The sequence below is a fragment of the Streptomyces sp. NPDC004732 genome (genome assembly GCF_040609235.1).
In the GTDB taxonomy this organism is placed as follows: domain Bacteria; phylum Actinomycetota; class Actinomycetes; order Streptomycetales; family Streptomycetaceae; genus Streptomyces.
The window spans coordinates 779395-835886 of record NZ_JBEXJR010000001.1 but is presented as its reverse complement, the minus strand read 5'-3'; the positions used below and the strand labels follow the sequence as shown (position 1 = coordinate 835886).

Below are 56492 nucleotides of genomic sequence, written 5' to 3'. Positions count from 1 at the left end.
CGAGCAGCCAGTCGGCGCCGGTCTCACCGGCGTGGTGGATGCTGTGCGACCAGCGGGGCTTGGGGCTCGCGGCGACCTTGAGGTCACCGCAGCCCGCAGAGTCCTTGCAGGTGTCCTGCGGGGCGTCTCCCCAGGAGTACGTTTCGAGCGTGCGGGCCTTGGACGTGCCGGACGCGGGGTCGAGCGCCTGCTGGACGAACCGGGCGCCGAAGCGGTGGTCCTGGTGGTCGGAGCACTTGAGGTTGCGGTCCAGACGGCCCGGCGTCGGGTTCTGCATCCGGACCTGCGTCGGCCGGAACCGCTCCAGATAGCCGGTCACCGTCCGGATCGGCTGTTCCTCGGTGTACGAGAAGTCGCGGGTGACCGGACCCTCGTGCGCCAGCTGCGAGCCGAGCACGCCGACCCGGCCGTCCCAGAGCCCGTGCAGGCTGTGCGGCCGGTCACCGGCGATGCTGCCCGCCTCGTGCAGCAGCGTCCACACCAGGTTGATGTGGGGATACCCCTGCAACGTGTCGAGCTCCGCCTGCCCGCCGCCCGCCGTCGGGATGACGGAGCGCCGCCAGGGGTGCTCCGGCCGTCCCGTGACCATCTCGGCGTAGGCGGCGCGAATGCCGTTCTGCCGCGCTTTGGCGTACTTGCGCTCGTCGCGCGCGGGTCGGGGCATGCCCCGGAACGTGCCCTTCCTGGGGGCGTTCACGCCGTTGGACTCGCCGGACGTCAGATAGATCGTCGTCGGGGTGGGCGATGATCTGCAGGACCGATTCCTCGGTCCTGGGCTGCGGCCCTGAGGTCGCCCACGTACCCGTGGGGCCCGCCGTGCTCATGTCCGGTGACTGATGCGGGGTGACGGGCACGTCGCCGCCGTCACCCTTCGAGCGGACGACCATGCCTATGCCGATGCCTGCGGGCGCCACGACACCCAGCACGGTGGCCGTGAGGACATTGCGACGGGTTGCGCGCGCGAGAATGCGCTTTTCGGGGGGCATGGGTGGGCTTGCCTATCTGCATCCGACGTACCGGCCACTCGGCCAGCAGCTGCGGCTGGTGGCTCCTTGATCACGGGGGAAGATGACCTGCGAAAGCGGCGGGTTGTCCTCAGTGATCTTCCTCACGGCGCCGGGCGGGTAGCTTCTCCGCGGTGACGTGGACAGAGAAGCGGGGCCTCGCGCCGATGACCGACGGGGCGCAGTTGCGGTGGACGGCGCTGGAAGGCGGCGGGCGGGACGCAGGTCGGGGCGGCGGGCGGGGTGGTGGGCGGCCGACGCCTGTGGTCCTGCTGCACGGTGGCCCCGGGTTGCCCGATTACCTGGGTGAAGTCGCCGCCATGGTCGCGGACTTGGCGCCCGTGTACCGGTACGACCAGCGCGGGACGGGCCGTTCGCCGTGGCGCGGGCGCCACACCCTCGCCCGGCACGTCGGCGATCTCGCCGAGCTCCTCGACGCGTGGGACGCGCCCCGGGCCGTGCTGATCGGGCACTCCTACGGCGCCGACCTGGCCGCCCGGTTCTGCCTCGCCCACTCGGACCGGGTGGCCGCGGCGCTGCTGATGTGCGGGCCGTTCGTCGGTGACTGGCGTGCCGGGGACCGGGCGGAACGGGGGCGCCGCACGACCCCGGCGCAGCAGGAACGGCTCCGCGTACTGGAGGAGATGCCGCGCCGCACGGAGGAGCAGGAGGTCGAGCTGCTCACCCTGGCCTGGTTCACCGACCACGCCGACGTCGAACGCGGCCGGCAGTGGGCGGCCGAGGGTGCCCGTCGGCGGCGTCCGGTCAATTGGACCATGAACGCCGAACTCGGCGAGGAGGGGCGTGCGGACCCCCTCGACGGACATCTGGACGAGCTGCGCGAGCGGCTGCCCGCGCGGACGGAGCTTCTCGGTGGTGCCGACGACCCCCGCCCGGTCTCGGCGCTCGACACGCTGGCGCGCTCGCTCGACGTTCCGCTGACCCGGGTCGAAGGCGCCGGTCATGAACCGTGGCTGGAGCGGCCCGACGCTGTGCGCGCGCACCTGCGGGGTTTCGTGCGGGGTGCGGTCGGCGCGTAGGGGTGCGGTCGGCGCGTAGGGGATGAGGAAGGGCCGGGTGGATCTGACCCGGCGCTCCTATTGCACATATATTGCAAGTGCATGAGTTGTGCAGAAGGAGCGTGCAGTGAGCAAACCTGTGGTGCTGGGGATCGAGTCGTCCTGCGACGAGACCGGCGCGGGAATCGTGCGGGACGGGAAGCTGCTCGCGCACGTGGTGGCGTCGAGCATGGACGAGCACGCGCGGTTCGGCGGCGTGGTGCCGGAGATCGCCGCCCGCGCGCACCTGCACGCCTTCAACCCGGTCGTCCGGCAGGCCCTCGACGAGGCCGGTCTGCGACTCGGTCAGATCGACGCCGTCGCCGTCACGACCGGCCCCGGCCTGTCCGGAGCCCTGCAAGTGGGGCTGGCCGGTGCCAAGACCCTGGCCTACGCGGCCGGGGTCCCGCTGTACGGGGTGCACCACCTGGCCGGGCACGTCGCCGCCGACACGCTGGAGCACGGCCCGCTGCCCGACCCCTGCGTGGTGCTGATCGTCTCCGGCGGGCACACCTCGCTGCTCCTGGTGCGGGACCTGGTGCGCGAGCCGATCCTGCACCTGGGGGACACGCTCGACGACGCGGCGGGCGAGTGCTTCGACAAGGTCGCCCGGATCCTGGGGCTGCCCTATCCGGGCGGGCCCGCGATCGACCGTGCGGCGCGGGACGGGGATCCGCGGGCGGTGGCGTTCCCGCGACCGCTGACGCGCCCGGGAGACGATCCGTACGCCTTCTCCTTCTCCGGGCTCAAGACGGCCGCCGCACGGTGGGCCGAGCAGCATCGTCTCCGGGGCGAGGAGCCATCGGTGGCCGACGGGGCCGCCGCGCTGCAGGAGGCCGTCGCGGACGTGCTGACCCGCAAGGCGCTCGCGGCCTGTCGCGCGTACGACGTGAAGACGCTGGTCGTGGTCGGCGGCGTGGCGGCGAACTCGCGGGTGCGCGGCCTGGCCGAGCAGCGGTGCGCGGCCGCGGGGATCGAACTGCGGGTGCCGCCCATGACGTTGTGCACCGACAACGGCGCGATGATCGCGGCCGTCGGCGACCTGCTGGTGCGCTCCGGGGCCGAGCCCGCGCCGCTCAACGTGTCGATCGACCCGTCCGCGCCGCTCGACTACGCCTCGCTCACTCCGGTGCCCTCTGTCGGCAGGGCCGCCTGATGGCCACCGTCATCGAAGCCGTCTCCGGAAGCCGTCTGCTGTCGTACGCGGAAGGCATCCGCACGGCGTACGTGGACGCGTTCGGAGGCGCCCCCTGGGGGGAGGGGCCCGAGCACGCCGACGGCTACCTGCGGCGGCTTGCGGAGGACGTGCACCGGCCGGGGTTCACCGCCGCGCTCGCGCTGGACGGGGACAGAGAAGGGGGCGCGGGCGACGGGGAGGCCGTCCTCGGCTGGGCCACCGCCTGGACGACTCCGCGGCCCTTCCCCACCAGCCGCTGCTACCCGCAGATCTCGGCCGCCCTCGGCGAGGACCGCACGGCCGCGTGGCTGTGCGGCGCCCGCGAGGTGGACGAGCTGGCGGTCGCCTCCCGGGCCAGGGGCACCGGCGCGGGCTCCGGGCTGCTGGACGCGGTGACCAGGGACCGAGCCGACGGCCGCTGCTGGCTGCTGACCTCGGTGGCGGCCGGAGCGGCCCGCACCTTCTACGAGCGGGCGGGCTGGACACCGGTCACCCATCCCGCCGCCGGAGGCGCGGGTCTCGCGGCCTACCTCGGCCCACGGCACCCGGCCGGTGCCGCCGCGCCCCGTCCCCTCTGACCTTCTCCGACCTCCTCCGGCCTCCCGCCTCAGCGCTCGACGGTGAGCGGCGCGTACGCGTCGGGGCGGCGGGTCGCGAGGAACGGGAAGAGCTCCAGCCAGTCGCGGCGGGCGTCGAGATCGAGATCGGCGACCAGTACGGCGGGCTCGTCGCGCGGGGCCTGCGCCAGGACCCGCCCGTAGGGGTCGACGATGAATGAACTCCCGTAGAAGGTCAGCCCGTTCTCCGACCCGATCCGGTTGGGCACCACCATGAACGTCGCGTTGGCGATCGCGTTGCCGGTGATGACCTTCTGCCAGATCGGCTGGGTGTCGAAGCCGGGGTGGCCGGGCTCGGAGCCGATGGCGGTCGGGTAGACGAGGACGTCGGCCCCGGCCAGCGAGTAGGCGCGGGCCACCTCCGGGAACCACTGGTCCCAGCAGGTGGGAAGGCCGAACCGCGCCTCGTCGACCTGCACCAGCGGGAAGGCGTCCGCACCGGCCGGGCCCTGCCGGAACCAGTGGTCCTCGTAGTAGCCCTCCGAGACCGGGATGTGCGTCTTGCGGGTCCGCTGGGCGAGGCTGCCGTCCGGGGCGACGAGGATCGCGGTGTTGTAGCCGAGCCCGTCGTCCTCGCCGCCGGGTGCCGGAGCCCGCTCGTACAGCGAGGCGTGCACGTACACGCCGCACTCGCGTGCCGCCTCGGCGGCGAAGGTGAACGTCGGACCGGTGAGCAGGTCCTCCGGCTCGGCCGGAGCGGGGTGGTCGGCCTTGCGGACCACCGCGAAGTACGGCGACAGCGTCAGCTCCTGGAGGCACACCACCCGCGCGCCCTCGGCCGCCGCGAGACGGATGCCTTCGAGCAGGGCCGCGCGGTGCTCGGCGGGGTCGCGGTGCCAGCGCTGCTGCACGGCGGCCACCCGGAGCGGGGCGCGCTCGGCGGGACGGGTCCTGGTCGGGGACGCGGGCGGGTTGTACGCGGTGATCAGGCGCATGACGACATCCAGTCGAGTAGCAGGGGAGTGGAGCGGGGGAAGGGGAGGGAAAGGGGGGAGGGCGTGGCACGGAACCGCGCAACGCATTGCCGGAACGTTCCGGCACAGCCGAATGTAGACCGTGCCGGAACGTTCCGGCAAGGCTGGCCCCGTACGTCTACACTTCGGGCACGTGAATGCCCGTACCGTCACCCTCCTCGACGTCGCCCGCGCCGCCGGAGTCTCCAAGAGCACCGCATCCGACGCCCTCCAGGGCTCGGGCCGCGTCGCGGAGGCCACCCGCGAGCACGTCCGCGAGGTCGCCGCCCGCCTCGGCTACCGGCCCAACAGCGCCGCGCGCCGCCTCCGCCGCGCCAGCACCGGAGCGATCGGACTGCACCTGCCGCAGACCGCGACGCGCCTCGACTACTACATGAACCTCGCCTTCGGGGCCGTCTCCCGCGCCCAGGAGGAGGGGCTCGACGTCGTCCTGCTCGCGCCCGCCACCGGTGCGCACGGGCCGCTCGCGTCACGTGTCGACGGGCTCCTCGTCATCGACCCCGAGATCGGCGACCCCGCCGTGCCCGGACTGCTCGGCGCGGGCATCCCCGTCGTCACCGGCGAGCGCTATCTGGGGTCGGCCCCCGCCCCCAGCGGCGCGGTCATCTGCGACAACTCCGCCTCGCTGACTGCCCTCCTTGACCACGTGCACGGCCGCGGCGCCCGCCGCCCCGCCCTGTTGGCGCCCGCCGACACCTCCGCGTGGGCCGCCGCCCTGCACGCCACGGCCGCCGACTGGGGGCGTGCGCACGGGGTGCCGGTGGAGGTCCGTACGGTCTCCTTCGCCGCCACGGCCCGCGAGGCGGAGCAGGCCACGCTCGCCCTGCTCGCCGCGGCGCCGGAGATCGACGCCGTGATCTGCGCGCCGGACGGTGCGGCGCCGGGAGTCCTCCACGCGGCGGCCACCCGGGACCGCGTCGTGGGCCGGGACTTCTACGTGGCCGCCTGCGTCGACGGAACCGCCACCCGCAGCGCGGGCCCGCCCGTCACCGCCGTCGACCTGCGCCCCTCGGCGTACGGCCGTGCCTGCGCGGAGCTCCTCTGCGACATCCTCGCGGAGCGCGCCGATCCGGCGGCGGTCCGCACCCATCAATGGGCCCTTGAGGCCCGCGCCTCGACCCTCGGCGGGGCTTGATCCGGATACGCGACGGCCGGGGTCGGAACGGCGTCGGCGTCGGCGTGACGTGATGGGATGTACCGGTACGCAACGGGACTTTCGGAGGCAGCCCATGACGACTCCCGGCCCTGGTCCCGAACCCGGCCCCGGCCCCGTAAAGCCCGAGCAGCAAGCTCTCTTCGGGTGGTCGCACACCGCTCCGGAGGAAAGCGCTCCGGAGGAAACCGGCCCGGCAGGCCCCGCCCGCGCCCCCGGAGCCGGTGCGTTCCGGGACGGTCCGGAGGTGCGCCGGATGCTCGATGTGCGCGAGGTGTACGCCGAGCCCGCCGCCCTCGACTCCCCGCGCGGTCAGCAGATCATGTCCCGGTTGTCGCCGGACGTGCGCGTGACCGAGGTCGACGGGCACTGGCTCATTCCCTCGCTGCACGGCAACGACGGCAACATCGGCCGATGGGTCCGGATCAAGACCGAGACGCTCGTCCTCGGGGTCAAGCACACGCTCGCCACGCGCCCCAACGGCCGCTCCGCGGACTGGATCGCCCCGGGCCCCTCCAACGGGTGCGCGATGGCCTGCGCCTACTGCTACGTCCCGCGCCGCAAGGGCTACGCCAACCCCATCACGCTCTTCACCAACATCGAGGCGATCGTCGCCCACGTCCGGCGCCACGTGCGGGCCCAGGGCCCGAAGGCCGAGCCCAACCAGTGCGATCCCGAGGCGTGGGTCTACGACATCGGCGAGAACGGTGACTGTTCCGTCGACGCCCTGGTCTGCGACAACACCGCTGACCTCATTGCCGCTTTCCGTGGCATGCCGACCGCCAAGGCCTCCTTCGCGACCAAGTTCGTCAACCCCGATCTGCTCGCGCTCGACCCACAGGGGCGCACCCGCGTGCGCTTCTCCCTCATGCCTGCCGACGACGCCCGGCTCCTCGACATCCGCACCAGCCCGGTCGGCGAACGGATCGCCGCCGCCGCGGACTTCCTCGACGCCGGGTACGAGGTGCACTTCAACCTCTCGCCCGTCGTGCTGCGCCAGGGCTGGCAGCGGGACTGGGCCGAGCTGCTCGACCACCTCGACGACGTCCTGCCCGCCCGGGTGAAGGCGCAGGCCGCCGCCGAAGTCATCATGCTGACGCACAATCAGGGGCTCCACGAGGTCAACCTGGGCTGGCATCCCCGCGCCGAGGACGTGCTGTGGCAGCCGGACGCGCAGGAGACCAAGCGGTCACAGAACGGCGCACTCAACGTGCGCTACGCCCAGGAGATCAAGAGGCAGGCCTTGGCGCGGATCCAGCAGCTGCTTGCGGCGCACGCTCCCTGGCTGCGCATCAGGTACGCCTTCTGACGTTCCGGATAACAGCGGAAAACTGTAGAGGATCGTTACCTCTTGCACGTACGGGTGATATGGGGCGTATCGGTTCGTAGGGCTGGGGAGTCACTGGGCGGCTCGCATTGATCGTCGAGTCGCAGGCAACTCAGCCCGGATGAAAGAGAGTTCACATGCGTCGCTCCGCCGCCGTCATCCTCGGTGCCGTCACGCTGCTCGGGGTCCTCGCGGTGCCCGCCAGCGCGGTGCCGGACCCCGTCGCGACCGTCGACTGCCTGACGCAGTCGGCCGGTGACGTCACGGCCCTCGTCGACCCGGCGAGCCTCGGCGTTCCGGCGGAGGTGCCGGGCGCGGCATGTCTGGCTCCGTGACGGTCGAGGACGGCCTGCAGGCGGTCTGAACGGGAGGCGGTCCTGAACGGACCGCCTCGCCCGCTCACCGTGCGGTGGGGCAGGCCCTCAACCGCCCCACCGGTAACCGTCGCCGAAGAGAAGCGTGTGCTCCAGCACGTCCTCCATCGGGTCGTCGATCTGGCCGGTGTTGACCAGCGCGACCACGGGTGCGTTGTGCGAGTTCTCGTGCGTCTCGTCGGCGTGTGCCGTGCCGGAGCACAGGACGGCCGGTGCGGCCGCCACTGCTGCGACCAGGGTCCAACGGGACATCTTCTGCACCCAATTGCCGTTCACTGCGGCCTCCTTGGAGCGTGCGCGTACGGGCCCGCGGTCGCGGCCCGCTCACGGGGTGTAACCCGGACACGGTCAGGAAGTCACCGATCGTCACCGACGATCATACGAACGGGTTGTCGCTCTCCCGTCGCCCGAATGAACCAATCTCCCTAGCTCGTAAGGCTGTTGTATGTTCCGTCGCGCTCTGGTTCTCGCTCTCGTCGCCCTCGCCGCTGCCGCGGGTCCGGCGGTCGCCGTCGCCCCGGCCAATCCCGGCCCGCTGCCGATCCCGCTGCCCGTCGCCGACACCGTGGTCAATGAGGGGGTGACCGTCGAAGGGCCGCTCATCAACAACTTCGGCCTGCCGACCGTGTGGTGAGGCGCGGTGCCGCCGGGGTCAGGCGCGCAGCTCCGGTGGGAAACCCGTCCAGCGCAGTTCTTCGGGGAGGTGCCGCATGTCGTTGTAGAGCGCCAGTGAAGCCGGGCGGCCCGGGGTGTAACGGATGACCGTCAGGGCCGCGTTGCAGTGGTTCAGGCCCAGCCAGCGTGCGGGTGGGGCGTCGAGAGCGGCGCGGACCAGCCAGCCGGTCAGGAAGTTGTGCGTGACGAGGAGTTCGTGGCGCGCTGCGTCGCCGGGGACGGGGCCGGTGAACCGGGTCAGTGCCTCGGCGGCCAGGGCGGGGCCGTCCTCGCGTTCCGCCGCGGGGAACTGGGCCAGGCGCTCCAGTGTCGCGTCGGCCGTTTCCGGGGGCAGCTCTTCCTTGTACGGGATGTAGGGGAGGTAGTCGCCCGCCGGGGCCGAGCGGACCAGGGGGGCGTTGCTCTTCAGCTGGTCGGATATCAGGGCGGCGGTCTGTTCGGCCCGGGGGAGCGGGCCGTGGTGGATCGCCGCGAAGGGGATGTCGCGGAGTCGCTCGCCGAGCAGGACCGCCTGCCTGAGGCCTGCCTGCGTCAGCCCGCTCTCGTCGGGCGTGGCCTCGCCGTGCCGGGTGATGTAGAGGTGACGCGTGGCGGTCGGACCGGTCGTGGGAGTGATCATGCGGGGAGGGACGCCCCGCGTTCCGTACCGGTTCCGGCCGCCCCGAACGGAAGAGCCCTGCACAGGCCCCCGCAAAGCCATCCGTAAGGTGGCCGGACACCACCGAAGAGGAGCGTGACATGTCCGCCGCCGAACGGAATTCTTCCGCCCTGCTGGGTCTCGACGCCATCAAGGGTGACCTCGCCGCCCTCTACCGCGATCTGCACGCCCATCCGGAACTCTCCTTCGAGGAGCACCGCACCGCGGCCGAAGCCGCCCGCCGCGTCGCCTCGTACGGGTACGAGGTCACGACCGGCGTCGGCCGCACCGGTGTGGTCGCCGTCCTGGAGAACGGCGCCGGGCCGACCGTCCTCCTCCGTGCCGACATGGACGGGCTGCCCGTCACCGAGCGGACCGGGCTGCCGTACGCCTCCGGCAACGACGGCGTGATGCACGCGTGCGGGCACGACATGCACGTCACCTGTCTGCTGGGCGCCCTGAAGCTGCTCGCGGACGCCCGCGCCGACTGGTCGGGCCGGATCGTCGGGGTCTTCCAGCCCGCCGAGGAGGTCGCGAAGGGCGCGCAGGCCATGGTCCAGGACGGCTTCTACGAGCGGTTCGGCGTGCCGGACGTCGTGCTCGGGCAGCACGTCGCGCCGCTGCCCGCCGGGATGATCGGGGCGCACCCCGGGCCCGCCTTCGCGGCGACCGACTCCCTGCGCGTGCGGATGTTCGGCAAGGGCGCGCACGGCTCGCGCCCCGAGACGTCGATCGACCCCGTGGTGATGGCCGCCGCGACCGTGATGCGGCTGCAGACGATCGTGTCCCGGGAGATCGCGGGCGGCGAGACGGCCGTGGTGACCGTCGGCTCGCTCCAGGCCGGGACGAAGGAGAACATCATTCCCGACGAGGCCGAGCTCAAGATCAACATCCGGACGTACACGCCCGAGGTGCGGACGAAGGTCCTCGCCGCCGTCGAGCGCATCGTCAAGGGCGAGGCGGCCACGGCGGGGGCGGAGCGGGAGCCCGAGATCACGGAGATCGACTCCTTCCCCGTGCTCTACAACGACGCCGACGCGGTGGAGCGGACGACGGCCGCCATCGGCGCGGCGATCGGGGCGGAGCGCGTCTTCGACCCCGGTCCTGTGACCGGCAGCGAGGACGTCGGGTACTTCGCGACCTCGGCGGAGCGCCAAGTCCCGCTCTGTTACTGGCTGTTCGGCGGCGCCGACCCGGCGGAGGTCGCGGCCGCCCAGAAGGCGGGGACCTTCGAGCGGGACATTCCGTCCAACCACTCGCCGTTCTTCGCCCCGCTCGTCGAGCCGACCCTCACCACCGGGGTCACCGCGCTGACGACGGGCGCGCTGGCGTGGCTGGGCGGTCGGCCGTCGCAGTGACGGCCGACCGCGACCAGCGGACGGAGGGGGCGACGAGGGCTCAGGCCTCGTCGCCGCCGTCCTCCAGGTTGCCCTCGGTCTCCAGGTAGGCCTGCCGCAGCGCTTCGAGCACCGCCGGGTCCGGCTTCGCCCACATGCCGCGCGACTCCGCCTCCAGGAGGCGCTCCGCGATGCCGTGCAGGGCCCAGGGGTTGGCCTCCTGGAGGAACTCGCGGTTGGTCGGGTCCAGGACGTACGTCTCGGTGAGCTTGTCGTACATCCAGTCGGCGACGACGCCCGTCGTGGCGTCGTACCCGAACAAGTAGTCCACGGTGGCGGCGAGTTCGAAGGCGCCCTTGTAACCGTGGCGGCGCATCGCCTCGATCCACTTCGGGTTGACCACGCGCGCGCGGAACACCCGCGAGGTCTCCTCCACCAGGGTGCGCGTGCGGACCGTCTCGGGGCGGGTCGAGTCCCCGATGTACGCCTCCGGGGCCGTGCCCCGCAGCGCGCGCACGGTCGCCACCATGCCGCCGTGGTACTGGAAGTAGTCGTCGGAGTCCGCGATGTCGTGCTCACGGGTGTCCGTGTTCTTCGCGGCCACGGCGATGCGCTTGTACGCCGTCTCCATCTCGGCGCGGGCCGGGCGGCCTTCGAGCCCGCGGCCGTACGCGTAACCGCCCCACACCGTGTAGACCTCGGCGAGGTCCGCGTCGGTGCGCCAGTCGCGGGAGTCTATGAGCTGGAGCAGGCCCGCGCCGTACGTGCCGGGGCGCGAACCGAAGATGCGGGTGGTGGCCCGGCGCTCGTCGCCGTGCTCGGCCAGGTCGGCCTGGGCGTGGGCGCGCACGTAGTTGCGGTCGGCGGGCTCCTCCAGGGAGGCCGCGAGCCGCACCGCGTCGTCGAGCAGGCCGATCGTGTGCGGGAACGCGTCGCGGAAGAAGCCCGAGATGCGCAGCGTCACATCGATGCGCGGGCGGCCCAGCTCCTCGTACGGGACGGCTTCCAGACCGGTGACGCGGCGTGACGCGTCGTCCCAGACGGGGCGGATGCCGAGCAGCGCCATCGCCTCCGCGACGTCGTCGCCCGCGGTGCGCATGGCGCTCGTGCCCCACAGGGACAGACCCACGGAGGTGGGGTACTCGCCGTTGTCCTGCTGGTAGCGCTCGACGAGGGAGTCGGCCAGGGCCTGGCCCGTCTCCCACGCGAGGCGGGAGGGGACGGCCTTCGGGTCGACCGAGTAGAAGTTCCGGCCGGTCGGCAGGACGTTGACCAGGCCGCGCAGCGGGGAGCCCGACGGGCCCGCCGGGACGAAGCCGCCGTTCAGGGCGTGCACGGAGTGGTCGAGCTCGGCGGTGGTGGCCGCCAGGCGCGGGACGACCTCGCGGGCCGCGAACTCCAGGATGGCGGCGACCTGGTCGCCGTGGTCCGCGGCCACGGAGGCCACGGCCGCCGGGTCCCAGTCCGCGTCGTCCATCGCCTGGACCAGGGCGCGGGCCTTGTCCTCGGCCTCGTCGGCGGTGACGCGCGTCGCCGCCGACTCGTCGAGGCCGAGCGCCTCGCGCAGGCCCGGCAGCGCGGTCGTGCCGCCCCAGATCTGGCGGGCGCGCAACACGGCGAGCACGAGGTTCACGCGGTCGGCGCCCGCGGGCGGGTTGCCCAGGACGTGCAGACCGTCGCGGATCTGCATGTCCTTGATCTCGCAGAGCCAGCCGTCGACGTGCAGCAGGAAGTCGTCGAAGCCGTCGTCGTCCGGGCGGTGCTCGAGACCCAGGTCGTGGTCGAGCTTGGCGGCCTGGATGAGCGTCCAGATCTGCGCGCGGATCGCCGGGAGCTTCGCCGGGTCCATGGAGCTGATCTGGGCGTACTCGTCGAGGAGCTGCTCCAGGCGCGCGATGTCGCCGTAGGAGTCGGCGCGCGCCATCGGCGGCACCAGGTGGTCGATGAGCGTGGCGTGCACACGGCGCTTGGCCTGCGTGCCCTCGCCCGGGTCGTTGACCAGGAAGGGGTAGATCAGGGGCAGGTCGCCGAGCGCGGCGTCGGGGCCGCACGCCGCGGAGAGGCCCGCGTTCTTGCCGGGCAGCCACTCCAGGTTGCCGTGCTTGCCGAGGTGGATCATCGCGTCGGCGCCGAAGCCGTTGTCGGACGCGGGCGCCGCGATCCAGCGGTAGGCGGCCAAGTAGTGGTGCGACGGCGGCAGATCGGGGTCGTGGTAGATCGCGATCGGGTTCTCGCCGAAGCCGCGCGGCGGCTGGATCAGGATGAGGAGGTTCTCGCGGCGCAGGGCCGCGAGCACGATGTCGCCCTCCGGGTCGCCGCCCTGGCCGACGCGGGACCGGTCGAGGAACATCTCGCCGGGCGGCGGGCCCCAGTGCTGCTCGACGGAGTCGCGCAGTTCCTCGGGCAGGGTCGCGTACCACCGCTTGTAGTCGGCGGCGGGGATGCGCACCGGGTTGGCGGCGAGCTGCTCCTCGGTGAGCCAGTCCTGGTCGTGGCCGCCTGCGTCGATGAGCGCGCGGATCAGCTCGTCGCCGTCGCCGGAGACCAGGCCGGGGATGTCGGCCTCGGGGCCGAAGTCGTACCCCTCGGCGCGGAGTCGGCGAAGGAGCTCGACGGCGGATGCCGGGGTGTCCAGGCCGACCGCGTTGCCGATGCGGGAGTGCTTCGTCGGGTACGCGGAAAGCACCAGGGCGATGCGCTTGTCGGCGGCCGGGATGTGCTTGAGGCGCGCGTGGCGCACGGCGATACCGGCGACGCGGGCCGCGCGCTCGGCGTCGGCGACGTACGCGGGCAGACCGTCCTCGTCGATCTCCTTGAAGGAGAAGGGGACCGTGATGAGGCGGCCGTCGAACTCCGGCACCGCGATCTGGCTCGCGGCGTCGAGCGGCGAGACGCCCTCGTCGTTCTCCTGCCAGGCCGAACGCGACCCGGTCAGACAGAGCGCCTGGAGGATCGGCACGTCGAGCCCGGTCAGCGCACCCGCGTCCCACGACTCGTCGTCGCCGCCCGCGGAGGCCTCGGCGGGCTTGGTGCCACCGGCCGCGAGGACCGTCGTCACGATGGTGTCGGCGGCCCGCAGCGCGTCGATCAGCTCGGGCTCGGGGGCGCGCAGCGAGGCCACGTACAGCGGCAGTGCCCGGGCGCCCGCGTCCTCGATCGCGCCGCACAGCGCGTCCACGAACGCGGTGTTGCCGCTCATGTGGTGGGCGCGGTAGTAGAGCACCGCCACGGTCGGGCTGTCAGTGCCTTCGGCGCCGTCGGCGCGGGCCGTGCGCTCCAGCGGGCCCCACGACGGGGCGGGGGCGGGCGGCTCGAAGCCGTGGCCGGTGAGCAGCACGGTGTCGGAGAGGAAGCGGGCCAGCTGCTCCAGGTTCGCGGGGCCGCCGTGCGCCAGGTAGGCGTGCGCCTCGGCGGCGATGCCGACCGGCACGGTCGAGGAGGCCATGAGCTGGGCGTCGGGTGCCTGTTCACCGGTGAGCACGACCACAGGGAGACCGGTGGCGATGAGCTGGTCCAGGCCGTCCTGCCAGGCACGGACGCCGCCGAGGAGACGGACGACGACGAGGTCGACGCCGTCCAGCAGCGCGGGCAGTCCTTCGAGGTCAAGACGGGAGGGGTTGGCGAACCGGTAGTCGACCGGACCCCCCGCCGCGCGGGCGCTGAGCAGGTCGGTGTCGGAGGTCGACAACAGCAGAAGCATGCGGGCGCAGGCCTTCCTCGGGGTGTCCGCGCCCCGGGTGGTCGTATGGACGGCAGGAGTTCCTGGCTCGCCCCACTCGGGTGGGGCTCACAGTGGCGGGACCGCGCCGGATTCACACCGGGCTTCCTCCTTCGGGTCCTGGTGGACCCACGCCGTCGCTGGCGTCGACGGACTTGGTAGCCCGCCGCCTGCATAGTAAGTCCTGCCCACGGTCGGCGGGGCGGCCACCTGCCAGAACGGTCCGTCTCGGGAGGCGACCCGCCGGATCCGCGTGGGTATGCTCGCCGCCATGCCGCCCACCCGAGCATCATCCACAAAACAGGGCGAACCCCCCATACGCGACAGGGGTGACGCCTGCCCCGGAGCCCTCCGCCTGCACCGCGCCGACGACGGCCACCTCGCCCGACTCCGGCTGCCCGCAGGACTTTTGACGACACGTCAGGCCGAGGCGCTGGTCACCGCGGCGGAGCGTCTGGCGGACGGCTGCCTCAGCATCACCTCGCGCGGCAACATCGAGCTGCGGGGCCTCGGCGAGACCTGCGGCGGCGAACTCTCCGCGCTGCTCTCACAAGCGGGCCTGCTCCCCTCCGAGCGGCACGAGCGCATCCGCAACGTCGTGGCGTCACCGCTCGCGGGCATCGACCGACTCGGCCATGGTGACGTGCAGTTGTGGGCCCGTGAGCTGGACGGACTCCTGTGTTCCGAGGAGTGGACCACGGAGCTCTCGGGCCGCTTCCTGTTCGCCCTGGACGACGGGCGAGGGGACGTCGTCGGACTCGGCGGCGATGTGACCTTGATCGCAGAATCGGGCGGGACGGCGGTCGTCCGCGTCGGCGGCCTGGCGTTCCGGATCGCCGGAGCCGACGCCCCCCGCGCCGCGCTCACCGCCGCGGGGGCCTTCCACGCCGCCGCGACCGCCGCGGGCAACGGCGCCTGGCGGGTGGGGGAGCTGCCCCGCGAGCACCGCGTGGACCTCGCAGGAGCACTGGAGCGCGCGGGCATCGACGCCGTGCGCACCGAGCCCTGGACCGTCTCCCGAAGCGCCCCGCAGGCACCCGGGGCGATCGGCGACGCAGTCGTCGTGAGCGCCCCCCTCGGCCGCGTCACCGCCGCCCAGTGGCGGGCCCTCCTGCCGCTGCCCGCCGACGAACTGCGCGTCACACCCTGGCGCGGCTTCGTCGTGCCCGGCTTCGCCGACGGGGCCGCGGCCCGCGAGCGTCTCGCCGTACTCGCCGACGCCGGGCACATCACCGACGCCGCATCGCCCTGGCTGGGCGTCGGCGCCTGCACCGGACGCCCCGGCTGCGCCAAGTCCCTCTCTGACGTACGCGCCGACGCCGTCCCCGGCCTCGGCGGCCTGCCCGTCCACTGGTCCGGCTGCGAACGCCGCTGCGGGCACCCGTGGGGCGACTGGGTCGACGTCCTCGCCACCGGCGACGGGCAGTACGAGGTGACGGTGCGCGTCCCCGGCGAGGACCGGACGCCTCTGACGGACGGCACTCTGACCGAGCAGGTCACCACGGCACGTACCACCACGAAACCAACGGCCACGAGATGAGCGAGAGCACAGTGTTCGACTACGAGAAGGACGGCGCGGCGATCTACCGCGAGTCCTTTGCCACCATCCGCGCGGAGGCGGACCTCCAAGGCCTGCCCGCCGACGTCAGCCAGGTCGCGGTCCGGATGATCCACGCCTGCGGGATGGTCGACCTCGTGCGCGACCTCTCCTACAGCCCGCGCGTGATCGCCGACGCCCGCAAGGCGCTGCGCGACGGCGCGCCGATCCTCTGCGACGCGAACATGGTCGCGAGCGGCGTCACGCGCAAGCGGCTGCCCGCCGACAACGAAGTGATCTGCACCCTCGCCGACCCGTCCGTGCCCGACCTCGCGGCCCGGCTCGGCACCACCCGCAGCGCCGCCGCCCTCGAACTCTGGCGCGACCGCCTCGAAGGCTCGGTCGTCGCCATCGGCAACGCACCCACCGCGCTCTTCCGCCTCCTGGAGATGATCGAGGAGGGCGCGCCGCGCCCGGCCGCCGTCCTCGGCATCCCGGTCGGCTTCGTCGGCGCCGCCGAGTCCAAGGACGCGCTCGCCGAGCACACCTCCGGTCTGGAGTACCTGGTCGTACGGGGACGTCGCGGCGGCAGTGCGATGGCCGCGGCGGCGATCAACGCGATTGCGAGCGAAGCGGAATGAGCGGCGTACCCACCGAACAGCGCCCGCAGGGGCGGCTCTACGGCGTCGGCCTCGGCCCCGGCGACCCGTCGCTGATGACCCTGCGCGCCGTGGAGATCATCGCCGCCGCCGACGTGGTCGCGTACCACTCCGCCCGGCACGGCCGCTCCATCGCCCGCTCGATCGCGGCCGCGCACATCCGCGCCGACCACATCGAGGAAGCGCTGGTCTACCCCGTCACCACGGAGAGCACCGACCACCCCGGCGGCTACCGCGGCGCCCTCGACGACTTCTACGAAGTGGCCGCGGCCCGGCTCGCCGCCCACCTCGACGCGGGCCGCACGGTCGCCGTCCTCGCCGAGGGCGACCCGCTCTTCTACGGCTCGTACCAGCACATGCACAAGCGCCTCGCTCACCGCTATGCGACCGAGGTGATCCCCGGCGTCACCTCGGTGAGCGCCGCGGCCGCCCGGCTCGGCGAGCCCCTGGTGGAGGCCGAGGAGGTCCTCACGGTCCTGCCCGGCACCCTCCCCGAGGAGGAGCTGGCCGCGCGCCTCGCGGCGACGGACTCGGCAGTCGTCATGAAGCTCGGCCGCACGTTCGGGAAGGTGCGGGGCGCCCTGGAGCGCGCAGGCCGCCTCGACGAGGCGCGCTATGTGGAGCGGGCCACCATGGAGGGCGAGCGCACCGGCCGCCTCGCCGAGGTCGACCCGGAGTCGGTGCCCTACTTCTCGGTGGCGGTGCTGCCGAGCCGGGTCGCGCCGCTGACCGGAGGGCCCGCGCCCGCCCCCGCGGAGGAGACCCCGGAGCGCGGCGAGGTCGTCGTGGTCGGCACGGGTCCCGCGGGTCCGCTGTGGCTGACGCCCGAGACGCGCGGCGCGCTCGCCGCCGCCGACGACCTGGTCGGATACACCACGTACGTCGACCGGGTGCCGCACCGCCCCGGCCAGCGACGGCACGGTTCCGACAACCGCGTGGAGTCCGAGCGCGCCGAGTTCGCCCTGGAGCTCGCGCGGCGCGGGCGGCGCGTCGCGGTCGTCTCCGGCGGCGACCCCGGCGTCTTCGCGATGGCCACGGCCGTCCTGGAGGTCGCCTCGCAGGACCTCTTCGCCGACGTCCCGGTCCGGGTGCTCCCCGGAGTGACCGCCGCGAACGCCGCGGCGGCCCGCGCGGGCGCGCCGCTCGGCCATGACTACGCGACCCTCTCCCTGTCGGACCGTCTCAAGCCGTGGGAGGTCATCGCGGAGCGGCTGGCCGCGGCGGCCTCCGCGGACCTCGTCCTCGCGCTCTACAACCCGGGCTCGCGCAGCCGCAACTGGCAGGTGGGCAAGGCGCGGGAGCTGCTCCTGGAGCAACGGACCCCTGATACCCCGGTCGTACTCGGCCGTGACGTCGGCGGCCCCGAGGAGAGCGTCCGGATCGTGCGCCTCGGTGACCTCGATCCGACGGAGGTCGACATGCGTACGTTGCTGATCGTCGGGTCGTCGCAGACGAGGGTTTCGCGGCGGCGCGGGGGCAGGGACCAGATCGTCTGGACGCCGCGGCGGTATCCCGAGGGGTGACCCTCGTGTGCGGACTCGTGGTGGCTGAGCGCGCAGTTCCCCGCGCCCCTTACGGGGCGCGAGCCCCGCTTTTAGGGGCGCGGGGAACTGCGCGACCAGCCACAAACGACCCGCACCTAGCCGCGCAGCGTACGCACCCAGGCAACCGCTTCCTCCGGCGTGGCGACGCCGGTGACCCCCTCCGGCCCGGCAGGCCGCCGGACCACCACGACAGGAATCCCCGCCTCGCGCGCAGCGACAAGCTTCGGCGACGTCGCCGCACCCCCACTGTCCTTCGTCACCACGACGTCGACACGGTGGGCGCGCAGGATCTCCCGCTCCCCGGCGAGCGTGAACGGGCCCCGGTCGAGGAGCACCTCCATGCGGGAGGGGAACGGCCGCTCGGGCGCGTCGACGGAACGTACGAGAAACCAGAGACCAGCCAGTTCAGGCCCGGAGAACGCGGCGAGCCCCATCCGCCCCGTGGTGAGGAACACGCGCTTCCCCAGCCCAGGAAGCACCCGTGCGGCCTCATCCAGGGAACCGACCTCGTGCCAGTCGTCACCCTCTTCCGCGACCCAGCCGGGCCGCCGCAGGGCGAGCAGGGGAACATGGGCGAGCGCGGCGGCCTTCACCGCGTTGAACGAGATCGTCCCGGCGAAAGGATGGGTGGCGTCGATGAGCGCGTCCACGTGGTGCTCGGCCAGCCACGCCGCCAGCCCCTCGGCCCCGCCGAAGCCGCCCACGCGCACCTCGCCGGGCGGCAGCCGGGGCGCCGCGACCCGGCCCGCCAGGGAACTGGTCACCCGCACCCCCGCCGCGTCGGCGAGGAGCTCCGCCAGACGGCGGCCCTCGGTCGTTCCCCCCAGAATCAGTACGTGCACGGAGTTCGAGTTCCTTCATGAGTGAGGCAGCCAAGGCCACGGGCGGGCGCAGCGCCCAACTCAAGCACACCGGTCTGCGGTCCGGCTGGACGACCGGTGCCTGTGCGACCGCCGCCACGACGGCCGCGTACACGGCGCTGCTCACCGGCGACTTCCCCGACCCGGTGACCATCACGCTGCCCAAGGGCCAGACGCCCGCCTTCGCGCTCGCCGCCGAGGAACTGGGCGCTTCGCACGCCATGGCGGGCATCGTGAAGGACGCGGGCGACGACCCGGACGTCACCCACGGCGCGCTGGTGCGGTCCACGGTGCGGCGGCTGCACGCCGGTGCGGGCGTCGTCTTCAAGGCGGGCCCCGGCGTGGGCACCGTCACCCGCCCCGGGCTGCCCCTGGACGTCGGCGAGCCCGCGGTCAACCCCGTGCCGCGGCAGCTGATGCGGGACCACGTGGCGCAGGTCGCCGCCCGCGCGGGGACCACGCCGGACGTCGAGATCACCCTCTCCGTCGACCACGGCGAGGAGATCGCCCGCTCCACCTGGAACCCGCGCCTGGGCATCCTCGGCGGCCTGTCCATCCTCGGGACGACCGGCATCGTCGTGCCCTACTCCTGCTCGGCGTGGATCGACTCGATCCGGCGCGGCGTGGACGTGGCGCGGGCGGCCGGGCGTACGCATGTGGCCGGGTGCACCGGGTCGACGTCGGAGAAGACGGTCGTCGCCGAGTACGGGCTGCCGGAGGACGCGCTGCTCGACATGGGGGACTTCGCGGGCGCGGTCCTCAAGTACGTGCGCCGCCATCCCGTCGACCGCCTCACCATCTGCGGCGGCTTCGCCAAACTGTCGAAGCTGGCGGCGGGCCACCTGGACCTGCACTCGGCCCGCTCCCAGGTCGACAAGGGCTTCCTGGCCCGCCTGGCCCGGCGCGGCGGCGCCTCCGAGGAGCTGGCGGCGCGGATCGCCGACGCCAACACGGGCCTCGCCGCACTGCAGTTGTGCGCGGCGGCCGGGGTGCCGCTCGGCGACCTGGTGGCGGAGACGGCCCGCGACGAGGCGCTCGGGGTGCTGCGGGGAGCCCCGGTCATGGTGGACGTCATCTGCATCGACAGGGCGGGGACGGTCGTGGGGCGCAGCGCCCTCAAGTGACGGGGGCGGTGTCGCTGCCCGTCGCCGAGGCCCGGCGCCGCATTCCCGAGGCCGTGAACGCCGCCGCCGTCACCGTGGCGGCGACCACGAGCGTGGCGACCGCCGGCGCGCCCCCGACCGGCGCGTTGGTCTGCGGCGCGGCGAACCCGCCGGGCGCCGCGTACACCACGAGCCGGTCGCCGGGCTCCGTACCCGCCGGGCACGCGTCGCCCACCGGGAAGAAGTCCGACTCCCGCAGGGTCCTTTCGAGCTCCGCGCCGTCGGGCCCGCGCAGCGAACACTCCCACCACGTGCCGGTGACGTTGCCGGCCGGCCCGTTCCTCTCGTGCCGTACGGCTTTGGTGACCACGGTCTCCACCGGCTCACCCCATACGTCGAGCACGGCCTGGTCGAGGAAGGCCAGCAGCCCCAAGGCGAGCAGGCACTGTGCGAGCGCGGCCGCGCCGAACTGCCAGGCGCCGAGGAAGATGAAGCACACGGGGACCAGCGCGAACCCCGCGGCCAGGAGCGGCAGCCCCGCGACGACGGCCACCATGGGGTGCGGCCACCACGTGGGCACGAGCACCACGGTGACCACCGCGAGGCCGCACATCAGAACCGAGGCGGCGATCCCTGTCAGCGCGCCGACCGTCCGTAACCGCGCTCTGCCGCCCGCCGAAGCTTCCACCGACATCCGCACCGGCACCTCCACCGCTCTGGGCGGCGGGCACCGTCAGCACACGTGACGGTCCCGCTCCGCCGAGTACAAGTGACTGTCACGGAACTGCGAGGCCCCCAGCGTCCGCCCCACCATGATGACGGCGGTCCGCACGATGCCCGCCTCCTTAACCTGCCCCGCGATGGAATCCAGCGTGCCCCGCAGGATCACCTCGTCGGGACGGCTGGCGAGGGCGACCACGGCGGCGGGGCAGTCGGCGCCGTAGTTCGGCAGGAGCTCCGCCACCACGCGGTCGACGTATCCGGCGGCCAGGTGCAGGACGAGGAGCGCGCCGCTGCGGCCGAGCGTGGCCAGGTCCTCGCCCTCGGGCATGGCCGTCGCACGCTGGGCGATGCGCGTGAGGATGACGGTCTGGCCGACGGTCGGCACGGTCAGCTCCCGCTTCAGCGCGGCCGCCGCCGCGGCGAACGCGGGGACGCCGGGCACCACTTCGTAGGGCACCCCGGCCGCGTCGAGCCGCCGCATCTGCTCGGCGACCGCGCTGAACACGGACGGGTCGCCCGAGTGCAGCCGCGCCACGTCGAGCCCCTGCTCGTGCGCGCGCACCAACTCGGCGGTGATCTCGTCCAGGTTGAGCTGCGCGGTGTCCACGAGCTGCGCCCCGTCCGGGCATTCGGCGAGCAGTTCGCGCGGCACCAGGCTGCCCGCGTACAGGCAGACCTGGCAGGCGGCGATCCGGCGCGCGCCGCGGACCGTGATCAGGTCGGCGGCGCCGGGTCCCGCGCCGATGAAGTACACGGTCATGTGTGGTCAACTCCTGCTGTTCTGTGCCTTGGTTGCCTTGGTTGCCTTGGTTGCCTTGGTGACGGACCATTGGGTGACCGGCATCGCCTGCCGCCAGCCGGTGAAGCCGCCCACGGGGACGGCCTGCGCGACCGCGAGCCGCACCAGCTCGCCGCCGTGGCGCCGGTACCACTCGGTGAGCAGCGCCTCGGACTCCAGCGTGACGGTGTTGGCGACGAGGCGGCCGCCGGGCGGCAGCGCCTCCCACCCGGCGTCGAGGAGGCCGGGCGCGGTCAGGCCGCCGCCGATGAACACGGCGTCCGGCGTGGGGAGTCCGGCGAGCGCGTCCGGTGCGGCGCCGGTGACGACGCGCAGGCCCGGCACGCCGAGCCGTTCGGCGTTGCGGGTGATCCGCTCCGCGCGCACGGGGTTCTTCTCGATGGTGACGGCACGGCACGACGGGTGCGCGCGCAGCCACTCCACGGCGATCGAGCCGGAGCCGCCGCCCACGTCCCAGAGCAGTTCGCCGGGGGCGGGCGCGAGCGCGGCGAGCGTGGCGGCGCGGACGTACCGCTTGGTGAGCTGTCCGTCGCTCTCGTACGCGGCGTCGGGCAGGCCAGGCACGACGCCGAGCCGCAGCGCGTCGGGGGAGCGGCGGCACTCGACCGCGACGACGTTCAGCGCGTCGCCTGGCGCGTGCGACCAGGTGTCGGCGACGCCGTCGTACGACCGCTCGTCCGCGCCGCCGAGCTGTTCGAGGACGCGCAGCCTGCTGGGTCCGAAGCCCTGCTCGCGCAGCAGGGCGGCGAGCTCGGCGGGCGTGGCCGCGTTCGCGCTGAGCACGAGGACGCGGCGGCCGTCGTGCAGCGCGGCGGCGAGCCGCGCGGCCGGGCGGCCGACGACCGTGACGACCTCGGTGTCCTCGACGGGCCAGCCGAGGCGCGCGCAGGCGAGGGAGACGGCGGAGGGGTGCGGGAGCACGTGCAGCGCGGCGGCGCCGAGCTCCTCGGTGAGGGCGCGTCCGATGCCGTAGAACATGGGGTCGCCGCTGGCGAGGACGGCGAGGCGGCGCCCCGCGTGGGCGGCGAGCAGGCCGGGTACCGCGGGCCGGAGCGGGGAGGGCCAGGGCACGCGCTCGCCGGGGCACTGCCCGGCGGGCAGCAGCTCCAGCTGGCGGGGTCCGCCGATGACGACGTCGGCTTCGGCGAGTGCGGCGCGCGAGGCGGCCGGGAGTCCCTCCCAGCCGTCGGCCCCGATCCCGACGACGGCGACGGCCGGTATGCCTGTGGGCGGTGCGGGGGTCACTGCTGGTACCTGACCTCGGGGTTTGGGAAGGGACTGCGCAGCCGCACTCTACTGGGGACCCGGCGCCGTCCTCCTACCGCGAGCTGCTCGGGGCGGTCCGCCATGACCATTTCGCTAGTTAGCTTAGGCTAAGCTAACTAACCCATGGATCTTGCTGTCGGGCTCAGCCCCACCCTCCAGGCCCTGGCCTCCCGCGTCTCCGATGCCACCGAGGACGAGCTCTCTGTTCTCCTCGAAGCGTTCTGGAAGGATGTCGAGTCGCGCGGCGGCACCCCCTTGGCCGAGCCGGTCGACGGCGACCCCCTGCACCGCGCCGTCACCTTCCTGTGGCGTGGGCACCGGGCCACCCGCCAGGTCCTGGTGCTCGCCAACCGCCTCGTCGACCGCGAACGCCTCACCGACGCCCTGCTGACCCCGCTCACCGGCACGGACGTCTGGCACCGCACGCTCAGGCTCCGCGCCGACCACCGCGGCACGTACCGCATCGCCGCCGACCTCACGCCCGGCGACCTCCCCGCCACCCCTGAGGCCCGGCAGCTCCGGCTCCGCGCCCTGTCGGCCCATGCGGCCCACGACCCCCTCAACCCCCACCGGATCGGTGACCGCTGGGGGCAGCCCGACGGCTCCGTCTTCGCCCTGCCCGACGCGCCCGCCCAGCCGTGGACCGAGCGGCGCGACGGCATCCCGCGCGGCCGCGTCGAACGGCACCGCCTGCCCGCGGGCGTGCTCGGCGCCGGGCGCGACGTCTGGGTCCACCTGCCGCCGGGCGGCCCGCGGCCCGACAGCCCCGTGGTCGTCCTGAGCGACGGCGACATGTGGTTCGGGCGGCTCGCGCTCCAGGACACCCTGGACGCACTCGTCGCCGACCGGGCCGTACCGCCGCCCGTCGTCCTCGCACCCGACGCCGTCGACCGGCTCACCCGCTGGCAGGACCTCACCGCCCGCGACGACTATGTCCGGTTCCTCGCCGACGAGGTACTGCCCTGGGCGGCCGCGCGCTGGCCCCTGACGGCCGACCCGGCCCGCACCGTCGTCGCGGGCCAGAGCCTCGGCGGACTCACCGCCCTGTACGCGGGGCTGCGCAGGCCCGAGCGGTTCGGCGCCGTTCTCGCCCAGTCCCCGTCGCTGTGGTGGCGGCCCGGACTGCCGCACGGCGTGCCGAAAACGGTGCCCGCCGAGGAAGTGCCCTGGCTCGCCGGACTCTTCGCCGCCGGGGCGCCGGGCCCGCCCCTCCGCGTCCACCTCGACGTCGGCCTGCACGAGGGTTCGATGGTCGACCACAGCCGTCTCATGGCCGAGACGCTGACCGCCCACGGTCACGCCGCCTCCCTCACGGAGTACAACGGCGGCCATGACTACGCCTGTTGGCGCGGTGGCCTCGCCGAAGGGCTGGTGCGCCTCCTCGGCCGGTGAGGAGGGTGGCGAACTTCACGATGACCGGTATAGGGGGTGCCGTCCGTGTCGCTGTTGGGCTGAACGGGTGACTTGGCGTAAGAATTGGCCGGTGCAGAGAACAAGTACGAGCCAGGACGGGGTGGGCAAGTGAGCAGCAGTCAGCGCCACGACGTCACCGATGAACAGTGGGAAGGGCTCGCCCAGGTCGTACCGCTGCGCAGCCGCAACGAATGGCCTTCCTGGCCGGGGCACCGCGCGCTGCCCGACGCGGAGACCGAGACGCGCCGCCGCTTCGTGGTGATGCGGGTCAACGTCTTCTCGGACGCCCGTGAGGTCGCCGAGACCGTGATGGCCCAGATCCCGGTCCTGCTGGACCTGACCGGCGCCGAGACCGAAGTCGCCAAGCGCGTCCTGGACTTCAGCAGCGGCGTGGTCCTCGGGCTCAACTGCGGCATGCACCGGGTCGACAAGAACGTCTTCCTCCTCGCGCCGCCCGGCACGGAGGTCCAGGGCCTGGTGGAGGCGGTCGCGCAGTCCTGAGGGGCGCGCGGGGCCCGCACGGCCGTGGCGTGGCGCTTTCGAGCCCTAGCCTCTCGGTGATCCACATGGAGGCTCTTAGACCGGAATCCCCCGATCGTAGGAAGGTCGGTTGGGCGTAACGGTTCGCCGGGAGTGCTGCCGCCTACCTTCCGGTCATGACGGTGCATTCCCGGATGTCGGCCGCGGAGCCATCGGCGGTCCAGGACCGGCCGCAGGTCACCGAACTGCGCCTGTCCGCCTTCGCCGGACACCGCGCCACGGTGCTCCCGCTCGGCCCGATGACCTTGCTCACAGGGCCGAGCGGCAGCGGAAAGTCCAGTGCACTGGGGGCGTACGAGGCGCTGGCGCGGCTCTGCGCCGGGGCGGAACTGCCCGACGTCTTCGCGGACCCTGTGGCGTGCGTGCCCGAGCGCGCCCGCGCCGACGGCCAGCGGCGGCGCGGATTCCGCATCGGCTGCACGGTCGACGGGCCCGCGGGAGCCGTCCGGCTCGACCTCGCCGTGCAGGCCGAGCCCGAACTGCGGGTCGTCGGTGAGCGGCTGACCCGGGGTGGGCTCGTGCTCCTGGAGACGGCGCTGCGGGACCCGGGCCGACGCGTGGTGCAGGCCGCCTGGCACACCGCGGGCGCGGCCCCCGTCACCCGTGCCCCGATGCCGGACGACCGGCTCGGCACGGCGCTCGTGCCGCTGCGCGTCGCGGGCAAGACCGACGGGCAGCGCCTGGTGCTCGCGGCGGCGGAACAGGTCGTGGTCGCCCTGCGCTCGGCGTACGCGTGCGACCCGCGGCCCAGCCGCATGCGCGCCCCCGTCCCCGCGGGCCTCATCGGCTCGGGCCGTCTCCTGGGCGGCTGCGACAACCTCGCCGAAGTCCTGTGGCGCACCCGCGCCGAGTGCGGGGCACGCCACGCGATGCTGGTCTCGGCGGTGCGTTCCGGGTGCGCGGGGCCTGTCGCGGACGTCTTTGCCGAGGAGGTGGAGGACGGCGCGGTGCACGCCTTCATCGACCGGGGCGGCGGTGTGCGCACACCGCTCGCGCGGCTCGGCGACGGCGAGTTGCGGTACCTGGCGCTTGCGCTGGTCCTGCTGACCGGTCCCGGCGTGCTCGCCGTCGACCCGGTGGCGGAGGTGCCGCTGGCGTACCAGACCCTCACGGTGCTCGCCGACGGGCTCGACCGGCGGCTGGACGCACGGCAGGCGCGCACCCTCGGCGAACTGGCGGCGCGCACCTGCGGGCGCGGGCACATCCGGCTGGTCGGGGCGGTGGGGGACGCGTCCTGGGCGGCGGACGCGGGGGCCTCGGTGGTAGACCTTGAACCGTGACGGAACGACTTGATGTGGCGGTACTGCAGCGCAGGCTGGCCGAGTTCGCGGCGGCGCGCGACTGGGGGCAGTACCACACCCCTAAGAATCTGGCCGCGGCGCTCAGCGTGGAGGCCTCCGAACTGGTCGAGATCTTCCAGTGGTTGACCCCCGAGCAGTCGGCCCGGGTGATGGACGACCCGGACACGGCGCCGCGGGTGGCGGACGAGGTCGCCGACGTCCTCGCATATCTGCTGCAGTTCTGCGAAGTCCTGGGGATCGACGCGCTGGCCGCGCTCGCGGCGAAGATCGAGCGGAACGAGCGGCGCTTCCCGGTGCCGGGGGTCGCTGAATCTCCCTGAATCCCCCTGAGCTTCCCAGGGCCTCCCCGAACCTCCCCGCGCCTCCCCGCGCCTCCCGAAGGCACCTTGGAATCTCTCATTCCGGTACTTTCGTCACTCTCCGGAGTGGATGGCTTGTCCAAACTCCACTGTGTGTCCACAGATTTCCGACCTCCCCTGGCTTTTCGCCCGGATGGGCCTCACTCTGGGTAGTGGACAGGGGAGTTCGGGCAATCGTGCGGCGAGTGCGCGCGGGATGGAGGGGCCGGGTCATGAACGCTATGCGGCTCATCGAGGCGAACCGCCGCGCTCTGGCGAGCAGTCAGGACCCCGCGGACATCGTCGTGGAGGTCTGGCAGTCGCAGGCTCTCGCGCAGGCGATCGGCAGTCACCTCGCGGTCGCGGGGCCTCCTGAGTTACGGGGTGAGGCACTGGGCCTGAGCGAAGTCGGCGGCAGAGCCTGCGGGGTGCTCGACGCCCCACGCCTCGGGACGGAGGACATACGCGCGGCGAGGCTCACGGGGACGGGCGACGCGCACGAGGTCCTGCTCGGGCTCGGCAGGCTCCTCGGCGAGGTCGGCATCGCGCTCGTCGGCGTCGCCATGGGCGCCGAGGACGAGGGGGTGTACTGGCAGTGCATGGAGGCGATCGACGCGGCCGACGAGTCCAGGGACCGTGTGGTGGAGATGCTGCGCAGACTCGCGGTGCGGGAGCAGGGACAGCCCGAGCCCGACTCGGCGGCGGGACCGGCATGAGAAGGCTCCGGGCCGACCCCGCCGCGGGGCAGGGTCGTGGAGGCGGCCGGGGCTGCGGGGGAGCGCCGGTGCGCTCAGCGGCGGCCGGGCTCTTCGTCGCTCTGCTGACGGGTGCCTGTGGGAGAGGCGGCGGAGCCGGGGGGTCCGGCAGGCCCGTCGGATCCCGTGGGCGCGGCGGGCGCGGACTGCTGCAGATCGGCGTCGAGCTGGGTCAGATCCGCGTTGAGCGCTGCCATCAACTCCTCCATCTGCTGCAGCAGGCCCTTGGGTGCGCCCTGCTGGGCGGGCACGGGCGCATCGTGCGCGGCCTCCTGCTCGGGCACGGCTTCCTTGGACATGACGGCCTCCTCGGCCCTCGCCCTCCCGAGGGGGAGAGGCAGTTGGTGCAGGCGACGCCCCGGCAGCGGCCGCCGGTGCGGGTGCCGGGGCGGTCCGGCACCGCCCGAGCCAACGATCATGCGTCGGGCGTGGTCACTGGTGCGGGCCCGGGCCGCCGCCGTGTTGACGGATTTTCACCCGACCGGGGCGGTGGGGGTTCGGCGGGACCGGCACGGTTGACGGGCGTTCGAGCGTGCAGGATGGAGCCATGGATCTTCGAATCTTCACCGAGCCCCAGCAAGGGGCCACCTACGACACCCTGCTCGCCGTCGCCAAGGCCACCGAGGACCTCGGGTTTGACGCCTTCTTCCGCTCGGACCATTACCTCCGCATGGGTTCCGCCGACGGCCTGCCGGGGCCCACGGACGCATGGATCACGCTCGCCGGGCTCGCCAGGGAGACCAAGCGGATCAGGCTGGGCACGCTCATGACGGCCGGTACGTTCCGGCTGCCCGGTGTGCTCGCCATCCAGGTGGCGCAGGTCGACCAGATGTCGGGCGGCCGGGTCGAACTGGGTCTTGGCGCGGGCTGGTTCGAGGACGAGCACAAGGCGTACGGCATTCCCTTCCCCAAGGAGAAGTTCGCCCGCCTCGAGGAGCAGCTGGCGATCGTCACCGGGCTGTGGGGCACGGAGGTCGGCCAGACGTTCAGCCACGACGGCAAGCACTACCAGCTCACCGACTCCCCGGCCCTCCCCAAGCCCGCCCAGGCCAAGGTGCCGGTCCTGATCGGCGGCCACGGCGCGAAGCGCACCCCGCGCCTCGCCGCGCAGTATGCCGACGAGTTCAACATCCCCTTCGCCTCGGTCGAGGACAGCGAGCGGCAGTTCGGCCGGGTCCGCGCCGCCGCCGAGCAGGCCGGACGCAAGGGCGGCGACCTGGTGTACTCCAGCGCGCTTGTGGTGTGCGTCGGCAAGGACGACGCGGAGGTCGCCCGGCGTGCGGCGGCGATCGGCCGCGACGTGGACGACCTCAAGGCGAACGGCCTTGCGGGCTCTCCCGCCGAGGTCGTCGACAAGATCGGGCGGTACGAGGCGATCGGCGCGAGCCGCATCTACCTCCAGTGCCTGGACCTGGCCGACCTGGACCACCTGGAGATCATCTCCTCGCAGGTGCAGTCGCAGCTGTCCTAGACCATCGGTCGGCCCCTGTACGTGGCCGCCGGGCTCACCCCTCCGGTGCCCGGCGGCCACTTTGCGTAGTGGGGGTCATGCGGAGTTTGTGAACTTGTGAGGGGTCTATGTGCAGTCGGGCAGTCGGATAAACCTGTTGCGGAGCAAGATCGCTGCATCGAGGTAACTGGGCAACAGTTCCAGGCGAGTTGGGCGAACCGGCCGTTAGCGTTCCCAACGGATCCGGGCGGATTCCCGGATTCGCCCACGTATCTCCTCATCTCGTAAAGGAGAGCTCGCCCGATGACCGTTGAGACCAGCCCGGAAGAGCGGCTGGAGCCTGCTCGGCGGACCAGCCTGAGCACTGAGGCGGCCCGCAACCTCACCACCACGACCAAGTCCGCCCCGCAGATGCAGGAGATCACCTCCCGGTGGCTGCTGCGGATGCTCCCCTGGGTGGAGACCAAGGGCGGCACGTACCGGGTGAACCGGCGGCTGACCTACACCGTCGGAGACGGGTGCATCGAGTTCGTGCAGGACGGCGCCGACGTCCGGGTGGTCCCGCGCGAGCTGGGCGAGCTGGCCCTGCTGCGCGACTTCGACGACGTCGAGGTGCTGACGGCGATCGCCGACCGGTTCGTGCAGCGCGACTTCCGTGCGGGTGAGGTGCTCGTGGAGCGGGGCGCCCCCGCCGAGCAGATCCATCTGATCGCCCATGGCCGGATCAACCAGACCTCCGTCGGCAAGTACGGTGACGAGGTGTCCGTGGCCGTACTTGCCGACGGAGGCCGGTTCGGCGAGGAAGCCCTGCTGGACGACGACGCGCGGTGGGGGTACACCGCCACGGCGGCGACCTCCGGCACCCTGCTGACCCTGTCCCGCGCCGAGTTCGCCGCGCTCACGTCCGCCGCGCCGAGCCTGCGGACCCATCTGCAGGAGTTCGCCGCGCGCTCCGTGCCGCGCCAGACCCGGCACGGCGAGGCCGAGATCGCGATGTCGTCGGGCCACGTCGGCGAGGCGCGGCTGCCGGGCTCCTTCGTGGACTACGAAGCCCGCCCGCGGGAGTACGAACTCTCGGTCGCCCAGACGGTGCTGCGCGTCCACACCAGGGTCGCGGACCTCTACAACGGGCCGATGAACCAGACCGAGGAACAGCTCAGGCTCACCATCGAGGCGCTGCGCGAGCGCCAGGAGCACGAGCTGGTCAACAACCGTGAGTTCGGCCTGCTCCACAACGCCGCCTTCAAGCAGCGGATCCAGCCCCACTCCGGCCCGCCCACCCCGGACGACCTCGACGACCTGCTCTGCCGCAGGCGCGGCACCAAGTTCTTCCTCGCCCACCCCAGGACCATCGCGGCCATCGGCTGGGGATTCAACGCCTGCGGGCTCTACCCGGACAACGTCGACCTCGGCGGCCAGCAGGTCCCCGCCTGGCGAGGCGTACCGATTCTGCCCTGCAACAAGATCCCCATCTCCGAGGACAACACCAGCTCGATCCTCGCGATGCGTACCGGCGAGGACAACCAGGGAGTCATCGGTCTGCACCAGACCGGGCTGCCGGAGGAGTACGAGCCGGGCCTCTCGGTGCGCTTCATGGGCATGAGCGAGCAGGCGATCATCTCGTACCTGGTCACGGCGTACTACTCCGCCGCCGTTCTGCTGCCCGACGCGCTCGGTGTGCTGGAGAACGTGCAGATCGCCCGCAGGCGCGACTAGCCCGCCCGCCCCTCCCGTCACCTCACCAAGGAGCTACGGATGCCCGATCCCGGGCTGCCAACCCTGCACCCGAACCCTGCCATGGAAAGGATTCTGCGCGGCCCGAGCGGTCTGGGCACGGCGGGCCTGTACCTGGGCCTGGAGAGGCGGGTGGAGACCGGCTCGCCGGTGGAGACCGAGGTGCCGGTGGAGACCGGCGTGCCGGTGCAGCCTGCGGCGCCGGTGGAGTCTGCGGTGCCGGTGGAGACCGAGGTGCCGGTGGAGACCGAGGTGCCGGTGGAGGCCGATGCTCCCGGGGAGAGCGCCGGTCCGGCGAAAGGGGCGCCGATCCCGGGGCTCTATTACCACCCCGTGCAGGAGCCCGATCCGGTGCGGGTGGCGGAGGTCGGCCGACGGATCAAGGCGTGGGCGGTGGACGAGGTCCAGGCGTTCCCGCCCGAGTGGGAGGACCAGTTCGACGGCTTCTCCGTCGGCCGCTACATGGTCGCCTGCCACCCGGACGCCCCCACCGTCGACCACCTGATGATCGCCACCCGTCTGATGGTCGCGGAGAACGCGGTCGACGACTGCTACTGCGAGGACCACGGCGGCTCGCCCGTCGGCCTCGGCAGCCGTCTCCTGCTGGCCCACACGGCCCTCGACGACCTCCACACCACACCGGAGTACGAACCGGCGTGGCGCGAGTCGCTCGAATCGGACGCCCCGCGCCGCGCCTACCGCTCCGCCATGGCGTACTTCAGCCGCCAGGCCACCGCCTCGCAGGCCGACCGCTTCCGGCACGACATGGCCCGACTGCACCTCGGATACCTCGCCGAGGCCGCGTGGTCCGAGACGGACCACGTACCCGAGGTGTGGGAGTACCTGGCGATGCGCCAGTTCAACAACTTCCGCCCCTGCCCCACCATCACCGACACCGTCGGTGGCTATGAACTGCCGGCCGATCTGCACGCGCAGGCGGCCATGCAGCGGGTCATCGCCCTCGCGGGCAACGCCACGACCGTGGTGAACGACCTGTACTCGTACACCAAGGAACTCGAAAGCCCGGGCCGCCATCTGAACCTGCCCGTGGTGATCGCCGAACGGGAGGACGTCTCCGAACGGGACGCCTACCTGAAGGCGGTCGAGGTCCACAACGACCTGATGCACGCCTTCGAGGCCGAAGCCGCCGCCCTGGCGGCCGCCTGCCCCGTGCCGAGCGTGCTGCGCTTCCTCAGGGGAGTGGCCGTCTGGGTCGACGGCAACCACTACTGGCACCAGACCAACACATACCGCTACAGCCTGCCCGACTTCTGGTAGAGGAGCCGACACCACTGTGACCAGCACTGAACTCGCCAACGGCACGTCCCTTTCCATCCCCGGCCCGGCGTCCCCCTACCAAGGGGACATCGCCCGGTACTGGGACGGAGAGGCCAGGCCAGTGAACCTGCGCCTCGGCGACGTCGACGGGCTCTACCACCACCACTACGGCATCGGGGACGTGGACCACGCCGCTCTGGGGAACGCGGGCGACAGCGAGTACGAGAAGAGGCTGATCGCCGAGCTCCACCGCCTGGAGTCGGCGCAGACCGACGTGCTCCTCGACCAGCTCGGACCCGTCGGGCGTGACGACACCGTCGTGGACGCGGGGTGCGGCCGGGGCGGCTCGTTGGTCATGGCCCACCAACGGTTCGGGTGCCGGGCGGAGGGCGTCACGCTCTCGGCCAAGCAGGCCGACTTCGCCAACCGGCGCGCCCGCGAACTCGGCATGGAGGACCATGTCCACGCCCGCGTGTGCAACATGCTCGACACGCCCTTCGAGACCGGCCAGGCCAAGGCCTCGTGGAACAACGAGTCCAGCATGTACGTCGATCTGAACGACCTGTTCGCCGAGCACTCCCGGGTGCTCGCGCCCGGCGGCCGCTATGTGACCATCACCGGCTGCTGGAACCCGCGTTACGGCCAGCCCTCGAAGTGGGTCTCCCAGATCAACGCGCACTTCGAGTGCAACATCCACTCCCGCAGGGAGTATCTGAAGGCCATGGCCGACAACCGCCTCGTGCCGCAGGCCATCGTCGACCTGACGGACGCGACGCTGCCCTACTGGGAGCTGCGGGCGACGTCGTCGCTGGTCACCGGCATCGAAGAGGCGTTCATCAACTCGTACAGGGACGGCTCGTTCCAGTACGTGCTGATCGCGGCCGACCGCATCTGACCGAGCGCGCCGCAAGGGGTTGAAGAACCTCAAGAACGACGTCCGGGGCCGTCCGACGACGGCCCCGGACCTCGCACGTCCGCCGCTGTTTCGCTACTGACCGCCGGTGGAGCGGCCGAAGAACTCCAGCTCGGCGATGGCCACCTGGCGCTTCTTGCCGGTGCCGTAGGCCGAGCGCAGGACCAGGCGTGCCTTCACCGCGTCCCGTACGCGCACGTCGATCTTCTGCACGCCGCCGTCGTTGATCCGGCGGTGCATCACGTGCTCCTTGCCCGCCGAGTCGTTGACCACCAGGTCGAACTCCATCGGCCTCGCCTGCTCGGCAGCCTGTGCGCTGCGCGACGAAGTGCCGGGCGTGATCAGGAGGTTGAGCAGGTCGGTGGGCTGACCGAAGTCGGCCTGCAGCCACTGGCCCGCCGAGTCGCCCGCGTAGCCCGTGCCCCACCAGGTGTTGCTGTAGCCGTCGAAGGCGAGCTTGGCCGCCTGCTTGGGGGCGGCGTGCGAGGCGCTGTAGTCGGTGGGGTGGACGGGGACCCGCTTGGCGAAGTGGTCCTGCACGGCCCGCGCGGCCGGCGGCCCGCCGAAGATCCCGCCCACCACCAGGCCGACGACCACCGCGATGCCCACGGCACGGGCGATCCAGCGGGTGCGGTCGCGGTGGAGCCGGGGGCGCTGTCCTGCGTACGGGCCCTCGGCGAGCGGGGTGGTGTTGTCCCTGAGCGGGTTCGCGCAGCTGCGGCAGAAGTGCCGACGCGGGGCGTTGGGCGTCCCGCAGCTCGGGCACGGCGCTCCCGACTCGGGCTCGACGGGCACGGCGGCCTGCCGTACGCGGGGCCGGGCCGCGTCGGGCCTGCCCGGCAGCACGCTGCCCGGAGTCTCCGGCGCCACGGGCTCGGAGCCCTCGGGCACCGGCACGAGCAGGGACCGGATGGCGGTGTCGCTGGGCCGGGGCGGGCCCGCGGTCGGCTCGGGGGCGGTCGGGGGCAGCGGCACTGTGGTGTCGGTGGAACCGGCGGGGGGAGGACCGAAGACACCGGCGGGCGGGGACTGGGCAGCGGGGCCCGCGTCGGCCTCGGGCTGCGACGCGGCGGAGCCGTCCGCGGCCGGAGCGTTGCCCGGGCGGGCGGGGCCCGGCGCGCCTGCCGGGGTGTCCCAGCGGAGGAAGGCCCCGCACGAGTCGCAGAAGGACTGGCCGTGCTGGCGGGCCGGGGTGCCGCACTCGGGGCACGGGATCGTGTTGGCTGGGGAGTTCTGCATGTCGTCCGTCTCGTGCTGGTCGGGCATCTCTAGGTCCCTTCAGGGAAAGGTGTGGCGGTCACCTCGGCCGTGAAGGGGAGGTGGGCGGGGCGGGCCGCCGCGACGACGGCCCGCAGGCGGTGCGGGTCGACCGACGCGGGGTCGCGGACGCGCAGGCTGACGTGCAGGGCGGGGCGCGGGGTGCCGGGGAAGGCGCCCAACGGGCGTGCGGACCAGCTCGCGCCGCCGCTCTCGGCGATCTCCGGGCGTACGCCGAAGGCGAGTTCGACGGCGGCGGCGAGTCCGCGGTGGGTGCCGCGGACGCGGTGCAGTTCGACGGCGGAGGCCACGGCACGGCGGCGCGTCGCCAGCGGTTCGGTGCCGTCGAGTTCCGTGCCGACCCAGTCCGTCAGCCAGCCGAGGAAGTCCTCGGGCGTCAGGGAGGGCGTGAAGTACGCCTCCAGGCAGTCCAGGACGGTGAAGACGGGCGCGAGCACCACGTCCAGACCGGAGACGAAGCGCAGGGCGAAGTCGTCGTCGGCGAAGACGGCGGGCAGCTGGTCGCCGAGGGGGTGCGCGGACCCCAGCTCCGACAGGGACCCGCGCCTCGACCCGGAGCCGTCACCGTTCCCGGCCCACGGGGCGGGCACGAAGCCGTCACCGCCGCCGGAACCGCCGCCGCCCGTTCCCGAGGTGTGCCCGGCCCGGGAGGAGGGGGCGTCCCCGGCACCGGCAGCCTTCACCCACGACGCACGCGCGCCGCCCGAAGTGACCGAGGAGCCCGGAGCGTCCTTGGACACCGAAGCGGGGGCGGGCTCGGTCTTGGGCTCGATCTTGGGCTGGGTCTCAGTCTTGGGCTTGGTCTCGGTCTTGGGCTTGGCCTTGGTTCTGGGCTTGGGCGCGGGCGCGGGCTCGGGTGCGGGTGCCGGGTCCGGGGCGGGGGCCGCGGCGGTCGGCTGCCTGGGCCCGGGGTTCTCCGGAGCGGCATCCGCCTGCTGGGCACTGCTCGGCTCGGAGCCGGGGCCCGGGTCGGCGTAAGGGTTCGGGCCGGTGTAGGGGTTCGGGTCGGTGTAAGGGTTCGGGCCCGAGTAGGCATTGGGGTCGGAGTAGGGGTTCGGGCCCGAGTAGGCATTCGGGTCGGAGTAGGGGTTCGACACGGGCGCGTACGGCGTTCCGGGAGCGTGTCGCGCTTGCGCGGGGTCGGAACCGGGGCCGGGGCCCTGAGTGGGCTCCGCCTCCGCAGGCCCCACCTCCGCGGGCAGCTCCTGCGCGTGTCCCGTCCGTCCGTCGGGCTCCGCCGCCGAAGGCGTGCCCGTCGGCCTCGGGTCGTTCTCCGTGCCGCCCGTCATCGTGCCTCGATGACGCGGACGCGGTGGTCGAAGGGGAACAGGAGGGCGGAGGGGGCCAGTTCGATGCGGTCCGTGGCGTCGCCCCTGCGGCCGGTGAGGGGGTCGGCGGGGTGCAGGAGGACCTCGTCGACCAGCTCCACGCCCGGCACCCGCTGGAGCGCGGCGAAGATCTCGCCCGCGCGCAGGGGGCGGCCGAACGACCAGCCCTCGCCGTGCGCCCCGCCGGTCAGCGGGTCGAGGTAGGCGTACAGCGCGTCGAGCGCCTCGGAGCGGACGCGCTCGGCCTGTGCGGCACGGAAGGAGTGGAGCGTGGCGACCACGGTGACGCCCTGGTAGTAGGGCGGGCCGACCGAGAGGCGGGTGCCCAGCGGACGGCGGTCGTCGAGGAACTGGGTGACGCGGGAGAGGAGTTCCTCACCGGGCACCAGCTGCTCGAAGCGGAGCCTGCCGCCCCGGTCGGGCACGGCCTGGGGGACGACGAGGACGCGGACCGCGTTCTCCCCGGCCTCCGCCGAGTCCGCGGCCAGACAGTGGATCCGCGCCGTCTCGGGCGCGGCCCGCCGCGCCAGCTCCTCGTAGTCGCGCGCCGTCACCGCCCGCTCCTGCGCGCGCAGCGCGATCGGCGCGCGGACCTTGGCCTCCTGGACCGTCTCGCCGTCCACGCCGCCGCGCGCCGCCTCCCGGTTCTCCACCCGGGAGACGTACGGAATGGAGCTGCGCAGGACCTGGATGGCGCCGCGGGCCACATTGCCCGTGCGGCCGCCGCCCGTGCGGTAGCGGGTCGCGCGGATCGCCGCACCCTTCTGGGGCACCGCGCCGAACTGCCGCAGGGAGCCGTCCGGTTCGCGCACCGCGGGGCCGAACGCGATCTCGCCGGTCGCCGCGTCCAGCGTGACGTGCGGGTCGAACGGGCCCGAGCGGGCGAAGTCGTCGACGACCTGCCACTCGGCCCAGCCCGATCCCTCGCCGTCGGAGATCTCCAGGACCAGCGGCGGCCGGTCGGCGACCACCGGCGCCTGGGCCAGCCGGACGCGCTGTCCTGGCACGCCCGTGGAGTCGCCGAGGAGCTCGTCGCGCACGACGTCGGCGTGCGCGACGGCGGTCGTGCCGCCGATGGTGAACGCGGCCGCGGACCGCACGGTCGGCGACGCGCTGTAGAACGGCTGGCCCTTGGCGGCCTCGATGACGCGGCAGCGCAGCCAGCCCGCGTCCTGCCGCCCGATGCGGGACACGATGTGACCGGCGGGGATGTGGAGCACAACGTCGCCGGGGCGGTTGAGACCACCGGTGGAGTCCTCGTCCACCTCGCACTCGGTCCAGCCGTCCGCGGTCCACGCCTCCCACACCAGCGGCGGCTGGCGCGGGTCGACGCCCACGCCGTCCACCCGGCTGTCGAGCTGCAGCACCGCCGCACACCGCGGCACCGCCGCACTGAGCCCGAAGAGCAGCGTGTCACCGGGGCGCGGCGACTCCGCGAAGGCTGCCACGTCACGGCCGCCGAAGATGTCCTGCCCGCAGTCCTGCGGCGTGCTGCCGTCCTCCTGGCGCAGCACGGCCGACAGCTCGCAGGGCACCACGGTCAGATCGTCCTCGGTGGCGAAGGCCACCGCTTCCTCGGTCTCGGTGCGGCTGGTCGCCACCTCCGTCCCCGAGGGCAGGACCACCGACTCGGGCTGCGGCGCGGACAGCCAGAAGGTGACCTCCGCGCGGGCCGCGGAGGGCGGGAAGAGGGTGACGCCGAGCAGGTCGAGGAAGGCCAGGTGGTTCTTCTCCGGCACGCGGTTGAGCCGGTAGACGATCTGGTCGGCCATGTGCGCGACGGCCTCGACGAGGGTGACTCCCGGGTCGGAGACGTTGTGGTCGGTCCACTCCGGGCAGCGCTGCTGGATGTAGCGCTTGGCGTCGTCGACGAACTGCTGGAAGCGCCGGTCGTCGAGGTGGGGTGCGGGCAGGGCCATCGGACTTCAGACTCCGCTCTCTGATTCCGTGGACGGGATCACATAGAAGGGAAAGACGAGACTGCGCGGATTGTTGGTGCCGCGCACGCTGTAGCTCACGTCGATGAAAAGGACGGACGGGTCGTCGGGCGCCGGGCTGACCTCGACGTCCAGGACGTCGATGCGCGGCTCCCAGCGATCGAGCGAGGACCGCACCTCGTACCGGATCCGCCCCGCCGTCGCCTCGTTGACCGGCGCGAACACCATGTCGTGGACGGCACAGCCGAATTCGGGCCGCATCGGCCGCTCGCCCGGCGCGGTGGCGAGCACGAGACGGATCGACTCCTCGATCTCGCGTTCGCGCCGGGCCAGCGCGATGCCGCCGCCGGCACTCGTACGCAGCGGAAACGTCCAGCCCGCACCGACGAACTGCTCACTCATGTCCTGTGACCCCCTCGAGGCACATGGCCCTCAGCTCCCTCAAGTCCCTCAAGTCCCTCAAGTCCCTCAAGTCCTTCAAGTCCTTTAGAACGGCAGGCCGTTGCGCAGGACCGCCGGTGCGGTCAGCGCGACGGTGGCCGGTGAGGTGATGGCGGCCGCCGCGCCCGCGTTGACGGCCACCGCGCCCGCCGCGGTGACGGAGACCGCGCCGACCGCGTTCACGGCCACCGCGCCCGCCGACTTGAGGCTGACGACACCGGTCGCGTTGATGTCCGCCATGCCGCCCGCGTTGACGCCGAACTTGGCGCCCGCCTTGATGTCGACCGCGCCGCCCGCGCTCATCGTCAGCGAGCCGCCCGCCGTCAGCGACAGGTTGCCGCCCGCCCTGATGCTGACGTTGCGGGTCCCGGAGATGGACACGGAGCCGTCGCTGCGGATGGTCACGCTGGTCCGCGTCTCGTCCATGTGGACGGTGAGGCGGCCGTTGCCGGTCTGCAGCCTGATGCCGCTCTTCATACGGGACTTGGCGTCGATGAGCTCCATGGTGTGGCCGCTGCGCGAGGAGACGGAGCGCCAGTTGACCCGGCCGCTGGTCGGGTCGATCGGCTGCAGCCCGTCCGTGCTGGGCGTCGGCTTGTCCCTGCCGTTGTACAACCCGGCGAGCACGTACGGATGTTCAAGGGAACCCCGGTCGAAGGCGACGAGCACCTCGTCGCCCACCTCGGGCATCATCAGGCCGCCGCCCTTGACCCCGCCCATCTGCGCGATGCGGCACCAGTCGCTCTCGTACTTGTCGGAGAGCCACGGGAAGCGCAGCTTGACGCGGTTCAGCCGGAGCGGGTCCTTGGCGTTGCTGACCAGCGCCATCGCGACGCCCGGCACCGCCGGCGCGGCCTCCGTGCCACCGGAGGCGAGACCGTACAGGGAGCGGAACTGCCGCCCGGAGACGGTCAGCCACGTCGTGAACTGCCGCCCGGACTCGAAGACGTGCCGCACGCCGGTCGCCGTGTACTTCCCCTCGAAGGGGAACCCGGCGCCCTTCAGCGCCACGGGCCGCCCCGGCCGCAGGTCGGGGTTGCCGGTGACGGCCACCTCGATCTCGGCGAAGGAGCCCGCCACGTCGTCCGCCAACGACTTCGAGGCGTGCGTGACCTGGGCCTGGGTGGTGTAGGGCGTCCCGGTCTCGGTCAGCTCGGCCTTCCCGAACGGCTGCGAGAGCTGCGCGGGGGTGATGTCGGCGACGATGTCCTTGCTGCGGATCGCCGGGGCCTGCATGGACAGGGCGCGCTTGGCCCGCATGTCCCAGCCCCGCACCCCGGCCGTGGCGACCTGACCCGATGCGGTCACCGCGACCCGGCTGTGCAGCGCGTTGTGCCCGAATTCGAGGACGTACGGGCTCTGCGCGGCCGGTGTCGAGTCGGACGGCGCGCCCGAGGCGGGTGCCAGCTTGGCGAAGCACAGCTTCCCGTCCGGGTCGAAGGACAGGTGGGTGTCGTTCTCCTGGGCGAGCCGGGAGAGGAAGTCCCAGTCGGTGATGTTCGGCTGGGTGGCCAGCTCGTACACCGTCGGCGTGGATTCGATCTTCCCGATCCGCACCTTGTTGGCGGTGGCGACGCGGCGCACGATGTCGGACGCCGTCATGTTCTTGAAGCCCTGCACGCGGCGGTTGCGCAGCAGCCGGTGCCCCTGGTCGTAGCCGCGCACGACGAGCGACTTGCCGCCGCCGTCCGAGTCCACCTCCAGGGCCGTGACCTCACCGGTCAGCATCGGCTTGCCGCGCACACCGTCGGTGAACGGGCACAGGACGGCCTCGGCGCCCACCTTGATCTTCGGGAACTTCTCCAGGATGTCCCCGCCCGTGTCGGCGAAGGTCAGCTGGAAGGCGGACGGCACGTTCACGCTGGCGTCCACCCAGCCCTCCACGAGCAGCAGGGCGAGCTTGTCGGGCAGGACGGACCCGCCGATCTCGGCGTGCAGGACGCTCGTGTACGTCTTCTCACTCATCAGGACTCCACGTGCGCGGGGGTGGTGGCGGGGCCGGGCCGGGCCTCGTCGGCGGCGGGCAGCAGCAGCTCCGTGCCGGGCCGCAGCCGCATCGGGTCGTCGATGTCGTTGGCCTCCGCGATCAGCCGCCAGCGGGTGGCGTCGCCGTACTCCCGCCAGGCCAGCGACGCCAGCGAGTCGCCCGCGACGGTGCGGTGCACACGGCGGGCGGAGAGCGCGCCGGAGGTCGGGTTCTGCCCCTTGGTGGGCATCGAGACCTCGGTGAGCGCGAGCGAGCAGGTGGCGCGGATCGGCTCACCGGTCGGGTTGAAGAGGGTGTACGTGGCGCTGACGTTGGTCACGTACGCCACGAACTGCACGGTGTTGAACGACCCCCACGAGAACCGTACCCACGGCGGCGAAGGACGCTTGGAGGTGACGCTCTGCGGGGTCACCTCGCAGCACGAGAGGAGCATCTCGACCTGCTTCTGCACCTTCCCGGAGTTGGGGGTGCCGGAGGAGTCGAGGAAGACCTCCAGCTGGAGGGTGGCCGGGGCGGCGCCGGTGAACTTCGGCGGGGCGCCGCGGGTGTACGCGACGGCACGCTGCGTACGCCACTCCGCGGACCGCGCCATCTGGAGCTGCGTCGGGTTGAACTGGAACTCCACCTCACCGATCCGCCCGCCCATCGACCCGCCGAGGTCGGTGGGCGGCTGGTGGATGGCGAGCGCGGCACGGACCAGGCTCGCGCCTGCCTTGCCGCCGGTGGGCGCGGCCATCTCAGGCACCTCCCGCGTCGGTGAATCCGTGGTGCGCGATCTCCAGCGTCTCCGTCGCCACGGCCGGACTGTCCGGGCTCAGGCTCGGCCCCTGCCAGCGCACGGGCAGCACCTCGACGAGCCCCCACTGCGCGACGATGGAACCGTCCGCGCGCAGGGCCGCGATCTGCGCGGTGGGCCGCGAGATCCCGGTCGCGATGGACGAGATCCAGGCGGCCACGCGGGCCGTGTCGGCGGTCAGGGGCCGGGTGAGCCGGATGGTGGAGAAGGTCACGCGGGTGGGCAACTGCCAGACGAACCCGTTGTTGCCGCCCTCCTGCCGCTGCTCCACCTCCACCTCGGAGGAGAGCCCGTCGCACCCGTTGAACAGGCCGAGGTCCTGGCCGTCGATGGTGAGCTTGAAGAAGACGGTGGAGCCGGGGTCCTTGGGCGAGGGCATGGTTTCTCTTTGCTGTGGAGGTGGCGGAGGACGGTGGGACGCGACCGCTGCTAGCGGCCGTGGTCCCGGAGTCGGCCCAGCCGCTCGCGGTCACTGCGGAGCTCCGCACGGAGCAGACGCGAGAGCGGAGCGAGGAGCCGCCGCGCGAGGTCGTCGAGATCGGCGGGGGCGGCGGATTCGGAGACGGGGTCGGAGCCGGACTCGGAGTCGGAGCCGGTGTGTTGGTGCTGGGTCTGGGAGGGTGCGGCCGACCTGGTCTCCGCGGCGGTGGTGCCGCTGGCTCCGGCGGTGGACCGGGAGACCGTGGTCTGCTGCCGAGGCGAGGGGGCCGGTTGCGGCTGGGGCTGGGGCTGCGGCTGCGCGGGCTCGGCGGGGGTGGGTGCGGGTGCGGGTACCGCGCGCCGCTGGACGGGGAGCGCGGCCGGGGCCATGACCGTCTGACGGACGGGGGTCTGGGCGGGGGAGGCCGCGCGACGGCTCGCCTGGGGGCCGGGCTTGGCCAGCGGTACGACGACGGGGGCGGCGGGTCCGGAGGCGGCGGCGCTGCGGGGTCCGCCGGGTCCGTCGGTTCCACTGGTCCCGCCGGTCCGGGGTCCGGCACTTGCTGACTTCTGCAGGGGTACGGGGGCGGGCGCGGGAGCCGTTGCGGGGGTGGCCGCTGCCGGGGTCGGGGCGCCCGGTGCCGGGGTGTGCGGCGCGTGAGGCGCGTGAGGCGTGTGCGAGGTCTGCGTAGTGAGGCCCCGGGAGGGGGACAGGGGACGAGGGGGAGCGGTGAGGAGGTCCGCGGGCCGGTAACTGCCGGGGGCGATGCGGCGGTTGATCGGGACGACGGGGAGCGGTTGGGGCTGGGGGTACGAGTGTGAGTGCGGGTGGGGCGTCGCGGTCGCCGGTGCCGGTGCCTGTGTCTGTGCCGGTGCCTGTGCCTGCGGCTGCTGCGGCGCCGGGACTGTGGCCGGGGCCGGGGCCGGGGCCGGGGCCGGGGTGGGCTTGGGGGCAGACGCAGCGGTCGGTGCGGGGACGCTGCTTGCCGACCTCTGGACGGGGGCGACGGGCGCGCTCGGCTGGGTCTGGTGCGGGCGGTTCTGCGGTGCCGGGCCAGGGGTGGTGGCGGGCGGCTGCTGGTCGAGCGGCGCGGGGGACGGCACGGGAGGAGGCGTGGGTGCTCGTCCGGGTCCGGCGTGGGCCGACTTCTGCACCGGGGTGACGGGTGCGCCGATCGGGGAGCGGCGTGGGCGGTCCTGGCCACTTGCCGCGGGGGTGGGCGGCGTGGCGGCGGGCCCGCCGGCGGGCGACCTGGGCGCAGGTGTCGCCGGGGTGTTGGCCGGGGGCTGGTGCGTGGGGTGCTGGGGGGTCGGGCCGGGGGTGGTGCGGGGTGCGGGTTCGCCGCTGGCCGACTTCTGCACGGGGGTGATGGGTGCGCCGATGGGGGAGCGGCGCGGGCGGTTCTGGCCGCTTGCCGCGGGGGTGGGGGCGGCAGCGGGGGAGGGGGAGGACGTTGGGGAGGGCGAGGATGCGGGCGTGGGGGTGGGCCCGTTGTTCGCCGACCTCTGGACCGGTGCAACTGGTGCAACCGGCGCGTCGGTCGACGGCCGGTGCGTGGGGTGCTGCGGGGTCGGGCCGGGGGCGGTGCGGGGTGCGGGTTCGCCGCTGGCCGACTTCTGCACGGGGGTGATGGGCGCGCCGATCGCGGTGCGGCGCGGGCGGTTCTGGCCGCTTGCCGCAGGGGTGGGTCCGGGCGCGGGCGCGGGTGCAGGTACGGACGTGGGTGAAGGCCTGCCGCCGGTCGTCGGCCTCGTCGCAGGTGTCACCGGCGCGTCGCTCGGAGCCGGAGTGTGGCTCGGGCGGCTTTGCGGTGCCGGGGCGGGGCTGGGGGCAGGGGCAGACGCAGGGGCTGGTGCTGCTCCGTCGCTTGCGGCGCTTGCGGACTTCTGCACGGGGGTGACGGGCGCGGGTGTGACAGGCGCGGGCGTCACGGGCGTAGGCGTGACGGGTGCGCCGATCGCGGTGCGGCGCGGGCGGGTCTGGCCGCTTGCCGTGAGAGTGGGCGCCGGTGAAGGTGACGGCGTGGGCGTGGGTCCCTTGGCTGCCGACCGCTGGACCGGCGCGGACGGCGCGGACGGTGCGACCGGCGCGTCGGGCGAGGTCTGCCGCGGGGTGCTCTGCGGTGCCGGGGCAGGCGGCTGGTGAGGGGGCCGACCGCTTGCCGCGGGGGCGGGTGACGGCGCGGGCGCAGGCGTGGGCCCGGCCTTCGCCGACTTCTGGACGGGCGGGGCAGCCGGGGCGGGAGTCGCGGTCGGCCGTGTGCTTGTCGCGGGCCTGTCGTTCGTCGGCTTCTGGGCCGGTGCGCTCTGGCGCGGGCCGGGCTGCGGCGCCGGGGCGGGGGCAGGGGCGGGCGGCTGGTCGAGGGGGAGGCTCGGGCCTGGGCCCGGGTCACTCGTCGGCGTGCCGCCGCCGTTGCCGCCGGGCTGCGTGCGCGAGACCCGGCGCATGCGAGGCCGCCGCTGTACGGGCTGGACGGGGGAGTCCGCCCGTACAGCGACGGGGTCCTTGGCCGCGGTCGCGGCAGGCGCACCTGGGCCGGTGGGGGGCACTGCCCCGGGGACATCGGTGGCCCGGACGCCGGGACCGCCGTCCGTCCTCGTAGGCGTCGCCCCGACGGGGAACAACTGCCGCTGCGGAACTACACCAGGCGCCGCCGAAATGAGCGGGGAGCGCCGCGTTGCCCGCGACGTCTGCACCACGGGCGCGGCGGGTACGGCAGGCACGGCGGGGGAACCCGCGGGGGCGCTCACCCCCGGCGCCTGGCGCCGAGTCCCTGCCTCACCACTGCCGGGCATGGAGCCTGACGCGGGACCGGAACCGGAGTCGGCAGGGACGGGAAGGGCCCGCGCACCGGCGAGCGGTGCGGTCTTGGACGTAGAAGCAGCAGCAGAAGAAGAAGCAGATGCAGACCCTGCCGAGGACGTGGCAGTACGTCGCACCGCTGCGGACCGCTGTACCGGCGCCTCCCCGGCGGGAGCCGCGGATCCGGCAGCGTCAGTTCCCCGCGCGGACGTCGCCGCTCCACGCGAAGGCTTGCCCGACGGTGTCCCCGACGGTGTCTTCGTACGGGCGACGGGAACCGGCGATGCGGCGCTCGGCGTGAAGCCTCCCGCCGCGCCCTCGCCGGAGCCCGACGCCTGCTCCTCCGCACCGGCCTCCCCAAGACCCCGTACCGGCAGCCGCAGCGACGGCAGGTCGAGGTTCCCCGGGCGGCCCGCCACCGGCGTCAGGACGTTGTGGAGCAGACCCCCGGGTGCCGAGGAACGCACCGCGTGCCCCAACTCGCCGCCGAAGGAGGGGTTCTGGTGGGTGGCGAGCATCGCGCCGAAGCCCTGCTCGGCGACGGTCCGCGGCGCCGAGAGCACACGCTGGACCGGCGGCACGGCCGCCCACGCGTCACCACGGCCGCCGGCGCTGGCACCAGCACCGGCACCCGCGCCGACGTCAGCACCCGCACCCGCACCGTCCGGCACCGCCGAATCGGCCGGGTCCGCCACGCCCGCCACGCCCGACGGGCCCGCGTCCGGCGCACCCGCACCCGACCCGACCGCCTCGTCCCGCGACCCCCGCCGCCACCTGAACAAGCCCATCACTTACCTCGACTCACCGACCGGTCGCCTTCGCCTCCGCCTGCTCCACCAACGTGGCGGTCCGTCCCACGTACGCGCGCCGGTCCGCGTGCTCGAGGTCGAGGATGTCGTCCATGCCCCAGTGGAAGTGGTAGGCGAGGTACGCGACTTCCTCCTCGATGCGGTCGGCCGCGTACGTCACGATTCCCCCAGGCGGCTCCCGGCCAGCTCCACCTCGAAGGACTCCGAGCAGTGCGGGCAGGCCACCGCCGCACGGGTGTGGCCCTCCGCGTTGATCTGCCGGTAGAAGTCCTGCAAGAAGGCCAGGTCGGAGGCGAACATGTTCTCCACCGTGCCGTCGTGGACGGAGCCGAGGGTGCCGAGCCGGGTGATGACCCGGCCCAGCAGTACCACGGACAGGTAGGCGGGGTTCTCGCGCACCCGCACGTCCCGCAGCGGCACCAGTTCGTCACGTGCCGTCGCGAGCCGCATCGCGCCGTTGCGGTGCACGGTGCCGGACTCGTCCACGAACCCGCGCGGCAACTCGAACTCGAATTCCGTACGCAGTGGTTCGCGGACGCCCGGCACAGCGCCGGGCGCCGTGCCCGCTCCCGCGATCGTCCCTGCCGGGCCCTCGCGCCGCATTATTCGATGACCAGCTCTTCGAAGACGATGGTGACCTGCTCGGTCAGTGCGGCGGCGTCGCCCGCCTTGACCCCGCTGGTCTCCACCTTGCTGCACCAGGCGGCGCGCAGGTTGTAACGCTTCACCGGGTTGTTCTGGTAGTCCATCATCATGATCGTCGCGTTCTTGCGCGCCGAGCCCATGTCGCCCTGAATGGACTTGTTGATCCACTCACTGAACACGGGGCTCTGCGTCATGCCGCGGGTGACCGTGCACTCACCGGCCTTCTTCACGCCGGGCATCTTCTTCACGACGGGCTTTCCGTCCGCCGACACCTGCTGGTACTCGATGACGTCCTGCTCCATCGAGAGGCCGCTGACCTCCTGCAGGTACTCGACCATGACACCGTCGATCTGCAGGCCGAAATTGTGGGTGGTGAGGGCGTCACCGGGCTGAAGGGACAAGGGGGTTCACTCCTGTGATGGTGGCTCTGGTGGTGGCGTGCGGTACTGCTCGGACTACTCCTCCAGCTCGCCGCCCCCGCCGGAGAACTGCGCGAGCCGGAACACCACGAACTCGGCGGGCTTGACCGGCGCGATGCCGATCTCGCAGACGACGCGGCCGAGGTCGACCGACTCCGGCGGGTTCGTCTCCTCGTCACACTTGACGTAGAAGGCGTCCTCGGGGCGCTGGCCGAACAGGGCGCCCGAGCGCCACTCGTTGACCAGGAACGCCGAGACGTTGCGCCGGATGCGCGCCCACAGGGCGTGGTCGTTCGGCTCGAAGACGACCCACTGGGTGCCGATGAGGATCGACTCTTCGAGGTAGTTGAAGTAGCGGCGCACGTTCAGGTAGCGCCAGGCCGGGTCGGACGCCATCGTGCGGGCGCCCCACACGCGGATGCCGCGGCCGGGGAACGCGCGGATGCAGTTCACGCCGACCGGGTTGAGCAGGTCCTGCTCGCCGCGGGTGATCTGCAGCTCCAGGTCCACGGCGCCGCGCACGATCTCGTTGGCCGGGGCCTTGTGCACACCGCGCTCGGCATCGTTGCGCGCCCAGATGCCCGCCATGTGGCCGGACGGCGGCACGACCACCGACTGGCCCGAGGCCGGGTCGAAGGACTTGATCCAGGGGTAGTAGAGGGCGGCGTAGCGCGAGTCGTAGCCCGCCAGCTCCTGACGCCACTGCCGGATCTGGCGGGCGTTCAGCGACGGCGGCGGGTCGATGATGGCCATCCGGTCGCCCATCAGCTCGCAGTGCGAGATGAGGCCGAGCTGGACCGCCTTGACCTGCTCCTCGTCGATGAGGCCCTGCTGGTAGGCGGCCATCAGGTCGGGCACCGCGACCATGTTGACCTCGTCGAGGGCCTCCAGGCCGCCGAAGCCGGTGCGGTCCGCGGAGTCGCCGATGAACTGGGCGGTCTCGACGCGAGCGACCTGGCCGTTCGAGCCGGGCACGGCGGGGGTGGCGGGCGTGGGCGGCGCGAGGGTCACGGTCTGCGCGTCGGGCTTGGCCAGCTGGCCGCCCGCCGCGGACTCCTCGAGGGCGATCGTCTTGGACCGCTGCTTGACCTGCGTGACGACGTAGTTCCGCGCGGTCTTCTTCGAGCTGACGTCGAAGTTCTCGACGACCTTGTCGCCGTCCTTGACGATCAGCTTGAAGCGGTCGGCCGCGCCCTCGCCCTCGCCGTCCTGCACCTCGACGGTCAGCGAGCCGCCGTCCGTGGTGCCCGCGGTGATGGCCGACACCGTGAAGGCGCCGAGCGCCACGGGCGTGCCCGCGGTGAGCTCCTTGGGCGCCTGGGCGGGCGCGGGCGCCTGCTGCTGCGGCTCGGCCGCGTCGGTGCCGCCGACGCGCACGACGTACGCGGCGCTGCCGCCGTTGTTGAAGAACCCGTACACGGAGTGCGCCAGGTAGTACCCGTCCGTGAACTCGCCGAACGCGGCCACGTACTGCGACCAGTTGGTCACCAGCGTCGGCTCGTTGAGCGGTCCCCGCGGCGCCAGTCCCACAAAGGCGGCGACGGAGGTGCCGACACCTTCGATGGGGCGCGAGCCGCTGGCGACTTCCTCGATGTAGACGCCGGGGGACAGGTAGTTGGGCATGCTGCTGTGCTCCAAGGCTCGAGGGGTGGCGAGGGTGTGGCGGGCGACCGGCGATGCGCCGGTGCGGCTGCCGCTCGTTCCCCCTGTGGCCGGCCGTGTGCCGGTCCCCGCTGGTTCGTACCGTGTCGACGATGCCTCACGCGCGGGCCGGTGCGTAGAGACGGAAGGACGTCAGCGAGGGCAGATGCCGCTGCCCGTTCAGCCGTCGGGCGGCCGTCTTCGGCCAGTGGGTTCGTGGTGGTGCGCGGTCGGGCCTGATCCGCGGGGTATGCGTTGCCCGTCCGGTCATCGGTCCGGGGCAGCGGGCAAACGGATCGGCGGGAGGCGGTGCGGTGCGGCGCCCGACACGGCCGAATGCGGTCGGTCGGTGGCGCATATGCCCTGTCCGGTGTGACCGTGACGTCAATACCTGGTCAACAAGGTGACACAAGTACCCCTGGGGAGTCGGGGGACTCATGGGGCTGACGTAACGTTTGGTGCGTGCGGCCATGCGCGGCGCGTACGAACGGGCACTTCGCGGTGCATCACAGGGCAAGGGGCGCGGGCTGACAATGCGGGGTGACGCGGGCGGCCGCACGGGCCGGGACGGCGAGAGGGGAGCCGACCGGGAGGATCTGGGCGGGCCGTTGTGGTTCCAGGTCCTCGGGCCGGTGCGGGCCTGGCGCGACGGGCAGGCGCTGACGCTCGGGCCGCCGCAGCAGCGCGCGACGCTGGCCGCGCTCCTGCTGCGCGGCGGGCGGCCGGTGTCGGCGGCGGAGCTGGTGGACGCGCTGTGGGACGAGGCGCCGCCGCCGCGTGCGATCGGCACGCTGCGTACGTACGTCTCCCGGCTGCGCACCCTTCTCGAACCGGACCGGCGGGCCCGTGAACCCGCCAGGCTCCTGGTGTCGGCGGGGGACGGCTACGCGCTGCGGCTCCCGCGCGGCGCCCTCGACGCGAGCGAGCTCGAGGACCGGGTGTCCGCGGCGCGTTCGCTGCGCGTCGCCGGTGAACACGCCGACGCCTACGCCGAGTTGACCGCCGCGCTCGCGCTGTCCGACGGGTCCCCGCTGGCCGGTCTGCCCGGGCCTTACGCCCGGCGCCAGCGCGACCGGCTCACCGAACTGTCCGTCACCGCGCAGGAGGAGTTCTTCGCCTGCGCGCTCGAACTGGGCTGCCACGGCGAGACGACCGCCCCCCTGAGCGTTTTCGCGGCGGAGCACCCGCTGCGGGAACGCGCCCAGGCCCTGCTCATGCTCGCCCTGCACCGGGGCGGCAGGCGGGCGGACGCGCTCGCGGTGTACGAGGCGACGCGCCGCACGCTCGCCACGGAGCTGGGCGTGGACCCGGGCAAGGAGCTCGCGGCGCTCCACGAGGGCCTGCTGCGGGGCACGCCGATGCCGCCCGCCGCCCTCCCCTGGCCCTCCCCGCACACGGCGCCACCACGGGCCACCGGGCAACGCCCCCACATATCCGCCCGCCCGCCCCATGACCGGAACCACGACCGGACAACGGCCGAAGCGATACGAGGCACGACACCGGCCCAGCCCACGCCGGAAGCGGCGCAGATACGTACAAACCCGTCAGAACTCCGCCCCACCGCCGCACACATCGGCCCGGGCGCTGCACAGCCCCACCCCGGCACCGCGTACATCGGCCCGGGCGCCGTACAGCCTCACCTCGGCGCCGTACAGCCCCACCCCGCCGCCGCACCCATCCACCCCGGTGCCACGCCCATCCACCCGGGCGCTGCACAGCCCCACCCCGGTGCCCCGCAGCCTCACCCCGGCGCCGCACCCATCCCCCCGGGCGCCGCACAGCCCTACCCCGGCACCGCACAGTCCTACCTTGGCGCCGTACAGCCCCACCCCGGCGCCCCGCAGCCCCACCCCGCCTCCGCACCCATCCCCCCAAGCGCCGCACACCTCAGCCCCGTCCCCCCACACACCCACCCCGTCTCCCCGCCACCCCCAAACCGCACGCCCCCCGCCGACCTGGCCGCCCGCCCCCTCCCCCTCAGCGGGACCGCCCCCGTGGGCGGGACCGGCCCGAGTCCCGTGCGTGGCTCCGTCGTCCCGCTCACCCCCGCCCAGCTCCTCCCCGACGTGCCCGACTTCGCGGGGCGCGAGGGGGAGGCGCGGGTGTTGACCGAGACGCTGCGCTCCGCCACGTCCGGCAGCACGATGGCCGTGGCCACGCTCACCGGGCTCGGCGGCGTCGGCAAGACCGCGCTCGCGGTGCACGTCGCACACGCCTTACGAGACGAGTTCCCGGACGGGCAGCTGTACGTGGACCTGCGCGGCGCGGACCCGGCGCCCGGCGTGGACAGCGGCAGCGCGCTCACCGGGTTCCTGCGCGCCCTCGGCATCCCCGAGAGCGCCGTGCCCGACGGCATCGACCAGCAGACCGCCCTCTACCGCTCGCTCCTGGCCGGGCGCCGCATGCTCGTGTTCCTCGACAACGCGCGCGACACCGCCCAGGTGCGGCCGCTGCTGCCCGGCGCCCCGGGCTGCGCGGTCCTGGTGACCAGCCGTTCGCGGACCATCACCCTGCCCGGGGCGCGCCTCGTCGACGTGGAGACGATGGACGAGCCGCAGGCGCTCGGCCTGCTCTGCGCCATCGTCGGCGCCGAGCGCGTGGCCGCCGAGCGGGACGCCGCCCGTGAACTGGTCGCGGTCTGCGGCGGGCTGCCGCTCGCCGTCCGCATCGTCGCCGCCCGCCTGGCCGCCAGGCCCGGCCGTCCCATGGCCGACCTCGTGGCACGGCTGCGCGACGAGCGCCGCAGGCTGGACGAGCTGCGGGTGGACGACCTGGGCGTCGAGGCGACCTTCCGGCTGGGGTACGAGGCCCTGGAGCCGGGCCTCGCCCACGCCTTCCGCATGGTCTCGCTCTGCTACATGCCGTCGTTCTGTCGCGGCGCCGCGGGCGCGCTCCTCGGCGTGAGCGAGGAGGAGGCGGAGCAGGCGGTGGAGCGGCTGGTCGACGCCGGGCTCATGGAGCTGCACGGCGAGGACCGCTACCGCTTCCACGACCTGGTGCGGCTCTTCGCGCGCAGGCAGTGCGAGCTGCGCGAGAGCGCGCAGGACCGCGCCGCCGCCCGGCTGCGTTTCCTCGACTACGTCCTCGCCACCGTCGTCACCGCGATCCGCCGTACGAAGCCGCACAGCGTGCTGCCCGAACTCCTGCACAGCCCCGCGTCCGCGGGCAAGGCGCTGCCCGACGAGGCCGCCGCGCACGACTGGCTGGTCGTCGCGCACTCCCGGCTGTGCGACGCCGCGGAGAACGCCCTGCGGCACGTCCCCGACGAGGCGGCGGACACAGACGTCCCAGGCGTCCCGGACGTACCGGATCCGCGGTGTCCGCCCGGTCTGCGCCCCGTCGTCGACCTGCTCACCGCCTGGTCCCACCTGGTGGCCGGTACCGCCCGCCACCGTGACCTGGAACCCCTCGCCGAACTGGCCCTGCGCACCGCCCGCAGACACGGCGACGACCGGTCCGCGGCCCGCGCCCTGCGGCTCCTCGGCGCCCCGCACTACGGGACCGAGACCTACGGCCGCGCCGAGCACGCGCTGCGCGAGAGCCTGCACCTCGCCGCGGCCTGCGGCGACCTGCTCGTCGGCGCCGAGGGCAGCCATGAGCTGGGCATCGTCCTCATGGGCACCGGCCGCTACGCCCAGGCGCTGGAGCAACTGCGCCTCGCGTACGCCAGATTCGGTGCGCTCGGCGGGCACGACGACCGCATCCGCATCCTGTCGCACATGGCCCGCGCGTACGTCGCCCTGGGCAGACGCCCGGCCGCGGACACCGCGATCGACGAAGCGGTGCGCCAGGCCCGCAGATCGGGCAGTACGCACACGCTCGCGCACGTCCTCTACCAGGCGGGCTGTGCGCTGCTCGGGGACGGCCGGGCGGCCGCGGGCGCGGAGCAGTTGCGCGAGGCGCAGCGCCTGCACGGCGCGGCCCGCAACCCGCGCTGGGAGGCGCTGTGCTGGGCCCGGCTCGCGTACTGCGAACTGGCGCAGGGCAGCCCCGGCGAGGCCATGCGCTGCGCGGACGCGGCGCTGGCCGTCGAGGGCGAACTGGGCGACGCGTTCTGCCATGCGCTCGCGATGGCCGCGCGGGGGCGGGCGCTGCTCGCCGTCGGCGACCTCGAACGGGCCAGAGCCGCCCTGCGGATCGCGCACCGCGTGATGGAGCGGCGCGGCGCCCTGGAGGCCGACGAGATCGCCGGACTGCTCGCCACGCTGAGACCGGGAGCCGGTGTGCGGGGGCCGGTGCTCTCCGCATACGGCTGAACCGTCCGGGGGGCCGTCCGCAAGGGCAGCAGTGCCTGCCCTTGACGTCGCCCTTTCGTACAAGGAGAGACCCGGAGGTGCGCTCTACCGTGCCCGTATGACGTGGTGGAACTCCCTTGACCCGGCGGCCGTGACCGTTGACCCCGGCGGCCGGGCGACCGTGCGGCTTCGCGTACGCAACACGGGTGACACGGTGGAGGAGTTCCGGCTCGGGGTCGTCGGCGCCCCGGCGGGCTGGTCCCGGATCGAGCCCGACGTGCTGCGGCTCTACCCCGGCAGCGAGGGCACCGCCGAGGTCTCCTTCGCTCCGCCCCGCTCGCCCGACGCGGCGGCGGGACCCACGCCGTTCGGCATCCGCGTCGAGCCCCGTGAGAACCCCGAGGCCCGGGACGTGATCGAGGGGCAGGTCACGGTCACGCCCTTCTCGGAGATCCGCGCCGAACTCGTGCCGCCCACCATCGTGGGACGTTTCCGCGGCCGGGCCTCCGTCGCCGTGGACAACCTCGGCAACACCCCGCTGACCGCGGCCCTCACCCTCCGCGACGACGCGGGCCGCCTCGCCTTCGAGGTCGACCCCACCGCCGTGCAGGTGGCGCCGGGCCGCGCCGCGTTCGCGAAGCTCACCATCCGCCCGAACCAGGTGCTGTGGACGGGTTCCGGCCAGGCACACCCGCTCACCGTCTCCGTGCGCCGCTCCGGCGACGAGCAGGGCCACGAGCTGCCGGGCAGCTTCGACCAGCGCCCGGTGCTGCCCCGTCGGCTGCTCGCCCTCGGCGGCGTGCTCGCGGCGCTCGCCGTCGCGTCCGTCGTGGCCTGGCTGACCTACGCGCCCGATTTCAGCGGCTCGGCGCGCGAGAACCAGGCGGCAGGTCCGCCCGCCGCCGTCGCGCAGGGCGGCGAGAAGGACAAGCTCGACGACGCCCCGCCGCCTCCCAAGGAGAAGGCGGGCGGCGGTGACCAGGGCGGCACGGGCTCGGGCTCCGGTGGCGGCGGCGAGGAGAGAACCAGCGGCGGCGGCTCCGGAGGCGGCGGCTCGTCGGGCGACAGTGGTGGCGGCACCGGCGAGAAGGCGAAGTCGGACGGCGGCGGTGGCGGCAAGGCCCGCTCAGGACCGCCGTGGCGGCGCGGCTACGCGTCGGACGTCGTCGTCGAGTACGCCCAGCGCCGCCTCGCCGCGCTCGGCTCGAAGAACCCCTGCACACTGACCGGCCACTGGACGCCAGGCGTCATCGACTCCAACACAGAGGCAAAACTCATCTGTTACCAGAAGGCCGTGGTCCGCACCGGCCAGAACTCCGGGAACAACACCGCTCAGATCTTCGAGACGGACGACGAGGGCACGCTGGGCCGTGCCACCCTCACCTCGCTGTGGGCGCAGGGCATCCGGCCCGACGCCGTGCGCTCCGGCGCCGACAGCTGGGAGGTCGTACAGCTCCAGGCCGCGTTCTGGTGGGCCTCGCAGGCAGGCATCAGCGACAAGGACCTGGACCGCGACCGGGCGTACGCCGAGTACGGCGTCGACTACTTCAAGAACGGCCGTAGCGCGCCCACCACGGCCAGGTACAACGACAACACGGCGGCTCACATCAAGGACTACCAGGCCTCCGTCGGTCTTCCGGCGACCGGCACGGCAGACAGCGCGACCCTGCAGGCCCTCGTCGGCGGCAGCGTCAACAACCCCGGCGTGACGGGGCGGTGAGCGGCATGTGGACCTCTCTCGAACCAGCGTCGACCACCGTCGAGCCCGGCGCCACCGCGAGCGTGCGGCTGCGGGTGCGCAACACCGGGGACACCGTCGAGGAGTACCGCCTCCAGGTGGTCGGTGCCGCGGCGGGCTGGACCCGCGTGCAGCCCGACGTCCTGCGCCTGTACCCGGGGGCGGAGGGCACCGCCCAGGTGGAGTTCGCCCCGCCCCGGACCTCGGACGCCCTGGCGGGCCCGACCCCGTTCGGCGTCCGGGTGCAGCCCCGCGAGACCCCGCACACCGTGGATGTCGCCGAGGGCCAGGTCACCGTCGGACCGTTCGCCGAACTCCGTACGGAACTGCTTCCGTTGATCGTCCGCGGACGGCTGCGCGCCAAGGCGTCGGTGGCCGTCGACAACCTCGGCAACCAGCAGCTCACCGCCTCCTTCTCCGGCCGTGAGAACGGCGAGGAGCTGGAGGTCGAGTCGGAGCCGGGATCGGTCCAGGTCGCGCCCGGGCGCGCCGGATTCGCCGACCTCAGCATCAAGCCCGGCGCGGTGAGCTGGGTGGGCGGCACCCGCAAGCACCCCTTCACGGTGTCCGTGCTGCGGGCCGGGGTGCCCGAGCCGGTGGAGCTGCGCGGCACGTACGTCCAGCCGTCGGTGATCCCGCGCTGGGCGATGGCGGTGTTCTCGGTGCTGTTCGCGCTGGGCCTGGCGTTCGCCGTGATGTGGTTCCAGCACAAGCCGTCCATGTCCACGCAGGCCAGGGAGAAGCAGGGCGAGCAGCGTGAGCTGCCGCAGGGCGACAGCATGAAGCCGGCGCCGAAACCCTCTCCGAGCCCCTCCAAGGAGGAGGAGAAGGAGCCGGAGAAGCCCGCGCAGGAAGAGCCGCAGAAGCCCGAGGGGGGCGGCGGCGGTGGTGGGGGCGACGACAAGCCGAAGGGCCCCAAGACGCACACCATCCGCAGCAACGAGGGCAACGGCTGGTACCTGGAGGTCAAGCGGGGGGCGAAGGAGGACGGCACCTACGTCGGCCAGAACCCCAACCTCACGGACGAGTTCGGGAAGAACCAGGAGTGGATCCTGCACCACTACCCCGAGTCCGACACCTACTCCATCGAGGCCGCGAACGCCCCGGGCGCGATCATCGACCAGAAGGTGGACACCAACATCGTCCAGATCTTCCACGCGCCGCGGGAGAACATCAAGAACGGCCAGCTGCCGGACAACCAGAAGTGGAAGCTGGAGCGGCGCCCCGACGGACTGGTGCGGATCATCGGCGTCCGCTCCAACGAGTGCATCGTCGACATGCAGAACGACAAGAGCGCGGTCACGTGGAAGTGCGACGACCGCAACAGCATGGGCTGGACGCTCTCCGACTGGGAGAAGTAGCAGCCGGCAGAAGCAGCAGCATGACCGAAGCCGCCCCGGCACGAGTGACCGGGGCGGCTTCGGCGCATCTTGGGAGCATTACTGCCAGGGCAGGTGCGTCCCCGGCTCCAGGCGGCCCATCTTGCGGTACTCGCGCCGCGCCCCGGCCCGTACGTCCGCGCCGGACACCGGCCCGCCGTGTCCCGCAGCCTGATAGGCGGCGGTCACCGCGGCCGACCGGATGGCTCCGCCGGACAGCTCGAACTCCTTGGCGCAGGCCGTGAGTTCCCCGTCCAGGTCCGGTGCGCAGGGCGTACCGGCCAGGCAGGTCCGCCACAGGGCGAGACGCTGCTCGACGTCCGGGAACGGGAAGTCGACCACCAGGTCGAGCCGACGGGTGAACGCGTCGTCGATGTTGGCCCGCAGGTTGGTGGTCAGCACGGCGATCCCGTCGAACGCTTCAAGGCGCTGCAGCAGATACGCGCTCTCCAGGTTGGCGTACCGGTCGTGCGAGCTCTTGACCTCCGAGCGCTTGCCGAAGACGGCGTCGGCCTCGTCGAAGAGCAGCACCGCGTCCGTGCGGTCCGCCTCCACGAAGATCCGCTCCAGGTTCTTCTCCGTCTCGCCGATGTACTTGTCGACGACCGCCGACAGGTCCACCACATAGAGGTCGAGGCCGAGTTCACCGGCGACGACCTCCGCCGACAGCGTCTTGCCGGTGCCGGAGTCCCCGGCGAACAGGGCGATGACACCGCGCCCGCGTCCGCCGCCGGTGCGCAGCCGCCACTCGCCGAGCACCTTGTCGCGGTGCCTGGCGCGCAGCGTCAGCTCGTTGAGCAGGCCCAGCGGTTCGTCGGGGAGCACGAGGTCCGCGAAGCCGACCTCGGGCCGGATCCGCCGGGCGTGCTTGTCGAGCAGCGGCGCCGACTGCAGCCGGGCGCTGCGCTGCAGGTGTGCGACGGTCGGCGCGGTGCCGTCGAAGGCGGCCAGCTCGGCGGCGTCCCGCGCGGCGCGGCTGATCTGCGTGCCGCTGAGGCGGTAGGGCGCGACGGCCTCGCCGAGGTCGAAGTCCGGCTCGTGGGCGGGGATGTGCCGGGCGAGTTCGGTCTGCCACGTGGCCGGCGCGTCGATGCCGTCCTGCGGCGCGTCGAGCGCGAGCAGCCCGGCGTCCGGCGCCCATCCGGGGTCGTAGGGCTCACTGCCGAAGAACACCACCGGCACGTCGCCCGCCGTCAGGGACCGCATCAGGGGTCCGGGGGCGGCGGGCAGCGGTCCCACGACGAGCGCGGCCTGTCGCAGCCGTGCCTCGCGCAGGAGTGCGACGGCCGTCGCGGCGGTGCCGTCGCCTGCCGCCGCGGTGGGCCGGTGCCACAGGACGGGCCTTCCGGCCGCCCGCAGCGCGTCCGCCACCGGTCCCGCGGCGGTGCCCTCCCTGCGCTCGCGCAGATGGACGCGGAGCGGCCGCTCGGCGGCGAGGGCGGCGATGCGGTGCGCGAGGGGGTGCGCGGGTCCTGTCTCCCCTGCGTCGAGCAACTCGACGTCGCCGTCCACGAGTTCCGGGTCCAGCGCGTCGTCCCCGAGGAGCTGTGCCACCACCCGCTCCGGTACGCGCAATGCCCGCCCCGGCAGCGGCCGGTCCTCGTCCTCGACGACGATCAGGCCACCGGACCGCAGCGGTGCGAGGGGGTGGAAGCGGTGGCGGGCGAGCGGGTCGTGCGGGCCGGTGCCCGCGAGGTCCAGGGCCAGCGTGACCGTGGCGCGGCGGCGCCCGACGTCGTCGTTGAGGTAGCCGTACAGCGGCTCGAAGCGGCGGTCGACGTCCGGGGCGAGGGCGGCGAGCAGGATGCGCCGGTCGAGCACGCTCAGCCCGAACTGCACCGCCAACTCGTCCAGCGGGTCGGGGGAGCCGTCCTGCGCCCCGCCCTCCGCTCGTGCGGCGGGTTCCGGCGAGGGCGCGGCCGGTGGGGGAGCGGTGGCCAGGCGGAGCGCCGTCTCGGGCGTCACGTACATGCCGCGGAGCGGGTCCGCGGCCGTCGGGTCGTCGGCGGCGCGCCGCTCGACGAGCTCCGCGACGCGGCCGCGCAGCGCGTCGAGCCGTACGGCCATCGCCTCGTGGGCGCTCACCTCGTGGGCGCTCACTTCGCTCCCGTCCCGTCGTCCCGTTGCTTGCGCAGCATCCGGGGCCGGGGTTCGCTCTGCTCTCCGTCGATGCTGCGGACGCCCACGACCGCGCCTTCCGTGACCGGCGGCGCCACGTCGTAGGTGGGCGACACCGGGAACGGCACGGTGATCACCACGTCCAGGGACGGCTTGAGCTCACCGCCGAGCGCCGACCAGATGTCGGCGATGGACCGGGACTCGGGCGGCGGCACCGCGACGGACAGCGGCAGCGTGGCCTGCAGCGCGGCGAG

49 protein-coding genes and 1 riboswitch (2 of these 50 only partly in view) are annotated in these 56492 nt (G+C 73.3%); of the genes, 25 read left to right on the top strand and 24 right to left on the bottom strand.

Translation table 11 applies throughout. The features are described from left to right. Window positions 1-664: the 5' portion of a PIG-L family deacetylase gene (locus ABZV77_RS03450; RefSeq protein WP_356249765.1), read on the bottom strand. Its footprint begins 1118 nt before the window's first position; 664 of the gene's 1782 nt are visible here — the first part of the coding sequence; it begins with the start codon at window positions 662-664; its stop codon lies off the left edge, out of view. A gap of 474 nt (window positions 665-1138) precedes the next feature. Between ABZV77_RS03450 and ABZV77_RS03445 the strand changes: the two genes are divergently transcribed. The 3 genes from ABZV77_RS03445 (at window position 1139) to ABZV77_RS03435 (ending at window position 3817) form a co-directional block, all read left to right on the top strand. Beyond that, complete coding sequence (locus tag ABZV77_RS03445; protein WP_356249763.1) at window positions 1139-2044, top strand: alpha/beta hydrolase; 906 nt, start codon at window positions 1139-1141, stop codon at window positions 2042-2044. Between the two features lie 118 nt (window positions 2045-2162). Further along, on the top strand, window positions 2163-3218 hold the full coding sequence (gene tsaD, locus ABZV77_RS03440; protein WP_356250176.1) for a tRNA (adenosine(37)-N6)-threonylcarbamoyltransferase complex transferase subunit TsaD: 1056 nt from the start codon (window positions 2163-2165) through the stop codon (window positions 3216-3218). Next, window positions 3218-3817, top strand: a complete 600-nt coding sequence (locus ABZV77_RS03435; RefSeq protein ID WP_356249761.1) for a GNAT family N-acetyltransferase — start codon at window positions 3218-3220, stop codon at window positions 3815-3817. Before tsaD ends, ABZV77_RS03435 begins: the two co-directional genes overlap by 1 nt. A gap of 29 nt (window positions 3818-3846) precedes the next feature. On the opposite strand, the gene ABZV77_RS03430 is transcribed toward ABZV77_RS03435, so the two are convergent. Then, window positions 3847-4791: a carbon-nitrogen hydrolase gene (locus tag ABZV77_RS03430; RefSeq protein WP_356249759.1), complete on the bottom strand. Its 945-nt coding sequence runs from the start codon at window positions 4789-4791 to the stop codon at window positions 3847-3849. Window positions 4792-4963: 172 nt separating this feature from the next. On the opposite strand from ABZV77_RS03430, the gene ABZV77_RS03425 reads away from it, so the two are divergent. The 3 genes from ABZV77_RS03425 (at window position 4964) to ABZV77_RS03415 (ending at window position 7645) form a co-directional block, all read left to right on the top strand. Next, window positions 4964-5965, top strand: a complete 1002-nt coding sequence (locus ABZV77_RS03425; RefSeq protein ID WP_356249757.1) for a LacI family DNA-binding transcriptional regulator — start codon at window positions 4964-4966, stop codon at window positions 5963-5965. A 94-nt stretch (window positions 5966-6059) separates the two neighbouring features. Beyond that, window positions 6060-7292 carry a spore photoproduct lyase family protein gene (locus ABZV77_RS03420; protein WP_356249755.1) on the top strand — a complete coding sequence of 411 codons (1233 nt, stop codon included), beginning with the start codon at window positions 6060-6062 and terminating at the stop codon, window positions 7290-7292. 155 nt (window positions 7293-7447) lie between these two features. Then, a complete protein-coding gene (locus tag ABZV77_RS03415) occupies window positions 7448-7645 on the top strand; it encodes a hypothetical protein (RefSeq protein WP_356249753.1) in 198 nt (65 codons plus the stop codon). An 87-nt stretch (window positions 7646-7732) separates the two neighbouring features. Here the strand turns inward: ABZV77_RS03415 and ABZV77_RS03410 are convergent, their stop codons facing one another. Further along, window positions 7733-7936, bottom strand: coding sequence for a hypothetical protein (locus tag ABZV77_RS03410; protein ID WP_055565872.1), 204 nt, complete (start codon window positions 7934-7936; stop codon window positions 7733-7735). Window positions 7937-8129: 193 nt separating this feature from the next. On the opposite strand from ABZV77_RS03410, the gene ABZV77_RS03405 reads away from it, so the two are divergent. Then, on the top strand, window positions 8130-8318 hold the full coding sequence (locus ABZV77_RS03405) for a hypothetical protein (protein ID WP_356249751.1): 189 nt from the start codon (window positions 8130-8132) through the stop codon (window positions 8316-8318). A gap of 18 nt (window positions 8319-8336) precedes the next feature. Here ABZV77_RS03405 and ABZV77_RS03400 read toward each other — a convergent pair whose 3' ends face one another. After that, a complete protein-coding gene (locus tag ABZV77_RS03400) occupies window positions 8337-8978 on the bottom strand; it encodes a histidine phosphatase family protein (RefSeq protein WP_356249749.1) in 642 nt (213 codons plus the stop codon). Between the two features lie 119 nt (window positions 8979-9097). On the opposite strand from ABZV77_RS03400, the gene ABZV77_RS03395 reads away from it, so the two are divergent. Further along, entirely contained in the window at window positions 9098-10354 is a 1257-nt protein-coding gene (locus tag ABZV77_RS03395) for an amidohydrolase (RefSeq protein ID WP_356249747.1), read from the top strand. 40 nt (window positions 10355-10394) lie between these two features. Here the strand turns inward: ABZV77_RS03395 and cobN are convergent, their stop codons facing one another. After that, window positions 10395-14033 carry a cobaltochelatase subunit CobN gene (gene cobN / locus ABZV77_RS03390; RefSeq protein WP_356249745.1) on the bottom strand — a complete coding sequence of 1213 codons (3639 nt, stop codon included), beginning with the start codon at window positions 14031-14033 and terminating at the stop codon, window positions 10395-10397. A gap of 33 nt (window positions 14034-14066) precedes the next feature. After that, a riboswitch (cobalamin riboswitch) is annotated at window positions 14067-14205 on the bottom strand. A 105-nt stretch (window positions 14206-14310) separates the two neighbouring features. Here cobN and ABZV77_RS03385 point away from each other — a divergent pair. The 3 genes from ABZV77_RS03385 to ABZV77_RS03375 are packed head-to-tail and all read left to right on the top strand — an operon-like array spanning window position 14311 to window position 17770. After that, window positions 14311-15591 (top strand): cobalamin biosynthesis protein CobG, encoded by a 1281-nt coding sequence (locus ABZV77_RS03385; RefSeq protein ID WP_356250174.1) that lies wholly within the window; start codon window positions 14311-14313, stop codon window positions 15589-15591. After that, entirely contained in the window at window positions 15588-16229 is a 642-nt protein-coding gene (locus ABZV77_RS03380) for a precorrin-8X methylmutase (RefSeq protein WP_356249743.1), read from the top strand. Before ABZV77_RS03385 ends, ABZV77_RS03380 begins: the two co-directional genes overlap by 4 nt. Then, window positions 16226-17770, top strand: coding sequence for a precorrin-2 C(20)-methyltransferase (locus ABZV77_RS03375; RefSeq protein WP_356249741.1), 1545 nt, complete (start codon window positions 16226-16228; stop codon window positions 17768-17770). The genes ABZV77_RS03380 and ABZV77_RS03375 overlap by 4 nt, the downstream gene beginning before the upstream one ends. 116 nt (window positions 17771-17886) lie before the next feature. Here ABZV77_RS03375 and ABZV77_RS03370 read toward each other — a convergent pair whose 3' ends face one another. After that, window positions 17887-18633: a cobalt-precorrin-6A reductase gene (locus ABZV77_RS03370; protein ID WP_356249739.1), complete on the bottom strand. Its 747-nt coding sequence runs from the start codon at window positions 18631-18633 to the stop codon at window positions 17887-17889. Window positions 18634-18650: 17 nt separating this feature from the next. On the opposite strand from ABZV77_RS03370, the gene ABZV77_RS03365 reads away from it, so the two are divergent. After that, on the top strand, window positions 18651-19775 hold the full coding sequence (locus ABZV77_RS03365) for a cobalt-precorrin-5B (C(1))-methyltransferase (RefSeq protein WP_356249737.1): 1125 nt from the start codon (window positions 18651-18653) through the stop codon (window positions 19773-19775). Here the strand turns inward: ABZV77_RS03365 and ABZV77_RS03360 are convergent. From ABZV77_RS03360 to cbiE, 3 genes are read right to left on the bottom strand one after another with little or no spacing between them, the layout of a single operon-like run. Then, window positions 19768-20448 carry a hypothetical protein gene (locus ABZV77_RS03360; RefSeq protein WP_356249735.1) on the bottom strand — a complete coding sequence of 227 codons (681 nt, stop codon included), beginning with the start codon at window positions 20446-20448 and terminating at the stop codon, window positions 19768-19770. The two genes, ABZV77_RS03365 and ABZV77_RS03360, sit on opposite strands and share 8 nt — an antisense overlap. Window positions 20449-20487: 39 nt before the next feature. Beyond that, window positions 20488-21237 (bottom strand): precorrin-4 C(11)-methyltransferase, encoded by a 750-nt coding sequence (cobM, locus tag ABZV77_RS03355; protein WP_356249733.1) that lies wholly within the window; start codon window positions 21235-21237, stop codon window positions 20488-20490. A gap of 6 nt (window positions 21238-21243) precedes the next feature. Continuing rightward, window positions 21244-22521: a precorrin-6y C5,15-methyltransferase (decarboxylating) subunit CbiE gene (gene cbiE, locus ABZV77_RS03350; RefSeq protein WP_356249731.1), complete on the bottom strand. Its 1278-nt coding sequence runs from the start codon at window positions 22519-22521 to the stop codon at window positions 21244-21246. Window positions 22522-22665: 144 nt separating this feature from the next. Between cbiE and fes the strand changes: the two genes are divergently transcribed. The 5 genes from fes to ABZV77_RS03325 all read left to right on the top strand — a co-directional run bounded on the left by fes (window position 22666) and on the right by ABZV77_RS03325 (window position 26850). Continuing rightward, the gene (gene fes / locus ABZV77_RS03345; RefSeq protein WP_356249729.1) at window positions 22666-23934 is read left to right on the top strand and encodes an enterochelin esterase; all 1269 of its coding nucleotides are present in this window, start codon (window positions 22666-22668) and stop codon (window positions 23932-23934) included. A 129-nt stretch (window positions 23935-24063) separates the two neighbouring features. After that, entirely contained in the window at window positions 24064-24456 is a 393-nt protein-coding gene (locus ABZV77_RS03340; RefSeq protein WP_055565886.1) for a cell division protein SepF, read from the top strand. A 155-nt stretch (window positions 24457-24611) separates the two neighbouring features. Further along, window positions 24612-25775, top strand: a complete 1164-nt coding sequence (locus ABZV77_RS03335; protein WP_356249727.1) for an ATP-binding protein — start codon at window positions 24612-24614, stop codon at window positions 25773-25775. Next, on the top strand, window positions 25772-26116 hold the full coding sequence (locus ABZV77_RS03330) for a nucleotide pyrophosphohydrolase (RefSeq protein WP_356249725.1): 345 nt from the start codon (window positions 25772-25774) through the stop codon (window positions 26114-26116). Before ABZV77_RS03335 ends, ABZV77_RS03330 begins: the two co-directional genes overlap by 4 nt. A 251-nt stretch (window positions 26117-26367) precedes the next feature. Then, window positions 26368-26850, top strand: a complete 483-nt coding sequence (locus ABZV77_RS03325; RefSeq protein WP_356249723.1) for a DUF6099 family protein — start codon at window positions 26368-26370, stop codon at window positions 26848-26850. Between the two features lie 74 nt (window positions 26851-26924). Here the strand turns inward: ABZV77_RS03325 and ABZV77_RS03320 are convergent, their stop codons facing one another. Beyond that, entirely contained in the window at window positions 26925-27188 is a 264-nt protein-coding gene (locus ABZV77_RS03320) for a hypothetical protein (protein WP_356249721.1), read from the bottom strand. Between the two features lie 248 nt (window positions 27189-27436). Between ABZV77_RS03320 and ABZV77_RS03315 the strand changes: the two genes are divergently transcribed. From ABZV77_RS03315 to ABZV77_RS03300, 4 genes are all read left to right on the top strand, one after another. Next, window positions 27437-28360 (top strand): LLM class F420-dependent oxidoreductase, encoded by a 924-nt coding sequence (locus tag ABZV77_RS03315; protein ID WP_356249719.1) that lies wholly within the window; start codon window positions 27437-27439, stop codon window positions 28358-28360. 282 nt (window positions 28361-28642) lie between these two features. Then, window positions 28643-30055, top strand: a complete 1413-nt coding sequence (locus ABZV77_RS03310; protein WP_356249717.1) for a family 2B encapsulin nanocompartment shell protein — start codon at window positions 28643-28645, stop codon at window positions 30053-30055. A 39-nt stretch (window positions 30056-30094) separates the two neighbouring features. Further along, the gene (locus ABZV77_RS03305; protein WP_356249715.1) at window positions 30095-31351 is read left to right on the top strand and encodes a family 2 encapsulin nanocompartment cargo protein terpene cyclase; all 1257 of its coding nucleotides are present in this window, start codon (window positions 30095-30097) and stop codon (window positions 31349-31351) included. A 16-nt stretch (window positions 31352-31367) separates the two neighbouring features. After that, window positions 31368-32246: a geranyl diphosphate 2-C-methyltransferase gene (locus ABZV77_RS03300; RefSeq protein ID WP_356249713.1), complete on the top strand. Its 879-nt coding sequence runs from the start codon at window positions 31368-31370 to the stop codon at window positions 32244-32246. Between the two features lie 93 nt (window positions 32247-32339). On the opposite strand, the gene ABZV77_RS03295 is transcribed toward ABZV77_RS03300, so the two are convergent. The 8 genes from ABZV77_RS03295 to ABZV77_RS03260 all read right to left on the bottom strand — a co-directional run bounded on the left by ABZV77_RS03295 (window position 32340) and on the right by ABZV77_RS03260 (window position 40841). Next, window positions 32340-33530 (bottom strand): zinc ribbon domain-containing protein, encoded by a 1191-nt coding sequence (locus ABZV77_RS03295; protein WP_356249711.1) that lies wholly within the window; start codon window positions 33528-33530, stop codon window positions 32340-32342. A gap of 2 nt (window positions 33531-33532) precedes the next feature. Next, complete coding sequence (locus tag ABZV77_RS03290) at window positions 33533-34069, bottom strand: phage tail protein (RefSeq protein WP_356250172.1); 537 nt, start codon at window positions 34067-34069, stop codon at window positions 33533-33535. 758 nt (window positions 34070-34827) lie between these two features. Then, complete coding sequence (locus tag ABZV77_RS03285; protein WP_356249709.1) at window positions 34828-36789, bottom strand: putative baseplate assembly protein; 1962 nt, start codon at window positions 36787-36789, stop codon at window positions 34828-34830. A 6-nt stretch (window positions 36790-36795) separates the two neighbouring features. Beyond that, the gene (locus ABZV77_RS03280) at window positions 36796-37209 is read right to left on the bottom strand and encodes a GPW/gp25 family protein (protein ID WP_356249707.1); all 414 of its coding nucleotides are present in this window, start codon (window positions 37207-37209) and stop codon (window positions 36796-36798) included. Between the two features lie 84 nt (window positions 37210-37293). Next, window positions 37294-39213: a VgrG-related protein gene (locus ABZV77_RS03275; protein ID WP_356249705.1), complete on the bottom strand. Its 1920-nt coding sequence runs from the start codon at window positions 39211-39213 to the stop codon at window positions 37294-37296. Continuing rightward, window positions 39213-39971 (bottom strand): LysM peptidoglycan-binding domain-containing protein, encoded by a 759-nt coding sequence (locus ABZV77_RS03270; RefSeq protein WP_356249703.1) that lies wholly within the window; start codon window positions 39969-39971, stop codon window positions 39213-39215. Before ABZV77_RS03270 ends, ABZV77_RS03275 begins: the two co-directional genes overlap by 1 nt. Window position 39972: 1 nt before the next feature. Continuing rightward, complete coding sequence (locus ABZV77_RS03265) at window positions 39973-40410, bottom strand: phage tail protein (protein ID WP_150186695.1); 438 nt, start codon at window positions 40408-40410, stop codon at window positions 39973-39975. Between the two features lie 50 nt (window positions 40411-40460). Then, entirely contained in the window at window positions 40461-40841 is a 381-nt protein-coding gene (locus ABZV77_RS03260; protein WP_356249701.1) for a hypothetical protein, read from the bottom strand. A 556-nt stretch (window positions 40842-41397) separates the two neighbouring features. Between ABZV77_RS03260 and ABZV77_RS03255 the strand changes: the two genes are divergently transcribed. Beyond that, window positions 41398-42597, top strand: coding sequence for a hypothetical protein (locus tag ABZV77_RS03255; protein WP_356249699.1), 1200 nt, complete (start codon window positions 41398-41400; stop codon window positions 42595-42597). Window positions 42598-44055: 1458 nt separating this feature from the next. On the opposite strand, the gene ABZV77_RS03250 is transcribed toward ABZV77_RS03255, so the two are convergent. Genes ABZV77_RS03250 through ABZV77_RS03235 form a run of 4 tightly spaced genes read right to left on the bottom strand, consistent with a single transcriptional unit; the run spans window position 44056 to window position 46750 of the window. Next, a complete protein-coding gene (locus ABZV77_RS03250) occupies window positions 44056-44223 on the bottom strand; it encodes a DUF6760 family protein (RefSeq protein ID WP_167355695.1) in 168 nt (55 codons plus the stop codon). Continuing rightward, window positions 44220-44666, bottom strand: coding sequence for a hypothetical protein (locus ABZV77_RS03245; RefSeq protein ID WP_356249697.1), 447 nt, complete (start codon window positions 44664-44666; stop codon window positions 44220-44222). Before ABZV77_RS03245 ends, ABZV77_RS03250 begins: the two co-directional genes overlap by 4 nt. Continuing rightward, complete coding sequence (locus ABZV77_RS03240; RefSeq protein ID WP_356249695.1) at window positions 44666-45109, bottom strand: phage tail protein; 444 nt, start codon at window positions 45107-45109, stop codon at window positions 44666-44668. Before ABZV77_RS03240 ends, ABZV77_RS03245 begins: the two co-directional genes overlap by 1 nt. 54 nt (window positions 45110-45163) lie before the next feature. Beyond that, the gene (locus tag ABZV77_RS03235; protein WP_356249693.1) at window positions 45164-46750 is read right to left on the bottom strand and encodes a phage tail sheath subtilisin-like domain-containing protein; all 1587 of its coding nucleotides are present in this window, start codon (window positions 46748-46750) and stop codon (window positions 45164-45166) included. 551 nt (window positions 46751-47301) lie between these two features. Between ABZV77_RS03235 and ABZV77_RS03230 the strand changes: the two genes are divergently transcribed. The 3 genes from ABZV77_RS03230 (at window position 47302) to ABZV77_RS03220 (ending at window position 54102) form a co-directional block, all read left to right on the top strand. Beyond that, complete coding sequence (locus ABZV77_RS03230; protein ID WP_356249692.1) at window positions 47302-51024, top strand: BTAD domain-containing putative transcriptional regulator; 3723 nt, start codon at window positions 47302-47304, stop codon at window positions 51022-51024. A gap of 97 nt (window positions 51025-51121) precedes the next feature. After that, the gene (locus tag ABZV77_RS03225; protein ID WP_356249690.1) at window positions 51122-52723 is read left to right on the top strand and encodes a peptidoglycan-binding domain-containing protein; all 1602 of its coding nucleotides are present in this window, start codon (window positions 51122-51124) and stop codon (window positions 52721-52723) included. A 5-nt stretch (window positions 52724-52728) separates the two neighbouring features. Then, window positions 52729-54102, top strand: coding sequence for a hydrogenase expression protein (locus ABZV77_RS03220; RefSeq protein WP_356249688.1), 1374 nt, complete (start codon window positions 52729-52731; stop codon window positions 54100-54102). Window positions 54103-54180: 78 nt separating this feature from the next. Here the strand turns inward: ABZV77_RS03220 and ABZV77_RS03215 are convergent, their stop codons facing one another. Together ABZV77_RS03215 and ABZV77_RS03210 are read right to left on the bottom strand one after the other, a co-directional pair. Further along, window positions 54181-56187, bottom strand: coding sequence for an ATP-binding protein (locus ABZV77_RS03215; RefSeq protein WP_356250170.1), 2007 nt, complete (start codon window positions 56185-56187; stop codon window positions 54181-54183). Window positions 56188-56216: 29 nt separating this feature from the next. Continuing rightward, window positions 56217-56492, bottom strand: partial view of a DUF4255 domain-containing protein gene (locus ABZV77_RS03210; RefSeq protein WP_356249686.1) — the end only. 363 nt of this gene lie beyond the right edge of the window; only the last 276 of its 639 coding nucleotides appear in the window; its start codon lies beyond the right edge, outside the window — the gene reads right to left on this strand; it ends in the stop codon at window positions 56217-56219.

Coding starts and splice junctions, on each gene's coding strand:
- ABZV77_RS03365 (WP_356249737.1), top strand. CDS start 18,651: ATGAGTGAGGCAGCCAAGGCCACGGGCGGGCGCAGCGCCCAACTCAAG.
- ABZV77_RS03275 (WP_356249705.1), bottom strand. CDS start 39,213: ATGAGTGAGAAGACGTACACGAGCGTCCTGCACGCCGAGATCGGCGGG.
- ABZV77_RS03270 (WP_356249703.1), bottom strand. CDS start 39,971: ATGGCCGCGCCCACCGGCGGCAAGGCAGGCGCGAGCCTGGTCCGTGCC.
- ABZV77_RS03235 (WP_356249693.1), bottom strand. CDS start 46,750: ATGCCCAACTACCTGTCCCCCGGCGTCTACATCGAGGAAGTCGCCAGC.
- ABZV77_RS03220 (WP_356249688.1), top strand. CDS start 52,729: ATGTGGACCTCTCTCGAACCAGCGTCGACCACCGTCGAGCCCGGCGCC.
- cobM (WP_356249733.1), bottom strand. CDS start 21,237: ATGACCGTGTACTTCATCGGCGCGGGACCCGGCGCCGCCGACCTGATC.
- ABZV77_RS03400 (WP_356249749.1), bottom strand. CDS start 8,978: ATGATCACTCCCACGACCGGTCCGACCGCCACGCGTCACCTCTACATC.
- ABZV77_RS03405 (WP_356249751.1), top strand. CDS start 8,130: ATGTTCCGTCGCGCTCTGGTTCTCGCTCTCGTCGCCCTCGCCGCTGCC.
- ABZV77_RS03420 (WP_356249755.1), top strand. CDS start 6,060: ATGACGACTCCCGGCCCTGGTCCCGAACCCGGCCCCGGCCCCGTAAAG.
- ABZV77_RS03310 (WP_356249717.1), top strand. CDS start 28,643: ATGACCGTTGAGACCAGCCCGGAAGAGCGGCTGGAGCCTGCTCGGCGG.
- fes (WP_356249729.1), top strand. CDS start 22,666: ATGGATCTTGCTGTCGGGCTCAGCCCCACCCTCCAGGCCCTGGCCTCC.
- ABZV77_RS03260 (WP_356249701.1), bottom strand. CDS start 40,841: ATGGCCCCGGCCGCGCTCCCCGTCCAGCGGCGCGCGGTACCCGCACCC.
- ABZV77_RS03435 (WP_356249761.1), top strand. CDS start 3,218: ATGGCCACCGTCATCGAAGCCGTCTCCGGAAGCCGTCTGCTGTCGTAC.
- cobN (WP_356249745.1), bottom strand. CDS start 14,033: ATGCTTCTGCTGTTGTCGACCTCCGACACCGACCTGCTCAGCGCCCGC.
- ABZV77_RS03225 (WP_356249690.1), top strand. CDS start 51,122: ATGACGTGGTGGAACTCCCTTGACCCGGCGGCCGTGACCGTTGACCCC.
- ABZV77_RS03375 (WP_356249741.1), top strand. CDS start 16,226: ATGAGCGGCGTACCCACCGAACAGCGCCCGCAGGGGCGGCTCTACGGC.
- ABZV77_RS03395 (WP_356249747.1), top strand. CDS start 9,098: ATGTCCGCCGCCGAACGGAATTCTTCCGCCCTGCTGGGTCTCGACGCC.
- ABZV77_RS03315 (WP_356249719.1), top strand. CDS start 27,437: ATGGATCTTCGAATCTTCACCGAGCCCCAGCAAGGGGCCACCTACGAC.
- ABZV77_RS03305 (WP_356249715.1), top strand. CDS start 30,095: ATGCCCGATCCCGGGCTGCCAACCCTGCACCCGAACCCTGCCATGGAA.
- ABZV77_RS03415 (WP_356249753.1), top strand. CDS start 7,448: ATGCGTCGCTCCGCCGCCGTCATCCTCGGTGCCGTCACGCTGCTCGGG.
- ABZV77_RS03245 (WP_356249697.1), bottom strand. CDS start 44,666: ATGCGGCGCGAGGGCCCGGCAGGGACGATCGCGGGAGCGGGCACGGCG.
- ABZV77_RS03430 (WP_356249759.1), bottom strand. CDS start 4,791: ATGCGCCTGATCACCGCGTACAACCCGCCCGCGTCCCCGACCAGGACC.
- ABZV77_RS03285 (WP_356249709.1), bottom strand. CDS start 36,789: ATGGCCCTGCCCGCACCCCACCTCGACGACCGGCGCTTCCAGCAGTTC.
- ABZV77_RS03380 (WP_356249743.1), top strand. CDS start 15,588: ATGAGCGAGAGCACAGTGTTCGACTACGAGAAGGACGGCGCGGCGATC.
- ABZV77_RS03410 (WP_055565872.1), bottom strand. CDS start 7,936: ATGTCCCGTTGGACCCTGGTCGCAGCAGTGGCGGCCGCACCGGCCGTC.
- ABZV77_RS03385 (WP_356250174.1), top strand. CDS start 14,311: ATGCTCGCCGCCATGCCGCCCACCCGAGCATCATCCACAAAACAGGGC.
- ABZV77_RS03360 (WP_356249735.1), bottom strand. CDS start 20,448: ATGTCGGTGGAAGCTTCGGCGGGCGGCAGAGCGCGGTTACGGACGGTC.
- ABZV77_RS03335 (WP_356249727.1), top strand. CDS start 24,612: ATGACGGTGCATTCCCGGATGTCGGCCGCGGAGCCATCGGCGGTCCAG.
- ABZV77_RS03265 (WP_150186695.1), bottom strand. CDS start 40,410: ATGCCCTCGCCCAAGGACCCCGGCTCCACCGTCTTCTTCAAGCTCACC.
- ABZV77_RS03230 (WP_356249692.1), top strand. CDS start 47,302: ATGCGGGGTGACGCGGGCGGCCGCACGGGCCGGGACGGCGAGAGGGGA.
- ABZV77_RS03295 (WP_356249711.1), bottom strand. CDS start 33,530: ATGCCCGACCAGCACGAGACGGACGACATGCAGAACTCCCCAGCCAAC.
- ABZV77_RS03320 (WP_356249721.1), bottom strand. CDS start 27,188: ATGTCCAAGGAAGCCGTGCCCGAGCAGGAGGCCGCGCACGATGCGCCC.
- ABZV77_RS03325 (WP_356249723.1), top strand. CDS start 26,368: ATGAACGCTATGCGGCTCATCGAGGCGAACCGCCGCGCTCTGGCGAGC.
- ABZV77_RS03215 (WP_356250170.1), bottom strand. CDS start 56,187: ATGGCCGTACGGCTCGACGCGCTGCGCGGCCGCGTCGCGGAGCTCGTC.
- ABZV77_RS03280 (WP_356249707.1), bottom strand. CDS start 37,209: ATGAGTGAGCAGTTCGTCGGTGCGGGCTGGACGTTTCCGCTGCGTACG.